A 53,034-nucleotide genomic window follows, 5' to 3' on the forward strand; every position below is an offset into this window, starting at 1 on the left:
CAAGGGCCCCACCGCAGTCGCGGTGGGGCCCTTCTGGCGTCGATGGTCGACATCGGCGGTGACGCCAACATCGACATCAGAAGCGACGCGCAACATGTGGTCGGCGCGGACCTCGGCGCGTCTGCGGGTCAGCAGCGCGTACTGGGCGATGCCGGGCAGCTTGACCCCTGCGGCGTGGGTCTGGGCGGGGCTGACGGGTACCGCGCGCAGGTGACGGTGCTCGCGGCGTCCGTGACCGGATTCTTCCTGCTGCCAGCAGCACCTGCCCGGCCTGGCGCCGTTGATGCCGCCCTCGTGCTCGACGCCCTCGTGCCCCTCGGCCTGGTCGCCGGACTGGTCGCCGGACTGGTCGCCGGACTGGTCCTCGGGGCGGTAGGTGGGGTTGGCGTGGCCGGGGTGGGAGGGGGCGTCGGCGCTGAGCAGGTTCATGGCGTGGGCGGCCAGGGTGGGGTTGTTGCCTTTGATGACCATGAGGTAGTGCCCGCCGGAGCCCAGGATGGTGGCGGCGGTGGCGACGCTGGTGTGGGCGGCGTCAGCGGTGACGGTGTACCCCCGCAGGTCCATCTCGCGCAGCAGGGCGCGGGCGGTGGGGCCCTCACCGGTCTTCTTGCGGCGGGCGGTGGCCGCCTTGGTGCTGACCGCCGAGCCCTTGAGCTGGGTTCGGGATTCGGCGTCAAGGACGTGGCGTTGGGTCAGCACCAGACGCCCTTGGCCCTGGTGGGGGTGGGTGACCATGGCGACCAGGAACGGTGCGGGCCCGCCGGTGGGGGCTGCGCCGTCGGGTAGCCCCGGCCCGTTGCCGAGCCGGGGCCCCACCTCACCCGCCAGGTCACCTGCCCGCAGGGCGCCGCGAGCGCGCGGTGGATGCCGGCGACCCAACGCGGCACGCAGGTCGTCGTGGTGCAGTTCGCCGCCTCGACCTGTGACCCGTGTCCGGTGCGGGCGCTGTGCACCACCTCGAAATCGACCACGATCGGCAGGCAGCTGACCCTGCCACCGCAGGAGGTCTACGAGGTCCAACAAGCTGGGCGCGCGGCGCAGGCGAGCAGGCACTGGCAGCACCGGTACGCCACCCGGGCGGGGGTGGAGGGCACCATCAAGCAGGCGGTCGCGGTGACCGGGATCCGCCGCGCCCGCTACCGCGGGCTGGACAAGACCCGACTGCAGCACCAGTTCGCCGCGACCGCGATCAACCTCGTCCGCCTAGACGCCTACTGGAACGCCCGGCCTGCGGAGCGGGCCAGGACCACGCACCTGGCCCGCCTGGAGCTCACCCTCGCCGCCTGACGAATTGACCAACAGGATCGGTGGCGGCACCAAACCAGCCCAAAGCGACGCTGTTGACGAGGCGGAGCGGGCCAATTGAGACACCTTTGACAGGACAAAGTTTGCTGTAATCAAGCGACAGCGGAGAGTAGTGAAGACAATCTGAGGACAAACCGGTGACCTGCGGAGGTATCTCCGCAGGTCACCGGCCGTTTGACGGGCGAGTCAGCCTGTACGCCGGGTCCTGTCCTGGTGACCGGCGAGCCGGTCGCCAGGGGCGGCCATCCATCTCGGGACGACGTTGCCGCCGTCCTCATCGCTCCCGTCCCACGAGGGGCCGGTCGCAGTCGCGGCCTACCCGGGAGCTCGGGCGGGCAGCCCTCGAACGCTCCCTGTCTGGCCTTGCTCCGGGTGGGGTTTACCGAGCCACCCCCGTCACCGGGGGTGCTGGTGGTCTCTTGCACCACCGTTTCACCCTTACCTCAGTCCCTCCGGCGAGCCGGAAGAGCCGTGGCGGTCTGTTTTCTGTGGCACTGTCCCGCGGGTTGCCCCGGGTGGGTGTTACCCACCACCCTGCCCTGCGGAGCCCGGACGTTCCTCGGCGGTGAGCCCCTCGCGAGGCCCTCCGACGCGGCCGCCCGGCTGGCTCGTCCGCTCGGGCAGCCTAGACGAGCCCCGCGCAGGCTCGCGCACTACTGTTCGCGCCCGTGCTCCTGCTCCTGCCGCCCTCGGAGCGCAAGCTCCCCGCCCGCGCCGGGCGGGCCAGCGCCCCCGTCGACCTCGGCGCCCTGTCGTGGCCGCAGCTAGCCGACGCCCGCGAGCGCGTGCTGGAGGCGGCCGCTGCCGTGGCGGACGATCCGGCAGCGATCGGGGCCAGCGCGTCGCTCGCCGAGGAGGTCGCCCGCAACGGCCGCTGGCGCACCGAACCGGCGCACGCCGCCGCGATGCTGTTCACGGGCGTGCTGTTCGAGGCGCTGGGCCTGGCGTCGCTGCCGAGGGGTGCCGCGGCCCGCGCCGCGGAACGCGTGCTCGTCGTCTCCGCCGCCTATGGACTCCTGCGCTCGAGCGACCGCGTGCCCGCGCACCGGCTGTCGATGGGCACCGACCTGCCCGGCGTCGGACAGCTCGCCGCCCATTGGCGCCCCCACCTCACCCCCGTCCTTGACGAGCTGGTCGCCCAGCCCGGCCAGGTGGTGCTCGATTGCCGCTCCGCGGCCTATGCCGCTGCGTGGAAGCCCTCCCGAGAGCTAGCCGGTCGCGTGGTGGCCGTGCGCGTCTTCCGCGAGACCAACGGCCCGGACGGCCCGATCCGCACGGTGGTCAGCCACGACGCGAAGCGCACCCGCGGCGAGCTCGCCCGGCACCTGCTGCTGCGCCGCCGCAAGGAGCCCGACTCCCCCGAGACCCTCGCGGCCGCGGCAGCGGAGGCCTTCGAGGTGGAGCTCGCTCCCGCCGCACCCGGTCGCGTCCGCCACCTCGACGTCATCCTGCGGGGCACGCTGTGACCCGCCTGTGGCGCTGGCTGCCCGACGGCGCGCTCGTGCCGCTGCTCGCGGTGGTCGCGTCCGTCGTCGTCCTGATCACCGGGGCACTGACGCTCGGCCAAGCCGGCGACCTGCTCGGCCGCACGTGGAGCGTGCTGGTGTTCCTCCTGGCGGCCGCCGTGCTGGCGGAGCTGGCGGGCAAGGCCGGCGTGTTCGAGGTGGCCGCGGTGTGGGCCGCCCGCCACGGCGGTGGGCGGACGTGGCGGCTGTGGCTGCTCGTCGTCGCCATCGCCGTCGCCGCGACGATCACCCTCAGCCTCGACACCACCGCCGTGCTGCTCACCCCGGTGGTGCTCGCGCTGGCCCGACGGACGGGAGCGCCCGCGTCGGTCGGCGCGCTGCTGGCGCTGACGTGCGCGTGGCTGGCCAACACCGCCTCGCTGCTGCTGCCGGTCTCCAACCTCACCAACCTGCTGGCCCTCGGCGTGCTGGAGGGCGGGCCGGCCGGCGGGGACGTCCCGGCGTTCGTGGCGCTGACCTGGCGCCCCGCGGTGGTGGCCATCGTCGCGACCGTCGTCGTCCTCGCGGTGCTGCACCGCAAGGCACTGCGGACGGGGTACTCCCCGCCTCAGCCCGCCGAGGTGTCCGATCCGGTGCTGCTCAAGGTGGCGGCGGCCGTGGTAGTGCTCGTGCTGCCTGCGCTGGCCATCGGCCTGGAGCCGTGGGCGGTGGCGGGGACCGCCGCGCTGGTGCTGGCGGCCGTGTTCGCGGTGCGCAAGCCAGCGGCGATGCACCCGGGCATGGTGCCGCTGCCGATGGCCATCTCCGTGCTGGGGCTGTTCCTCGTGGTGGAGGCCTTCAACCAGCACGGGCTGACGTCCGTGCTGGCTTCGGTTGCTGGCGACGGCGAGGGCTTCGTCGAGCTGCTGCGCCTGGCGGCCACGTCGGCCGCTGCCGCCAACGCCGTCGACAACCTGCCCGCCTACCTGGCGCTGCAGCCCCTTCTCTCCCCCGACGATCCGCTGCGTACCGCCGCGGTGCTCGTCGGCGTCAACGCCGGACCGCTCATCACCCCGTGGGGATCGCTGGCGGTGCTGCTGTGGGCGCGGGCGTGCCGCGCGGAGAACGTGCCCGTGCAGTGGGGCCGGTTCGCCCTGCAGGGGCTCGTGCTCGTGCCGGTGGTACTCGTCGCGGCGGTCGGCGCGCTCGTGCTGTGAGCGGCGCAGCCAGTCGGCCGCCGCTCAGCGGACGAAGGACTCCACCCGGGCCACGAACCTCGCCGGGTCAGCCAGGTGCGGGTAGTGCGTCGGCGGCTGCCAGACCTCCTGCACCGCGTGGGGGATCGCCTGCTGCAGCCACTGCGCGTACTCGGGCCCCGCGTCCAGACCGGTGATGACGAGGTACGGCACATCGGCGGGAACCTTCGTCAGCTCGCCCACCAGCTGGGAGACCTCCTCCGGGGAGCCCTCCAGCAGGATGCGCCAGACCCCGAGGACGACGTCCTGCTTCGGCGCGCGGATCTTGTCGAGCCGGGCCTTCTCGGAGGCGTCGAGGGCACCCGACATCTGCGCGAACATCCCCTCGATGAAGAGCGGGAACTGCTCGCCGCGGAGCATGCCGTCGGCCTGCAAGACCTGCTGCTGCATGGCTGCCAGATGGAGGGGTTGGTCGACGTTGACGACGGCGCGGGCGGGGAACAGCGCTCCGTAGGCCGTTGCCACAATGCCGCCCATCGAATGCCCGACGACCACGGGGCGCCCCTCGGGGAGTCCGTCTTCGGAGAGACTGCGAGCGGCGCACACGTGCAGGACCGTGTCGTGCACGTCCGCCGCCAGCGTCGGGATGTCGTAGGGCTCCGCGGCCTCTGACTCACCGTGGCCCCGCACGTCGACGCGGAGCACGGTGAAGCTGTCGGTGAGGTCGATCGGGTCCCAGCTGCGACGGTCCTCGGTGATGCCGTGCACCAGCACGAGCAGCGGACCGGAACCGGCGACGTCGTGGGCGAGGATCATGGCGTCATCCTGCCCTGTGGGCCGTGAAACAATCACCGCGCCGTCGCCACATGGTTGACCATCTAGGGTTGCCTGCTCCCGCTGCGGCGACCCCACGAGCTGAGGCCCTCCCGGCGGCGGGCGTCGCGGAGCGGGAGCTCTCGTGGGGGGAGCTGTGAGAGTTGGCCCCATCAACGCGCTCGATGTGCCCCATCAGCATGAGCACGCCGTCACGCCCAAGGGGCCAACCCCGCTGAGGCAAGGGGCCAACAGTTGCAGCTGCGTGCACGGACCCGTCCCTGGCGAGGGCATCCAGGTCAGCGCCTCGCCAGGGGCGCCCCGGGGAACCGACCGTCTAGGACTGCCGCCAGGGCAGACCTTCGGCGCGCCAGCCACTGACGCCGCGGTGGCCGTCAGCGTCGAGGTCTCCCTCGAAGCCGTCGAGCACGTTGAACGACCGCATCCATCCGGCGCGGGCGGCGGCGTCGGCCGCGGCCACGGAGCGGTGCCCCGAGCGGCACAGGAACATCACCTGCGCGTCCTTCGGTGCCACGTCCTCCAGCTCGGCGAGGAAGCGCGGGTTGTTCGCGCCGTCGGGGAACGTGGTCCACTCCAGCGCCACCACACGCCGGCCCAGCGGCGTGAGGTCCGGCAACCCGACAAAGACCCACTCCGCGCTGGTCCGGACATCGACGAGGACGGCGCGGGGGTCGGCTGCCAGCACGTTCCACGCTTCGCGGGGCGTGAAGTCTCCGGCGCGGGCGTGGAAGGCGCTGCCAGTCATCGGACCATCATCGGCCCCTTCGCCGGCCCCAACCCAGCCCCCGTCATCGACGCAGTTCGGGGTCAGGTGATCGGACCAGGATCCTGTCGCACTCCTCGCACTGCACCACGTCGTCGGGCGCTGCGCCGGTGACGACCCCCCGGAAGGTGCCGGTCAGCGGCAGACGGCACCCGCCGCACGTCTCACCGACCAGCGATGCAGCGCCCAGGCCGTCGCGGCGTTCACGGATCTTCTCGTAGAGGGCCACCAGGCCCTTGTCGAGCTGACCGATGGCGCCGGAGCGCTGCGCGCCGATCTGCTCGTGCTCCTGCCGGGCAGCGGTCAACGCGGTGTCGCGAGCGGCGAGAAGCTTAGCGCGCTCACCGGCGAGCCCCGCCGCGCGCTGCTCCAGCTCGGCGACGGCCTCGGCCGCACTCTCCTGGCGCTCCATGACCTCCAGCTGCGCGTCTTCCAGGGTGCGCAGGCGCCGTGTGAGGGCCTCGGCCTCGGCGAGCAGCTGCTGGAGCTCCTTGGCGGGCGTGCCGCCGGCAGCTAGGCGCGCGGACGTGCGCTCGGCGCGGGCCCGCACCTGCTCGACCTCGATCTCCGCGCGGGTGGCTTCCCGCTCGACGTCGGAGGCCACCGTGCGGGCGGCCACCAGCTCGTCGCGCAGGGTGCGCTCTGTGGTCTCCAGCGCGGCCAACGCCGCGTGCTCGGGCAGCGTCCGCGCCCGGTGCACGATCTGCGCCAGCTTGGTGTCGAGGGCCTGCACGTCGAGCAGACGCCGCTGGTCGCGGGCGGGAGCGGTGAGCGTCATCGGCGGGTCACCGTGTGGTCTCGGAAGGCGAAGGCACGTGGAAGCTCCAGGGATCGGACGAGCGGGTGGACACGGTGGTCGTGGCACTGAGGCCGAGACTCGCCAGGTGGGCGGTGAGGCGCTCGGCGGCGCCGTGCAGCCACGGCCATTCGCTGGCCCAGTGCGACACCTCGACCAGCGCGATGCCGGGCGCCTGCTCGCGGGCCTCGGAGGCGGGGTGGTGGCGCAGGTCAGCGGTGACGTAGGCGTCGACACCGGCGGCGCGCACGTCGGCGAACAGGGAGTCGCCGGCTCCGCCGCATACGGCCACCCGCTCGACGATCGCGTCCGGGTCTCCCGACACGCGCACGCCGCCGGCGGTGGCGGGCAGCCCCTGCGCCACCTGCTCGGCGAACGCCCGCAGCGGCAACGGCGGCTCCAACCGGCCGACCCGGCCGAGGCCGAGCGTCGCGTCGTGGGAAGCCGGCACCAGCGGCTCCAGGTCAACGAGCCCCACCACACGGGCCAGCGCGTCGGAGACCCCCGGGCGGGCGGAGTCCGCGTTGGTGTGGGCGGTGAAGAGCGCCACGCCCTCGCGGATCAGGCGGTGCACCACACGGCCCTTCGGAAAGTTCGCCGCGACCGTCGAGGTGCCCCGCATCAGCAGCGGGTGGTGCGCCAGCACCAGCTGGGCGCCTGTCTCGATGGCTTCGTCGACGACGACGTCCACCGGGTCAACCGCCAGCAGCACGTGCTCGACGGGGGCGTCGGGGTCTCCGCAGACCAGCCCCGGGCGGTCCCAGTCCTCGGCCCACGCGGGCGGGTACAGCTCGTCGAGGACGGCGACGACCTGCGCCAGCGTCGGGGTACTCACACTGGCGAGGGTATCCACCGACGGCAGGCACCAGAACCGCCGCCGGGGGTGGTGCGACCGGTCTCCCGGCCGCACCACCCCCGGCGTGAGCAGCGCGTCAGCTGGTGAAGCCGACGTCCTGCCAGGTGGTGCTCTCGAACAGCGACGGCCCGTAGTTCGCGAGGTTGCCGACGGCGCCCCACGCGTAGGGCTCCGCGAACAGCGGGATGGTGCTGTAGAGCGCGATGAGCTTCTTGTCGATGTTGTTGGCCATCTCGATCCGCTTGGCCGGGTCGAACTCGGCGTTGGCAGCAGCCCAGTCGGCTCCGAGGGAGTCGTCGGTGATGCCCGGGAAGTTCTGGCCCGAGTCGGCCGGGTAGTAGATCGACTCCGTCGAGGAGATCGGGAACGGCGTGCCCTGCCACGCGAAGTACGTCGCGTCGAAGTTGCGGTTCTCGGTGTCGACGTACTTCACGAAGAAGTCGGCCGAGGGCACGCTGTCGATCGTCACCGTGAAGCCTGCCGCGGCCGTCTGCTGCTGCACCAGTGTGGCGATGTTCGCCGAGTTGGTGTTGTTGGACGGGATGACGAAGCGCACGTTGAGCGGCTTGCCGTTCAGGGAGGCCTTGTCTCCGTCGAAGGTGGCGCCGGCCTGCTCCAGGAGCTTCTTGGCCGCCGCCGGGTCACCGGTGAGGTTGGACGCCTGGTCGACGTAGCCCTGCTGACCGGGCACGAAGATGAGGTTGCCCAGGGTCTGCACGGGGCTGCCGACCTGACCCAGGATCGCGGCGGCCAGGGTCTTGCGGTCGAGCGCCGTGGCGAACGCCTGGCGGACGAGGGCGTTGGAGAAGACCTCGCTCTTGCCGTTGAGGGTGACGTGGCGGAAGGTCGGGCCGAGCGACCGCTGGACTACCGCGCCCTGCTTGCTCTCGACGGTCTTGAGGTTGTCGGCGCTGCCGTTGAGGTTGAACGCGTCGATCTCGCCGTTGGCGAAGGCCTGCCCGACGGCGTCGCGGCTGACGGTCTTGAAGACCAGCTGCTCGAGCTTCGGGGCGTCACCCCACCACTTGGGGTTGCGGGTGAAGGTCGCCGTGCCGCCGTTCGCGTCGAAGGTCTGGAGAATGAACGGGCCGCCGGAGACATAGGTCTTGCCGTCGGGCGCGAAGGGGCCGCTGGCCCACGCCTTGTTGAAGGCGTCAGGTGAGCTGTAGGCCCAGGCGGGGTACAGCCCTCTGAGGATCGAGGGCCAGTCGACGTTGACCTTGGCGAACGTGATCTTCACGTCCTGAGGTGTGGCGCCCTGGTCGACCGCCGAGACGTCCTGCCAGACGTTGGTGGTGGTCGGGGCGAACGCCGGGTCGACGCCGTTGAGCGCCTTCCAGTTCGCGGCCACGTCAGCGGCGGTGATCGGCGTGCCGTCGGACCAGACGGCCTTGGGGTTGATGGTGATCTCGACGATCTGCGGGTCTTGCGAGACCAGCTCGACCTTGGTCGCGTAGTCCGGGTCGGCGCTCCACTGCCCCTTCTCGTCGAACTTCACGAAGCTCGGAAGGAAGGTCGAGTCCACGAGCTGGTCGTCGACGGTGCCCGAGTCAGCCTGGAGGAGATTCCAGTTGGCGGGCAGGCTGTCGACGGGGAGCCGCAGCGTGCCGCCGTCCTTGACCTTGTCCCGGGCGGCCGCCGTCCAGCCGACGGCGGGCAGCTTGGCGAGCGCCGCCGACGCGGACGCCGATGACTCGGGCTCGCTGGTCTGCGACCCGGAGCTGGTGCAGCCCGCGAGCGCGAGCGCCGCAGCGACCAGGACGGCACCGGCACGAAATCTCCGGTGTGGTGTTCGCATGACACGCATGACCCAGGGCCCTCTCGACGATCCGTGGTCGAGCCTGATCACTCGACCAGAAGCATCTATGCCTGCTAGACCCCTCCCTCACAACCCCCCAGGGCACATTTCTGGCCTCCGTCGCGAAAATCGACGGCGTTTCGTGACCTTCGCGGGTCGATCTGCACAATGGGGGCCACCATGGCGGGCGTCCCGGGGCCGACCATGCGGTCCGGCTGGAGAAGGGTGAGCGACACCACGTGATCGGTTTCGTGCTGAGGCGCTTCGTCAACTACGTGCTGCTGTCGGCGTTCGCCACCGCCCTCGGCTACGTGCTGGCGAGCCTCACCCTCAACCCTGCGGCGCGCTTCCTGGGTCGCAACCCTCCGATCCCCCAGGCCAGCATTGACGCCTCGTTGCGCCAGGTGGGTGCCGATCCGGGAGTTCCGGTGCTGACGCGCCTGTGGGACTGGTCGTTGCACCTGCTCACCACGGGCTCGCTCGGCATCAGCGCCCGGGGCACCGAGGTGACCGCGGACATCCTGGCCAAGGCCGGCACGAGCCTGCGGCTGCTGGTGATCGGCACCGTGCTCGGCGCGGTGCTCGGAGTGGCCGTGGGCGTGTGGGGAGCGGTCCGCCAGTACCGCCTGGTCGACAAGGTCACCGGGTACGGCTCGTTCGTCGTGCTGGCCACGCCCACCTTCGTGGTGGCGGTGCTGCTCATGATCGGGGCCACGCAGTTCAACAACGCGGTGGGCAGCCAGGTGATCACCTTCACCGGCGAGTACTCCGCCGGCATCACCGGCTCGACGTGGGACCTACTCAAAGACCGCCTCGTGCACCTCCTGCTGCCGACGATCACCCTGACGATCTTCGCGGTGGCCAGCTACTCCCGCTACCAGCGGTCGGCGATGCTCGACGTGCTCTCGGCCGACTTCATCCGCACCGCCCGCGCCAAGGGCCGCGGGCGGGCGTCCGCGCTCATCCAGCACGGCGTGCGCGTGGCGCTGATCCCCATGTCGACGTTTTTCGCCTACTCCTTCGGGCTGATCCTCACCGGGGCGAGCGTCACCGAGCTGGTCTTCAGCTGGAACGGCATGGGCCAGTACTTGATCGACTCGATCTCAAACAACGACATCAACGCCTCGGCCGGAACGATCCTGTTCACGTCGGTGCTCGTCTTGATCTCCGGCACCCTCGCCGACGTCCTGTATGCAGCTCTCGACCCGAGGGTGAGGATCTGATGTCCGCACTGGACCCGCTGACCACCACTGCGGCGACCACCGAGGAGACGGGGGCAGCCGCACCCAGCGCCCCGCGGGTGCGTCGCCCCGGTGTGCTCCGCCGGACCCTGGCGGCGCGCCAGGCGCAGGTCGGGCTGGGCGTGCTCGTCGTCGTCGTCCTGTGGGCCTACCTCGGGCCACTGTTCTACCCGTGGACTGCTCAGCAGTCCGACGTCACGGCCTTCGGGCAGCCGCCCAGCGCGCAGCACTGGTTCGGCACCAACAGCATCGGGCAGGACATCTACGCGCAGACCCTCGCGGGCCTGCAGAAGTCGCTGCTCATCGGGTTCATCGCCGGCCCCGCCGCCTCGATCCTCGCCGGGATCGTCGGAGCGGTGGCCGGATACCTCGGCGGTGCCTGGGACCGGGTGCTCGTCTGGGTGATCGACCTGCTGCTCGTCATCCCCAGCTTCTTCGTCCTCATCCTCCTCAGCCCGCTGTTCAAGCAGCTCAGCTGGGTGGCGATGGTCGCCGCGATCGCCGCATTCGGGTGGATGGTCATGGCCCGCGTCATCCGCGGCCAGACGATGTCGCTGCGCGAGCGAGACTTCGTCAAGGCGGCCCGCTTCATGGGGGTCCCGACGACGACGATCATCCGCCGCCACATCCTCCCCAACGTCGCGTCGCTGCTCATCATCGACGCGACGCTCGGGGTGGGCGCCGCCATCCTCACTGAGACCACGCTGAGCTACTTCGGCTTCGGTGTGCAGGCGCCGCAGGTCTCCCTGGGCACCCTGCTCGCCGCGGGCAGCTCGGCCGCCGTCACCCGTCCGTGGCTGTTCGTGTTCCCCGCCGGGGTGCTGATCATCACCGTCCTCGCGACCAGCCTCCTCGGCGATGCGCTGCGCGACGCCATCGACCCGACCTCGGGAGCAGACCGTGCCTGATCCGCTGCTGAGCGTCGACGACCTCCACGTCTCCTTCCGCCGTGGTGCGGTACCCGCGGTCCGCGGCGTGAGCTACCACGTCGACCAGGGCGAGTTCCTCGGCATCGTCGGGGAGTCCGGGTCCGGCAAGTCCGTCTCGTCGCTGGCCGTGATGGGCCTGCTGCCCGCGTCCGCACAGATCACCGGGAGCATCCGCCTGGGCGGCAAGGAGCTGCTGGGCCTGAGCGACCGGCGGATGTCAGCACTGCGCGGCAGCGATGTCGCGATGGTCTTCCAGGACCCGCTGTCCGCCCTCACGCCCGTCTTCACCATCGGGCGTCAGATCGCCGAGGCGCTGACCCTGCACGACCGGCGCCTGTCCGCTCACGCCGCCCGCACCCGCGCCGAGGAGCTGCTGCGCCTCGTGGGCCTGCCGACCCCCGCGCGCCAGCTCGACAGGTTTCCGCACGAACTCTCCGGCGGGATGCGGCAGCGCGTGATGATCGCGATGGCGATCGCCAACGACCCCAAGCTCATCATCGCCGACGAGCCGACCACGGCCCTCGACGTGACGATCCAGGCGCAGATCCTCGACCTGCTGCAGAAGGCCCGCGAGGTCACCGGGGCTGCCGTCGTGCTCATCACGCACGACCTCGGCGTGGTGGCCGGCAACGCCGACCGGGTGGCCGTCATGTACGCCGGGCGCATCGTGGAGGAGGCGCCCGTCCACGACCTGTTCGCCTCCCCCGTCATGCCGTACACCGTCGGGCTGCTGCGCTCCATGCCCACGCTCGGTGCCCACCGGGGAGCACGCCTCGTCCCCCTGGTGGGCCGCCCGCCGGCTCCCGGCTCGCTCGACGCCGGGTGCCCGTTCGCGCCTCGCTGCCCCGCGGCCGAAGACCGCTGCCGCACGAGCGAACCCCCGTTGGCGCTGGTCCCCGAGGTGGGCCACGCCGCGGCGTGCGTGCGCGCCTCCGAGATCGCCTCCGGCCAGCTACCCCGGGGCGAGGTGTTCCCCGTGCCCGAGGCCGCCGAGCACGTCGAGCGGGTCTCCGCTGAACCGCCGGTGCTGGAGGTCTCCGACCTGCGCCGCACGTACCCGCTGATCAAGGGGCGGTTCCTGCGGCAGCGGGCGGGCACGGTCAAGGCCGTCGACGGCGTCAGCTTCACCGTCCGGGCCGGAACCACCCTCGGCCTCGTCGGGGAGTCGGGCTGCGGCAAGACGACCACCGTGCAGCAGGTGCTGGAGCTGGCCGGCGCGGAGTCGGGCACCATCCGCGTCACCGGCCTCAACACGGCCGACCTCAGCAAGACCCAGCGGCTCTCGCTGCGCAAGGACGTGCAGGTGGTCTTCCAGGACCCGATGGCCGCCCTCGACCCGCGCATGACCGTGGCCGACATCGTCGCCGAACCCCTCACCGTCCACGGCATCTCCCCGGACGAGATCGAGCGCCGCGTGCTGGCGGCCCTCGCCGACGTCGGCCTGGACCCCTCCCACGCCGACAGGTACCCCCACGAGTTCTCCGGTGGGCAGCGCCAGCGCATCGGCATCGCCAGGGCGCTCGTGGTGCACCCGAAGCTGCTCGTCCTCGACGAGCCCGTCTCCGCGCTCGACGTGTCCGTCCAGGCCGGTGTCATCAACCTGCTCTCGGACCTGCAGGAACAGCGCGGCCTGAGCTACCTCTTCGTGGCGCACGACCTGGCCGTCATGCGCCACGTCGCGGACGACCTCGCCGTGATGTACCTCGGGCGCGTCGTCGAGCACGGACCCGCCGACGCACTCTTCAACGACCCTCGCCATCCGTACACGCGGGCGCTGCTCTCGGCGGTCCCGGTGCCCGACCCCACCGCCGAAGCACGCCGCGAGCGCATCCTGCTGCAGGGAGACCTGCCCTCCCCGCTCGACGAGATCACCGGGTGCCGCTTCGCGGCGCGCTGCCCGCTGAAGCCGCTGCTCTCGGCCGCGCAGCAGACCCGGTGCGCCAGCGAAGACCCGGGCCAGCGGTCGGTGGCCGGCCGCCAGGTGGCGTGCCACCACGCGGAGCAGACGCACCAGCTCGGCGACGCTGCCGTCGTGGCCTGAGGCTGGGCTGACGATGCGACCAGCCGGGCGCACGAGGGGCAGGACGACAACCAGGACGACGGGCAGGACGACGACGAGCGCCGCCGCCGAGCACGACAGACCCGTGGTGCTGCGAAGCACCGTCGGCGTGGTCGCGACCGCCCTTGCCGTCGTCGTCGCCCTGGGTCTCGTGCTGCAGGCGCTCCTCGCCGGGCGCGCCGACACGGTGCTGGCAGCCGGCCCGTGGCTGCTGGCCGGGGTGTGGGTCATGGTGCTGTTCCTGGCGCGCCCGCACGTCGCCCTCGACAGGGACGGCGCTCGCGTGGTCACCGTGCTGCGGCGCCATCACCTGCCGTGGGGCGCGGTCCGCGACGCCACGGTGCGGCCGCACGTGCGGTTCCAGCTGCGCGACGGGCGCCGCATCGCCAGCTGGGACACCTCGCGTCACGACGCCGACGACTCCCTCGGGGCGGCCGTCACCAGCTGGATCGACACGCACGACGGCGAGCCGCAGACGGCTCGTTCCCGATGGGACACGACGGCGCTGGCAGGGACGGCGGTCGTCGTCGTCCTATGCGCCGTCTCCGTCCTGGCGTGACGTGACCGCCGGTCAGCCAGTGGGGCCGCTCGTCCAGGTCAGCCACAGCGGCTCCAGCACGTAGCCGACCGCGCGGTTGGCCCGCAGCGACGCCTCGTTGACCTGCGCTCCCCCGGTGCGGAACTCCACCACGCCCTGTGGGCCGGCATCCACTCCCAGCTCCAGCACCGACAGGGCTTTCACGGCTGTGGCGAGCCCGCGGCGCCGGGCGCTTCGGGCCACCACGGTCTGCTCGACATCGGCGACCGTCCCTGGCGGCTCGTCGGAGAGCTCGACCGACGTCGCGGCGACCAGCTCACCGGAGCTCGTGAAGGCCCCGTGCGCGACGACGCTCCCGCTGCGCAGCCCTGCCGCGATCTCCGGCAGCGCGGGCTCGGGGGCCGGGGTCGCCGGAGTGACGGGGAAGTCCTCCCGGCATGCCCAGACGAGGCCGTGCAGGGCAGGAGCGTCGGCCTCGGTCAAACGCCTCATGGTGAAAGCCGCGCGCTCCGCCGCCTGCACGAACCGGCGCCACACGGGCGCGTCGACGGCTGCCACTCGCAGTGACGCGCCCCAGGAACGGGCGGTCACCTCATAGCCCGCCGCTCCGAGGGCCGTGACGGGCACGGCGTCGTCTTCTCGGACCACCACGTGCCAGCGCCTCACGCCCTCCTCGAGCATCCAGCGCCGCGCGGCGCGCTCTGCCGTCGCCCAGTGCTCGAGCTGCTGGTCGGACCGAGCGACGGCCACCACCAGCCGTCGCTCGCCCGGCAGCTGCGACGCCGAGCTCGCCAGGACCGCCGCGACAGCCGAGTGGGCAGCACCCTGCTCGACCACGAGAAGGCACCGTCCCTCGGCGAGGGCGACGGGCAGGTGCGAGCCCTCCTCCTCGGGGAACGCCTGCGCCCAGAGCTGCTGGACCGCGGCCAGGTCGTCCGAGGTGGCCAGGCGGGCAGGTGCGTCGGCGTTCCAGGCGGTGTCCACCCCGACATGGTCACCGACGGGACGGGATTGGGGGGGCGGTGTCGTGGTGGGCCCGGCCGGGTTCGAACCGACGACAGCCGCGGTGTAAACGCGGTGCTCTACCAGCTGAGCTACAGGCCCTAGCGCTGCGCGCCGCAGTGGCGCTCCAGCGAGGTGGTCACATCATCGTCAGCGACGCCCTCGTCCGCTGACCAGGCGGGTGGCCGTCCAGTCCGGGGAGGGCTTCACAGTCGAGGTGGCGAACAGCCCCGCGGTGGGGGCTGCCTCCTCGACGTCGGAGGGGCGGACGTGGCCGACGCTGCCGGCCTTGGGGGTCAGCAGCCAGACCACCCCGTCGTCCGCGAGGGAGACCAGCGAGTCGACGAGCGCGTCCACCAGGTCGCCGTCGTCCTCTCGCCACCACAGGATCACCGCGTCGACAACGTCGACGTCGTCCTCGTCGAGCAGCTCCGAGCCGATGATCTCTTCGACGGAATCACGCAGGTCATGGTCGACGTCGTCGTCGTAGCCACGCTCCTGCACTGCTTGCCCAGCCTTCAGGGCCAGCCGCGCCGCTCCGCTCGTGGCGGGCGCGCCCGCGGTCTCGCTCACCGTGTGTGTCTCCCCCTCGTGTGCCGTGCCGCCTCCCGCGGTCACGCTCTGACCTGCCCTCCCTGGCCGCCCGAACGCTACCGCCTCGCGCCTCGCCGCACCGGCACTAACCTGGCGGCATGGCGAGGTCGAGCCCACGCAAGCCCGTCCTGAGGGTGGATGCGGAGCTCGGAACGACCTCGCGGCGCCCCGACTCGCTCGCCGCGGAGGAGCCGCTCGAGGTGCGGGTCAGGGCGTTGTCGTCCGGTGATGCCGCCGCTGCGGAGCCCGTCGTCGTCACGATGCGGACGCCCGGCGACGACGTCGAGCTCGCGCTCGGGTTCCTGCTCACCGAGGGCCTGCTCGCCGACCCTGACGACGTCGCCGCCGCCGTCCACTGCGGTGACCCCGACCCCGCGGACGAGCACGGCCTGTCCTCCCTCAACGTCATCGAGCTCACGCTGCGCCCAGGAGTCCCCGCACCCGACCTGGAGGGCCGTCGGACGTTCGGCATGACGTCGGCGTGCGGCGTGTGCGGCTCCGCCAGCATCGACGCCGTCGCCCGCCGCAGCCGATTCGACCTGCGGGAGGACGCCGCCCAGGTCGCCCCGGAGCTGCTCCTGGAGCTGCCCGGGCGGCTGCGCGAGGCGCAGCGCGTCTTCGCGCGAACCGGCGGGCTGCATGCGGCGGGGCTGTTCTCCACCGACGGGGAACTGCTGGCCGTTGCCGAGGACGTCGGCCGCCACAACGCCGTCGACAAGGTGCTCGGACGAGCCGCTCGCGAGCACCTGGCTGGCGGGTGGCCGCTGCGGGGCACCGTGCTGCAGGTGAGCGGCCGCGCGTCCTTCGAGCTGGTGCAGAAGGCGTGGTGTGCGGGGGTGCCGGTGCTCTCGGCGGTCTCGGCGCCGTCCTCCCTCGCCGTCGAGCTGGCAGGGCGCGCTGGCATGGGGCTGGCGGGCTTCGTGCGCCCGCCGCGGTTCAACGTCTACGCCGGTGAAGAGCGTGTGCTGCCCCTGCGGAGCGCCTCCCGCGCTTCCCTCACCGGCATGGTCACCGAGACGAATCGGACGGCTCCGGCGAGCCTCGCGTGACGCACGGCACGGGGTGCGCCACCGGGGGGTGGACATCACCGGCGGGGAGGGCAGGATGGAGGGGCCCCGACGCGGACCTGCGGCGCCCCACCTCGCGCCCGCACCGCGCGCCGGGACCCCGCGGCGCCACCCGCCGCGGGGACGACGAGCGATGTGGAGACCAACGTGGCACCACGCGACGAGGTCGCTGAGCTGGGAGCCCTCGCAGGCCCCCTGCACCAGACCGACGCCGACCCGGAGGAGACCGGGGAGTGGCTCGGGTCCGTCGACGGCCTGGTGGAGGCCCGCGGCGGCGACCGCGCCTCCTTCGTCCTGCGCAGCGCACTGGTGCGCGCGCGTGAGCTGGGCTCACCGGTCCCGGGTCTGATCTCGACGGACTACGTCAACACGATCCCCCCGCAGGACGAGCCCGACTTCCCCGGCGACGAAGCCATCGAGCGCCGCTACCGCGCCTGGAACCGGTGGAACGCCGCGGTGATGGTGCACCGCGCGCAGCGCCCCGGCATCGGCGTCGGCGGGCACATCTCCACGTACGCCTCCTCGGCCACGCTGTACGAGGTCGGCTTCAACCACTTCTGGCGCGGCCCCGACCACCCCGGCGGCGGTGACCACGTCTTCATCCAGGGCCACGCCTCCCCCGGCACCTACGCCCGTGCCTTCCTCGAGGGGCGCCTGTCGGAGGACGACCTCGACGGCTTCCGCCAGGAGCTCACCTCCCCCGGCCGCGGGCTCCCCAGCTACCCGCACCCGCGCCTCATGAAGGGCTTCTGGGAGTTCCCCACGGTCTCCATGGGCCTGGGCCCGGCCAACGCGATCTACCAGGCGCAGTTCGACAGGTACCTCGCCGGCCGCGGCATCAAGGACACCTCCGACCAGCACACCTGGGCGTTCCTCGGCGACGGCGAGATGGACGAGCCGGAGAGCCGCGGCCTGCTGCAGCTGGCCGGCTACGAGGGCCTGGACAACCTCACCTTCGTGGTGAACTGCAACCTGCAGCGCCTCGACGGCCCGGTCCGCGGCAACCACAAGATCATCCAGGAGCTGGAGTCGTTCTTCCTGGGCGCCGGCTGGAACGTCATCAAGGTGGTCTGGGGCCGCGAGTGGGACCCGCTGCTCGCCAAGGACACCGAGGGCGCGCTCGTCGGTCTGATGAACCGCACGCTCGACGGTGACTACCAGACCTATCGCGCGGAGGACGGCTCGTTCATCCGCGAGCACTTCTTCGGTCGTGACCCGCGCACGGCGAAGATCGTCGAGGGCATGACGGACGACCAGATCTGGTCGCTCAAGCGCGGCGGACACGACTATCGCAAGGTCTTCGCGGCCTACCAGGCGGCGACGCAGAAGAACGGCAAGCCCACCGTCATCCTCGCCAAGACCATCAAGGGCTACGGCCTGGGCAAGCACTTCGCGGGCCGCAACGCCACGCACCAGATGAAGAAGCTGACGCTGGACGACCTCAAGGCCTTCCGCGACGGCCTGAAGATCCCCGTCACCGACGCCCAGCTCGAGGCCGACCCGTACCGCCCGCCGTACTACCACCCCGGGCCGGACGCACCGGAGATCCAGTACCTGCAGGAGCGCCGCAAGGCCCTCGGCGGGTATGTGCCGAGCCGCCGCACGTCGTCCAAGGCACTGAAGCTCCCGGGCGATTCCGCCTACACGGTGGTCAAGCGCGGCTCGGGCAAGCAGCAGATCGCCACCACCATGGCGTTCGTCCGGCTGCTCAAGGACCTCATGCGCGACAAGGAGTTCGGGCCGCGCGTCGTCCCGATCATCCCCGACGAGGCCCGCACCTTCGGCATGGACTCGTTCTTCCCGACGGCGAAGATCTACAACCCGGAGGGCCAGCAGTACACCTCCGTCGACCGCGAGCTCATGCTCGCGTACAAGGAGTCGACCTCCGGGCAGATCCTCCACCTGGGCATCAACGAGGCCGGGTCCGCGGCGGCGTTCCAGGCAGCGTCGACGTCGTACGCCACCCACGGCGAGCCGATGCTGCCGGTCTACATCTTCTACTCGATGTTCGGCTTCCAACGGACCGGTGACGCCTTCTGGGCCACCGCGGACCAGATGGGCCGCGGCTTCCTCCTGGGAGCCACCGCCGGCCGCACGACGCTGACCGGTGAAGGCCTGCAGCACGCCGACGGGCACTCGCTGCTCCTGGCCTCCACCAACCCCGCAGTGGTCGCCTACGACCCGGCGTACGCCTACGAGATCGGGCACATCGTCCGCGACGGCCTCGAGCGCATGTACGGCGAGAGCTCCACGAACGTCCAGGACAGCGAGTCCGACCGCAGCAAGCTCGGGCAGGTCGGCACCATCGACAGCCGAGACCCGAACGTCTTCTACTACATCACCATCTACAACGAGCCGATGGTCCAGCCGGCCGAGCCGGAGGACGTCGACGTCGAGGGCATCCTCAAGGGGATCCACAAGATCGCCTCGGCGCCCGCGGGAGACGAGGGTGCACCGCGCGTGCAGCTGCTCGCCTCCGGCGTGGGCGTGCCGTGGGCCCTGGAGGCTCAGGGGCTGCTCGCGAAGGACTTCGGCGTCCTCGCCGACGTCTGGTCGGTGACCAGCTGGAACGAGCTGCGGCGCGACGGCCTGGCCTGCGACGAGGCGGCGTTCACCAATCCCACCGAGGAGCCGCCGGTGCCGTTCGTGGCGAAGCAGCTCGCCGACGCCCCCGGTCCGGTCATCGCCGTGTCCGACTGGATGCGCGCCGTGCCCGACCTCATCCGCCAGTGGGTGCCGAACGAGTACGTCTCCCTCGGCACGGACGGGTTCGGCCTGTCCGACACCCGCGCCGCGGTGCGCCGCCACTACCACGTGGACGGGCCGAGCATCGCCTACCGGGCGCTGCAGGTGCTCGCCAAGCGCGGCGAGGTTGACCGTGGCCTGCCGGTGAAGGCGTACGAGCAGTACCGCCTCGACGACGTCACCGCCGGCACGTCCGGCAACGCGGGCGGAGACGCCTGACGATCCTGCGCTGACGTCACCCTGAATGGGACGGGGCGGCCCCGTGACGGTAGGTCTGTCACGGGGCCACCCCGTGCCATGTCGGGGATGGCGCAGGTCCACCCGGGCGGGCGGCGAAGAGCGCCGCTCACCCGGGCGGGCCTGTTGGAGGAGGTCCACAACGACGGGCTCCCTACCCTGACCGGGTGAGCACCGCCGAGGGCCAGGACGAGGGCCACGACGAGGGTGAGAGTCGGGGCGACGACGGCGCCGTGCTCGCGGCCGCCCGGCGCGAAGAGGTCGCGCGGGCGCTGCAGGGCGCCGCCGGAGCACTGGCCGCGACCGCGATGGCGCGGTTGGAAGAGCACCAACCCTGGTACGCCGCGCTCGGGCCGCAGGAGCGGTCCTGGGTGGGCCTGGTGGCTCAGGGCGGCATCGCCTCGTTCGTGGCGTGGTTCCGCGCCCCGGAGGCGCGCCGCGTGGTCTCCGCCGACGTCTTCGCCGTGGCCCCCCGGGAGCTGGTGCGGGCGGTCTCGCTGCACCAGGCCCTGCAGCTGCTGCGGGTCGTCGTCGACGTCGTCGAGGAGCAGGTGCCGCGGTTCGCCGAGCCCGACCATCGGGCTGACTATCGGGCTGAGCTGCGTGAAGCGGTGCTGCGGTACTCCCGCGAGGTGGCCTTCTCCGCGGCGGAGGTCTACGCGCGCGCCGCCGAGGCGCGCGGCGCGTGGGACGCGCGCCTGGAGGCCCTCGTCGTGGACGCCCTGGTGCGCGGTGAGGCCGACGACGACCTTGCCACCCGCGTCGCCGCGCTCGGCTGGGCGCAGGACGTCCCGGTCGCGGTGCTGATCGGCACCCGGCCGGCAGGCGCCGCCGACGTCGTCGTCGCCGATCTCCGCCGGGCCGCACGGGCCGCCGCGGACGACGCGCTGGTGGGGCTGCGCGGCGACAGGGCGCTCGTGGTGCTCGGCGCCGCCGGTCAGGACGGCCCCCTGCGGGCCGCGAACGCGCTGGCGCCGCGCCTCGGCGCCGGACCCGTGGTGGTGGGCCCCGTGGTGGCGGGGCTGGCGGCGGCGGGGCGATCGGCCCGTACGGCACTCGTGGCGCTGACCGCTGCGCGGGCGTGGCCGGAGGCGCCGCGCCCGGTGGCCGCCGACGAGTTGCTCCCCGAACGCGTGCTGGCCGGCGACGCCGGCGCCCGGCGAGCCCTGGCCGACCGCGTGCACGCCCCCCTCGTCGCCGCGGCCCCCGTGCTCGCGGACACGCTGCGCGCCTACCTGGCCTCGGGCCGTTCACTGGAGGGCACGGCGCGCGCGCTGTTCGTTCATCCCAACACCGTGAGGTACCGGCTGCGGCGGGTCGCGGAGGTGACCGGCTGGGACCCGACGGTGCCCCGCGAGGCGTTCGTGCTGCAGGTCGGACTGGCCGTGGGCGCCCTCGCCGAGCGACCGGGGCGGCGGACGACGGCGCCCTCGGAGCCCCCCACCACCTGACCCGCGGTTGACCGTCACTTGACGCAGTTTGGAGGAATCCTCCAAACCCCGGCGCGGTACTTCGTCACCCCCCGCACCGGTGGGGCGGCCCACCACCGTGCAGGCTGGGGCGGTGCTCGCTCTCGTGTGCCCCGGTCAGGGGTCGCAGGCCCCCGGCATGCTCGCCCCCTGGCTCGAGCTGCCCGGCGTGGCAGACCGCCTGCGCTGGGCCAGCGCCGTGGTGGGTCGCGTCGGCGGTGATCAGGAGGACGACGGCCACCTGGCACCTGGCGCCGACCTGCTCACGCACGGCACCACTTCCGACGCGGACACGATCCGCGACACCGCCGTCGCCCAGCCGCTCATCGTGGCCGCCGGGCTGGCAGCCGCCGCGGCCCTGTGGCCCGACGGCGTGACCGGTGACGTGGTGCTCGCTGGCCACTCGGTCGGGGAGCTCACCGCGGCAGCCCTCGCCGGGGCCCTGACCCCGGAGGCCGCGCTCGTGCTGGTGCGCGAGCGCGGACGGGCGATGGCCTCGGCCGCCGCGACGACGAGCACCGGCATGAGCGCCGTCGTGGGCGGCAAGCCCGACGAGGTGGCCGCCGCCATCGCGGCCGCGGGCCTCACCGCCGCCAACCACAACGCCGCCGGCCAGGTAGTGGCCGCCGGCACCGCCGAGCAGCTGGCCGCCCTGGCTGCCGCGCCCCCGCCGCGTGCCCGCGTGATCCCGCTACAGGTGGCCGGCGCCTTCCACACCGAGCACATGGCGCCGGCGCGCGAGCAGCTGGCTCTGCTCGCCCCGGGCGTGCCCACCGCCGACCCCGCGCTGCCGCTGCTGAGCAACGCCGACGGCGCCGTCGTCAGCAATGGCCGTGAGGTGCTCGCCCGGATCGTCACGCAGGTGGCCAACCCCGTCCGGTGGGACCTGTGCAGCGATGCCCTTTCCGCCGCAGGGGTGACGGCGCTGCTCGAGCTGAGCCCGGCGGGTACCCTCGCCGGGCTGGCCAAGAGGGCCCTGCCGGGCGTGGAGCTGCTCGCGCTCAAGGGCCCTGACGACCTCCCCGCGGCCCGCGACCTGATCGCCCGCCACGCAGTGCCACAGCAGACCACCCAGCAGTTCGAGCAGCCCCGGAGCGCCCTCGCATGAGCAGCACGTCCTCGCTGGTGTCTTCGACCGGCCCCGGCCACGCCCGGATCCTGTCCGTCGGCGCCTTCCGCCCGCAGCGCGTGGTGACCAACGAGGAGATCTGCACGTTCATCGAGTCCACCGACGAGTGGATCCGGCAGCGCACCGGCATCGAGGAACGGCGCTGGGCCGACGCGGAGACCACCGTCGTCGACATGGCCCAGGCAGCGGCCACCGAGGCGATCGAGAAGGCGGGCCTGACGCCCACAGAGATCGACGCCGTCATCGTCGCCACGGTCAGCCACCCGTACCAGACGCCCGCCGCCGCGGCGATCCTCACGCACCGCCTGGGCGCCACGCCCGCCGCCGCGTGGGACGTCTCCGCCGGGTGCGCCGGTTTCTGCCACGCCCTCGCCCAGGCCAGCGACCTCGTGCGCGGCGGCACCGCCCGCCATGTGCTCGTGGTCGGGGCCGAGAAGCTCACCGACTTCACCGACCTCACGGACAGGTCCACGGCGTTCCTCTTCGCGGACGGCGCCGGCGCCGTCGTCGTCGGCCCCTCCGACACCCCCGGTATCGGCCCCACGGTGTGGGGCAGCGACGGCGGCCAGTGGGAGACCATCAAGAACAAGCGCAGCTGGATCGAGGTCCGCGCCGCGGAGGCCGCCGGCGAGGAGATGGTCTGGCCGGCGCTGGAGCAGGAGGGCCGGCAGGTCTTCCGCTGGGCGGTCTGGCAGATGGCCCCGGTAGCGCAGAAGGCCATCGACGCCGCGGGGATCTCCGTGGACGACCTGTCCGCGTTCATCCCCCACCAGGCCAACATGCGCATCATCGACGCGATGGTGAAGCAGCTCGGACTGCCCGCGACGGTGCCCGTGGCGCGCGACATCGCGCAGATGGGCAACACCTCGGCGGCCTCCGTGCCGCTGGCGCTGCACCGCATGCTTGCCGACGGACAGGCCCCCTCGGGCGGGCTGGCGCTGCTCATCGGCTACGGCGCGGGCCTGTCCTACGCCTCGCAGGTCGTCGTCCTGCCCTGAATCTCACGGCTGGGCAGCCAGCCGACGCCTCACGCTGAGGGCCAGCCGACCGGCTGGTCCACCGCAGACCACCACCCCACCCAGACCCGGCGCTGCCGGGCGCACGAAGGAGAAAGCACCCATGGCGCAGAGCGAGCAGGAAATTCTGGCCGGCGTTGCCGAGCTGGTGAACGAGGAGACCGGCCTGCCGGTCGAGAGCGTGGAGATGGACAAGTCCTTCACCGACGACCTCGACATCGACTCCCTGTCGATGACCTCGATCGTCGTCCAGGCTGAGGACAAGTTCTCCGTCACCATCCCCGACGAGGACACCAAGAACCTCAAGACGGTGCGCGACGTCGTCACCTACATCCAGCAGGCGCAGGGCTGACACCCGTCCCCGCCCGGGCGGCTCGCAGGTGCGGGCCGCCCGGGGAGCACCACCCGGTGGATGACTCCACCGCTACCCGGCACCACCCCGTCCCACTCCGGAGGTCCCCGTGAGCTCGAACCCGTCACGCACCCGCGTGGTCGTCACCGGTCTGGGCGCCGTCACCCCCCTGGGCGACACGGTGCAGGCCACCTGGGACGCCCTGCTCAGCGGCACCCCGGGCGCCCACACCATCGACGAGCCGTGGGTCGAGGAGTTCCACCTGCCGGTGACGTTCGCCGCCCGCACAAACGTCCCCGCCCCCGACGTGCTGCCCAAGCACGAGGCGAAGCGCCTGGACCCCTCCGGCCAGTACGCCGTGGCCGCCGCCCGGCAGGCCTGGGCCCACGCCGGCACCCCCGAGGTCGACCCGCTGCGTCTGGCCGCCGTGGTCGCCACCGGTATCGGTGGGGTGCACACCCTCCTGGACGCCTACGACACCCTGCGCACCCGCGGCCCGCGCCGCGTGCTGCCGATGACCGTGCCGATGCTCATGCCCAACGGCGCCGCCGGCGCCGTGAGCCTGGCCCTCGGCGCCGCCGCCGGCGCCCATGCGCCGGTCTCGGCGTGCGCCTCGGGCGGTGAAGCCGTCGCCTACGGCCTCAACATGATCCGCACGGGCCGCGCCGACGTCGCCGTCGTCGGGGGCACCGAGGCCGCCATCCACCCGATGCCGATGGCGAGCTTCGCCGCGATGCAGGCGCTCTCCACCCGCAACGACTCCCCCGAGACGGCCTCGCGGCCGTACGACACCACGCGTGACGGCTTCGTCATGGGCGACGGCGCCGGGATCATGGTGCTGGAGTCCGAGGAGTTCGCGCGGGCTCGTGGAGCGCGCATCTACGCCGAGGTGCTGGGCGCGGGGACGTCGTCCGACGCCTACCACATCGCCGCCCCGGAGCCGGAGGGCGCGGGGGCTTCCCGCGCCGTCATCGAGGCGCTGCGGGTCTCCGGTGTGAGTGCGAGCGACGTCGTCCACATCAACGCCCACGCGACCTCCACGCCCGCCGGCGACCTTGCCGAGATCAAGGCGCTGCGGGTGGCCCTGGGCGCCGACCTCGACCACGTGGCCATCAGCGCCACCAAGTCGATGACGGGCCACATGCTCGGCGCGGCGGGTGCCGTGGAGTCGATCTTCGCGATCCTCGCGCTGCACCACCGGCTCGCGCCGCCGACGATCAACGTCGAGGACATGGACCCGGGCGCCGACATCGATCTCGTCCTCAAGACCCCGCGGGAGCTGCCCGCGGGTGTGGCGATCAACAACGCGTTCGGCTTCGGCGGTCACAACGTCGCGGTGGTCTTCGGCCCCGCCAGCTGACAGCGGCTCACAGGGCCGACAGGGCCGGCCGGCACGGAGACCGACGCACGAAGGGCCCCCACCGTGAGGCGGGGGCCCTTCGTCGTACGTGCTGCGTGAACCGACCCTCAGCCGAGAGAGTCAGCCGACCGTCAGCCGACTCGGTGCAGCCAGCGAACGGGATTGCCGTCTCCGGCGTACCGGAACGGCTCCAGCTCGTCGTCCCAGGCGCGGCCGACGGCGAGGTCGATGCCCTCGCGCAGGAGCGCCAGATCGTCTCCGGCGCGCTCCACGGCGGCGCGCAGCCGGTCTTCGGGGACGACGACGTTGCCGTGGGCGTCCGTCACGGCGTGGAAGATCCCTAGCTCAGGGGTGTGGCTCCAGCGGCCACCGTCGACGCCCTCGCTGGGCTCTTCGGTGACCTCGAAGCGCAGGTGCGCCCACCCCCGCAGAGCGGACGTCAGGCGCGCCCCGGTGCCGGGAGCCCCATGCCAGGGCACCTCACCGCGCAGCAGACCAGGCGCCACCGGCTGCTCGGTCCAGTCGATGGTGACCGATACGCCGACGACGTTGGCCGCCGCCCATTCCACGTGCGGGCACACCGCACGTGGCACTGAGTGCACGAACAGCACGCCACGGGTGATCCCACCGGACATCTCGACCTCCTCCGACCTCGGCGCGTGGTGCGTCTTCCCCAACGACCTGCGACGGGACGAGCGGCGGTGCGGACAGCGCGGGGAGACCGTGCAACGACCTGCTCGTCGGTCATGATGCACCACGCGGCGTGACCACACCAGGAGATCCCCTTCGGGCGACGCGGCGTGTCGTCAGCGCAGCGTGATCGGCGGGGGCCCGGATGACGCTCTCCGGACGGTCTTCGGGCGTTTCACAGACCCTTCGCGGGCTCTCCACGCGGGCGTCGAGAGTGCTCCGCCGAACCGCAGCGCGTGATCGACTGCAGTTCGGGGGCCGTGTGGCGTTCTAATGGTCGCGTGGTCGACCACCCCCGCAGGCCAGCCTTCCTCGGCCCCGCCGCGCTCGACACCATGCGCGGCGGTGGCGATCCTGCCCTGCGCGAGGAGGCCGCCCAGACCACGGCGCGGCTGATCGTCGACGGCGCCCGTGACTCCGAGGACGCGCAGGTCGCCGCGCGCCTCGTGGGTCTCGCCGACGAGCACGGCCTGGAGGTGCTGTCGTCGCTGTGGGCCGACGCGCCGGCCGACAGCCTCGCGGGGGCGCTGTGGCGGCTGTTCGCCCTGAGGCAGTGGGTCCACGCCGATCCGGTCGGCGCCGCCCGGGAGTTCGAGGAAGGCCGTCGCAGCCTGCCGGTCATGGAGGTGGTCGCGGGCGTCGGCGATCCGCCCGGCCCCGATGAGGTCCGCGCGTCGGTCGACGCGGTGCTGCGCGGCCTCGCCCGCGGTGACGTCCCGACGACCTTCGAGCGCGCAGCGGCCTTCGCCAGGGTGGTGGCCGCAGGACGGGCCGCACGAGCCGCTTACGACGTGCAGGAGGCCCCTGGCGGCGCCCAGGGGGGCACCCTGAGAAGCCCCGCGCTGTCGCGGGGCACCGGCGGGCCCACCGAGTCCGCCGTGCGGCTGGTGCGAACCGCCGAGCAGCTGGAGGCCGCCGCCCGACAGGTCCGCTTGGAGCGGTGGGAGGCCACCACGGGCAGCTCCCGACCTGCCGAGTCCGTCCACAACGCGACCGACGACGCTCCGGGGGGTTAGCCTGGAGGTGCGTCGGGCCGCGGTAGCCCCGGGCTCCACTTGAAGCCGCTTCGAGCGGCCCCGCGCCGAGAGGCGCTCCCGGCCCGACGCACCTACCCCGGCCGATCGGCCTGCAGCTCGTCGAGCAGGGTCCGCAACCATCCCGGGCCCATGCAGGTCGTGCCCGGGGGCAGACGGGCCCGCAGGCCGCGGTCTGCGGTGACGACGACGACGCGGCGCCCGTCCTGCACGAGCTGCTCGACGAGGGCGACGATCGCCGAGTCGCCGTCGGAGGGGGCGAGGTGCACCTCGACGCCCTGCACGTCGGCCCGTCGGGCTGCGGCGCGTGCGGCACCCTCCAACACGGCGTGCACGGTGCCCAGCGGCATCGACCCGCCCGCCAAGTCCGTGGCGCGACCGAGCGCGGCGAGCACGCTCAGATGCGCCAGGAGGCGTGCTGCCGCACCAGCTCGGTCGCGCCACCACCCGTCGGGTCGGGAGCCGACCACGTTGGCCGCGTCGACGACGAGCTCGACGCGCTCCTCACCGTCGTGTGCCCGGTGGGGGCCGGCGCGGTCCCCGTGGTCATCGGGCGCAGCGCCGCCGCGGCGGCCGTCGTCGTCAGGCATGTCGACCCTCCGAGTGGCGTGCGGACTACGGACTGCGGTGTGCGCCCGGGCGCGGGAGAGGGTAGGACTCCCCCATGAGCCAGCCGCCGGAGCTGCCGGACGAGGACGCGCCCTGGGCCGACGGCCCCGGGCACCTCACGGGCGAGGGGCTGCCCCTGCCCGAGGAGATCGCCGCCCTCGAAGACCTGCCCCCGGACGAGGAGGTGCCGCCGTCGCCGAGCTGACCGACCCCGCGGCTGGCTGGGAGCCCGCCGGGGTAGACCGTCCGGAAGGGCCCCTCGTCATCACGGTTCCCGGGAGGTCGGGCCGCGCGGCGGGTCGCCTCGTGCTGCCCGCTGAGGAGCTGCGGTGGCGCTTCTCGCGCTCGTCCGGCCCCGGAGGACAGGGCGTGAACACGGCGGACTCGCGGGTGGAGCTGTCGTGGGACGTCACGGGCTCGCACGCGCTCGGCGAGGAGCTGCGCGGGCGGCTGCTCGAGGTCCTGGAGGGGCGCCTGGTGGACGGGGTGCTCGTCGTCGTCGCCTCGCAGCACCGGCAGCAGCGGCGCAACCGCTCAGCCGCCCGTGACCGGCTCGCGGCGCTCGTCGCTGCCGCAGCGGCTCCTGCTCCCCCAGCGCGACGGACGACGAGGATCTCCGCCGGGGCGCGACGGCGGCGAGCCGAGGCGAAGCAAGCGCGCAGCAGCACCAAGGCCCTGCGGCGACGCCCCGACTGGTGAACCCGTGTCCTGCCGCAGGGCACGGGTGGCGCCTGGTAATGTCGTCATCCGACGCCGCCGCTGGCGCGTCCTTTCCCGCATAGCTCAATTGGCAGAGCAGCCGGCTGTTAACCGGCAGGTTCTTGGTTCGAGTCCAAGTGCGGGAGCCCTTCTCCTCGACTCCCCCTCCGACGGCGGCGGGGACTTCTCAGAGCCCAACGGTCGCGCCGAGATCCTCTGTCTCGACCCAGGGGCCGCTCCCCCAACACCATCAGAGCGCTTATCGCTCGTGACTCTGTGTGACATGCACGGCTCCAGCCGGGCGGACCGCCAGGCCACCACGCCGTGATCATGCAAGTGCGCCGCGTGATCACACCTACAGTTCGATTCGATCAAGGGGTGGTGCGCCGCACGGCGTCCCCCGCCGTGCGAGAGATGGAGCCGGACGACGTGACGCGAGCGACCGAAGTCGACCCCGTTCTCGTGGTGAAGCGCGCAGATGGCCGCGCCGAGGTGACCATTGACGGGGTGATGAAGGTCCTCGAGGCGTCCGAGAGCGCCGAGACCCAGCAGACCATTACCGCGATGGTCACGGAGCGGGCCGCCGCACTCGGCTGCCCCGTGAAGATGATCACTCGCTCCGACGACGGCGACACCGCCGTCGTCGTGTTCCCCTCCGGCGCGGTCTGGCCAGGTAGCGTCGACGAGGCGGCCTCCCCGGAGACCACGACCGTCATCCCGCCCACGCCACTGAAGACGATCATCCGCGCGCAGCCGCGCCGCCCGGCTCGATCCCGGGGCAGCGAGGCCGCGGCGCCGATCGCGGTCATGGCCGACGAGCGGCCGCTCGCCGTCACCAGCACGGTCAGCAGCACGGCCACCGGTCCCGCGGACGAGCCCTCGGTCCCGGCGCGTGCCGCCACCAGCCCGGCCGTCCCGGCGCAGCCAGAGGTGACGGTCCGGGTACCCGGTCGGTCTGCCCCGGCGACGGGCGCGGACTTCACCACGCCCGCAGGGACCGAGGTTTCGATCGGGGACGACGTCTCCCCGACGCCGCCCCTGTACACGGCGCCGATCGTTCACGAGGACGCGACGCCCGCCGCGCGGCCCTCCTTCGTGCGGCACCACCACACCGAGACGATCGCCGCCGAGGGTTGGCGTGGCGCGCTGAACGGGCTCGGGATGCGCCTGGCACCCAGTGAGGACGAGCTCAGCAGCCGAGCCGACATGCAGACGGTCTCCCAGCACTGGATGGGGCCGCGCACCATCGCCGTCGTCAACGCCAAGGGTGGCTCCGGCAAGACCCCGACGACGGCGATGCTCGCGGCCACGTTCGCGCGCTACGGCGGCGCCGGCGTGCTGGCCTGGGAGAACAACCAGACCCGCGGCACCCTCGGGTGGCGCACCGAGCAGGCTGACCACCAGGCAACATCGATGGACCTGCTCCCCCGGGTCGAGCAGATGCTGAGCTCCGAGGCTCGGGTGGCCGACTTGGCCCAGTACGTGCACCACCAGCGCACCGACCGGTACGACGTGCTGTGCTCCCAGCCGTTGGTCCTGGCCAGCGAGCAGCGGGTGACGTCTCGCGACGTCGACGCCGTGCACGACCTGGCCAGCAGGTTCTACCGGATGATCTTCATCGACTCCGGCAACGACGAGTCCGACCCGGCCTGGCTGCGGATGATCGACCACGCGAACCAGATCGTCGTCCCGACGACGACCCGCGACGACCACGCCGAGGCCGGCGCCCTCCTCCTCGAGGCGCTCGCCGCCCGCGACGAGCGGTCCGCGCTGCTCGCCGCCAACGCCGTCGTGGTGGTCTCCCGCGCAGACCCCAAGGCCAGTGCCGCCGACGTCCAGCGCGTGGTCGACGGGTTCAGCGCCCTGGCCCGCGAGGTCGTCGTCGTCCCGTTCGATGCGACCCTCGTCGACGGGCAGCTGCAGTACGACGCTCAGCAGCCCGCCACCCGGCGCGCATGGCTGTCCGCGTCGGCGGCCGTCGCTCGCGGCCTCTGACCCTGATGAGCTGACCCAGACGCGCGGGCCCTGCCCGCGCGTCTGGCAGCATCAGGGGCGCATGACGCCGCGGTAGCTCAGCCGGTCAGAGCAGGGGACTCATAATCCCTCGGTCGTGGGTTCGAGCCCCACCCGCGGCACCGACATCAGTGCACGTCACAGGCCACAGAGGAAATCCCTATGCCCGCACCCTGATCGCTCCAGTCCGCATCTGGTCCGCACTTCCTGCGAGGACGAAGTTCCCAGGCACACCCGGAGTGACGACCGCGGGGTGAGGACTCCGGTGATCGGGAAGGCGTAGAACGGGCGCGGGCTGCCAGGGTGGTTGTCCATGCCACTCGGCACGCACCTGTGTGCAAGCCCCGATCCGGCGTACCGTGCCAGGCGTGTTGGTCCCGTCGCCTCCGTTGAGGGCGGGGAGCTTTCTGCGATGGCCCATGCCGTACGCGGAGTTCCTGGCCCTCGGAGAGACGAAGCACCACGAGTACTACGACGACGTGGTGACGGCGACTTCCCCGTCGCGGCGTCACGTCACCGTGCAGAGCCGCCTCACCCGCTGTCTCCAGGACGCCTGCCCTGACGGTGACGACGTGTTGAGCGAGTGGGGCTGGCAGGCCGCGCCGCAGATGGTGTTCGAGCCGGACGTCATGGTCTTCCATGCTGACGCTCCGGGCCCTGACCTGCTGCGCGAAGCTCCGCTGCTGGTGGTCGAGGTGCTCTCGCCGTCGACGCGCTCCGAGGACGTCGGCCGGAAGCGGGAGCTGTACGGCCTGGCCGGAGCCGCCTGGTACTGGCTCGTGGATCCTCAGAGCGACACCCTCACGGTGCTTCGCAACGACGGCGGCCACTTCGTGGATGCTGCACGCCACCCGGCCGCCATCACCGTGACCGTCGATGAGCCGTTCGCCGTCGAGATCGACTGCGGCGCGCTCTTCGCTCGCTGAGACGAGCGTCAGCGGGGTCGCTCGTTCTCCGGTGCGGCACGAGCGTCGCTCCTAGCCTCGACAGGTGACCTTGCCGCCGGGCGTGCCGACCTCGCCAGCGCTGCGCCCGAGGCGCCAGCAGGACACCGCGACCAGAACGACGACGACGCCCGCCTCAGCGCCAGCTGCACCCCCGATGCGCAGGGGGTCGACGCGCAGTTCGACGCGCAAGGGGTCGACGCGGACCGCGGCCGTCGACGTCGTCCGCGGACTACTGCTCGCCATCAGCGTGGTCACGAGCAGCCTCATCGCTCCGCCGGACTGGTTCGAGCACGCGCCGTGGGCGAGTGTGCACCCCCTCGACGTCGTCTTCCCCGCCTTCGTGGTGCTCACCGGCGCTGGTCTGGGCTTCGCGCACCGTCGCGGCGTCCGCGTGAGCCGGTTGGTGCGTCGCGTCGTCGTCCTCATCGCAGCGGGGATGGCCTACAACGCGGCGATGGCGTGGGCGCGCGACGGCACCGTCGACCTCGACACGCTGCGGTGGACGGGCGTGCTCCAGCTCTACGCGGCGCTGGTGCTGGTCATCGCCGTCCTGCACCTCGTGGTGCGAGGCTGGATCGCGTGGACCGGCGTCGCGCTGGCGCTCGCGGGCGCTCACACGGCGCTGCTCGCGCGCTGGGCGGTCGGCTGCCCCGGCGGCGAGGTCACCCCGCAGTGCAACCCGTCGCTGAGCATCGACAGCGCCGTGCTCCCGACGGCGCACCTCTACGAGCAGTTCAGCCTCGGGCACGACCCGGAGGGACTGGTCGCGCTGCTGGGCGCCTGCGCGACCGCCGCCGCGGGGACGGCGGCCGCCCACGCGATCACCGCCTCGCGCGCCAGCCACGCGGCGGCGCTGGGGCGACTGCTGACGGTCGCCGTCGTCGTCGCTGCCGGAGCTGCCGCCGCCGCTCCCCTGGTCCCGGCCATGAAGCGGCTCTGGACGGCGCCGTTCGGCCTGGGTGTCGCTGCAGCGGTGGTGCTCGTCGTCGCCGTGGTGCACGCCGTGGTCGACGCGCCCTGGGTTGACGCGCCGGGGATCGAACGGGGCGCGGGGGCCGGCGCGCTCGTCCGCTCGGCACGGCGGCCCTTCGTCGCGCTGGGGCGCAACAGCCTGCTCGTGTACTTCGGTAGCCACGTGGTCGCCGAGCTGCTGCTCCTGCGGCCGCTGCGGCCCGACCCCACCGCGGCGCCCAGCTACGCGGAGTCGCTCGGGCAGGGCCTCGGATGGTTGGTGAGCGACCAGGTGGGCTTCAGCGCGGCCGTGCTCGCGTGCTGGTGGGTGCTGGCGACGGCGCTGCACCGGCGCGGCTGGTACCTGCGCGCCTGACCGACGGGTTGACCGGCAGGTTGACCGGCGGGGCGGCGCCGGGCGGACCACGGCTAGGTTGGGCCGCCGTGAGCCAGAGCCTGTGGGCCCTCAGCGTGGCCGACCTGCTGGAGCGGACCGCGTCATCCGCTCCGACACCCGGCGGCGGTTCCGTCGCCGCGGTCACCGGGGCGCTGGGAGTGGGGTTGGTGCAGATGGCCGTCGCCGTGACCGGCGACGGTGCCCTGGACCACCACACGGAGCAGCTGACAGCCGTGCGCGAGCGCGTTGCCGCCGCGGCGGACGGTGACGTCGCCGACTTCGAGCACCTGATGGCCGCTTACCGTCTGCCCCGACAGGACGACGACGACGCGCGCCGTCGTCGTGAGGCCATCGAGGCGGCCAGCGTCCGCGCCACCGAAGGGCCGCTCGGCCTTGTCGAGGCGCTGCTCGACGCCGTCGACCAGTCGCACGTCGTGGAACCGTTGGTAAAGCGCGGCGTGGTGAGCGACGTTCTGGCCGGACGAGACCTGGCGCTGGGTGCCGCTCGCGCGGGCTTGCGCACGGCCGACATCAACATCGATGCGCTCGAACGCCTCTCCTCGGAGCAGGTGCCCGGGCTCCGCGAGCGCCGTGACGCCCTGGTGGAGCGGCTGGAGGAGGCAGCATGAGCGCGACCGTGCTCGACCCGTCGCCCGTGGCGGCGGCGTTCCGTGAGGAGGTGCGCGGTCACGTGCGGCACCTGGTGGAGCAGGGCCGCTCGCTGCGCGTGGTGGGGTTGATCAGCCAGGAGAAGGGGCCGGCGGCTACGTACGCGCGGTACGCCCAGCGGGGGTTCGAGGACGTCGGCATCACCTTCGAGCTGCGCCACACCGAGGCGGCGCAGGCGGAGGCCGCCGTCGCGGCGGCCAACACCGATCCCGACGTCGACGGGGTGTTCCTCTACTACCCGCTGACGGACCGCGCCGGTGACCGGTGGCTGCGTGAGCTGGTCGACCCGCGCAAGGACATCGAGGGCATGCACTCGTTCTGGGGTCGCCTGCTCTACGAGAACGAGCGCTTCGTGGACCCGGAGCACCGGCACCGGGCGATCCTGCCGTGCACACCGTTGGCGATCCTCAAGCTGCTGGAGGCGGCGGGGCTGCACAGCGACCGCGAGGCCGCCCCGCTGGAGGGGGTCACCGCGTGCGTCATCAACCGCAGTGACGTGGTGGGCCGCCCCCTCGCGGCGATGCTCGCCAACGACGGCGCCCGCGTGCACTCCCTCGACCTGACCGGTCCGCTGACGTTCGAGCCGGCGATCGGCCGTCACGCCCACGACGTCCGCGACTCCGACATCGACAGGCACGCGGCGTTGGCTGCCGCCGACGTCGTCATCTCCGCGGTGCCCTCGCGCGACTTCGAGCTCGTCCGGGGCGAGGAGATCCGCGAGGGGGCGATCTGCGTGGACGTCGCGGAGTTCACCAACTTCGACAGCTCCGTCCACGAGCGGGCGAGCGTCTTCGTGCCGCGTGTCGGGCCGTTGACCATCGCGATGGCGGCGCGCAACCTCGTGCGCCTGGCGTCGGCCCGCCGACCCGGCTGACCGGCTGCCGCATCGCGCGTCGTCGGCTCACAGGGCCCTTCGGCGTGCGACCCTGGTGGAACGCGCTCCGGCGCGCCGACCGCCGAGAAGGGCGGGCACGATGGCTCTCTCCGAGCACAGCCCCTACGACGACCGCTCCACCCTGGAGCACGTGCGTCACCAGCACGACGAACGCGTCGAGCGCACCGCGCTCGAGGCGACGCAGCGACGCCGCGCGGCGGTCGAGGTGTGGCGGCGCGAGCGTGACGCGGAAGACGGTCGCCGCCAAGCTGACCAGCAGGAGCAGCTGGCGGCCCGGCGGATGCGCGACGAGCAGGTGCGGCAGCGCCACCTCGCCGAGGACGAGGAGCGCCGCGCCAAGAAGCTCCTTGACGACGCCCTGCGCCGCGAGCGGGTCACGGCTCACCTGGCCCGCCAGGACCCGGCCCGGCACGAGCACCTGGCCCGCGCCCAAGCGGACGTCGAACGGGCCACGCAGCGCTGGCAGGCCGCCGACGCCCTGCGCCGGCAGTGGCCCTCGCGCTGGCCCTGGTAGCTCCCGTCTGACTCCTGCCTGACTCCTGCCTGACTCCCGCGCGACTCCCGACGTACGCGCCGGGCAGTAGTCCGCGCCTGTGGCCGCTGTCCCTGCTCGTCGGAGCGCCTCGCCCGTCGAGTCGCTGAGCCAGCCTTGCGATGTAAGGCTGGCTGTCCCGGCGGCGCTCACGCCACCGGGAACCGTGTCGGCGCGCGGCGTCGACAGCCCTGGGGAGGCGCTGTGCCCGCTCTGCTCGCCACCAGCCTGCGTCGCTGGATCGTGCTGTCCGTCGTCGTCCCGATCGGCGCGGCCGTCCTGCGGAAGGTCGCCCGCAGCATCGAGGCGCGACGCGGTCCCAGCGCGGTGACGCGCGGCCTCACGAAGGCCGCCGACACCGCTCAGCGCAGCAAGCGCCGCGGGCGCTCCCGGAGCCGAGGTGGGCACTGAACGGGCTAGTCGCGGATCCTGACCAGGTGCGCTCTCGCGACGATCCCCTACGGTGGATGCGTGCTGGACGGACCACCGGCGGCGGTGCCCGACCCTGACGACGAGGACGCGCTGGCTCTCGAAGAGCAGCGCGTCCTGGAGCTGGCCGAGAAGTTGCGGGCCAATCTTGCGTGCGCTGTGGACCCTGCGGAGCGCGCGGAGCTGGAACGGCGAGCCCGCGAGGTGGCCCGGCAGCTCGATGCGCTCGCCGACGCGTTCGACGCTGCGGCGGAGCGCCGGGATCAGGAGGCCGAAGCGCGTGACACTCATGCGCTGGCGCGAGACAGGGCGGCCTACCGCCGCGCCACGGACGCGGGCGAGCCCGACACGGGCGCCGTGGACCGTCACCACGCCGCCGTGGCCCGGGACTGGGCCGCGAGCGACCGGGTGGATGCCAGGGCTGACCGGCGTCGAGCGGCCAACGCGCGCTCCGCCGCGGCCGAAGAGCGTGAGGCACTGCTCACCGCGAGTGACCAAACGGAAACTGACGATCACGACACGACGAGCTGATCCGGCCCAGCGGGTGCGGACGACGCTCGCCCCCTAATCTCGGAGAGTGCAGTCCGCGTCGGCAGTCCTCGACGCGCTTCCGGGGTCGATCGCTGCCGCTAGGGCCCTCGTGCGCGACAGGTGTCAGGCAGCTGGGGTCTCCGACCTCTCGCGTGACCTCGCCGTGCTCTTGACCAGCGAAGTGGTCACCAACGCCGTGCTCCACGCCGCGAGCAGGGCGCGTCTCAGCGTCTCCGCCACGGCCGAGTCCGTGCTGGTCGAAGTGGGCGACGACAGCACCGAGCTGCCGCAGGTGCTGCGCCTGCGCCGCGGCGCCCCGCACGGGCGCGGCATGGCGCTCCTGGAGGACCTCGCCGACGCCTGGGGCGTGCGCGAGGAACCCGGCGGCAAGGTGGTCTGGTTCACGGTGGCAGGTCACCGCACCCTCTGACGGCGCGTGCTGGCGACGCGTGCGAGGCGCGTGAGATCGCCAGGGCCGGAAGGGGTACCTGCGGCACTCATGCCTCCCTCGGGGATGACACGCGACTCAAGGTCTGGCGCGAGATCGCCGACGACGTGGGAAGCCCCGAGGAGCCGGGGTGTGCACCGCGCCGGAAGGACCCACCCCGTTATGACCACCATCAAGGCCTCCTGCCCCACCTGTGGGGACGTGGAGCTGACCCCGTCCCAGGTGCGACTGGTGGTCTGCACGGTCCCGGCGTGGAGCTTCTACGCGTTCGACTGCCCCACCTGCACCGACGAGATCCGCAAGCACGCCACCGAGGACGTGGTGCGCCTGCTCACCACCGGCGGCGTGCCCGCCGAGCGGTGGGACGTGCCCGCCGAGGCGCTCGAGGAGCACACCGGCGCGGTCATCGGCTGGGACGACGTGCTCGACTTCAGCCTCGACCTGGAGACCACCGACGTCGTCGCCGCTGCTGCGGCCGCGGTCCTGCGCCCCCGTCACGTCTGACGGGAGACCGCACGCCTGACGCTCGACGATCAGGCGCGCGGCTGGCCCGCCGCGCGCTGGCGCGCCCGCTCGAGAGCGGCGCCCAGCGCGAGGTCCAGCGACGTGTCGCTGGGGGCACTGGCCACGAGCACCCCGATGTCGCGCACCTTGACGTTGCGGTCCTGGCTCATGACCACCATGGCGGAGAACGCCTCGTCGACGGTGCACTCCAACCGGCTGGCCAGCGCACCCTTCGCCTGCTCGATCGCGGCCCTCGACTGCATGGCCAGCTTGAGGTTCTCGACCTCGGCGCGCACCGCAGCCGTCCGCTCGGCGACCTCGAGCACCGCTGAGGCCGACTCGGCGAAGGCGCTGGCGCGCTCGCGGTCGATCTCACCGACCTGACCGCCGTAGGCGTTCACGACACCGATCACCCGGCCCCCCACGCGCAGGGGCACCGACACGACGGCGCTCACCGGTCCCTCTGCCACACGTCGCGCCAGCCGGGGCCACCGCTCGTCAGCACCGAGGTCGGCGCTGACCACGACCTCCCCCGTGCGGTGCGCCAGCGAGGCCGGACCCTCGTCGGCGGACCACTGGGCGCCGTCCACCCACTGGGCCTCGGCGGAGTCCGCGGCGCTGTCGGTGGGCTGAGCGGGATCACCCGTGCTGGCGCTGCTGCAGGTCGCGCCGGGGACAGCTGCCACCGCCGCGGCAGCCACCGCGCCGAGCAGCTGGTGCTGCGGAACCTCACCGACGGCGAGCAGCACGAGCTGGGCCATGGACCTGATCGCCGCCACCGCGTGGTCGTCGTCGTCGCTGTCCTGTTGGCCCTGGGTTTGGCCCTGGCTGTGGCCCTGGAGCTGCGCCGGCAGCTCCGGCAGCTCCGTCCCGTCGTCGTGGCGCACGTCCGAGCCGGCGGGGAGCACGAGCACCAGACGACGCTCGCCGGCTTCCGACGAGCACGCCGAGACGACGGCCTGCACCTCGCGCCGGGCGCCCTCGCGCGGCTGGACCCTCAGCCGGGCCACGGCTGTGCCGTCACGGCCGGCGCGCGACAGCAGCGACTGGGCGAGCGGCCGGTCCTCCGCCGCGATGAACGCCTGAACCGAGGTGCTCGCCAGCGAGCCCGAGGGCACAGCCAGCAGGGCCGAGGCGGCGGCGTTCGACAGCTCGATCTCACCCTCGGCGTCGGTGGTCATCACCGGGGTCGGCAGGGCGTGCAGCAGCCGACGCGCCGACTCACGGGCCTGCTCCTGGCGGGCGACCAGCTGGTCGACCGTCTCCTGTTGGGCGGCTAGCTCGCGATCGGCAGCGACCAGTTCCTCGGTGAGCCGCTGGACCTGCAGCTCGAGCGGATGGTGCGACGACGCCGACGGTGCCGACGACACTGACGACGAAGAGGAAGAGGACTGCGCGGACACCAGGAATCGCCCCCCGAGCGAACGGAGCCACCTGGTTTCGATGCGCCACCATGATGCCAGGTGCCGTCACCCGGATGGGACTGGTGTCCGCCCGGCACGCCTCGGGCGGGTGCCCGGCGAGGGAGATCTCCCTCCAGCGGTGCCGCTCCACCGCCACTCACAGGACGATCCGGACCTGAGCTTCCCGGATCATGGCATCACCATCAGTGACCGAAGGTCACCGCTGGGGTCGCTGGTCGCGCTCCTGGAGAACCCTCGCGGCGTGGTCGCCGCTGGCACCGGAGTCGCGCAGTTCGCGCAGCAGCGCCAGGTCCTGGTCCACGTCGCTGAGCAGGGCTTTCAAGTGCGCCCTGGCATCAGGCTGCGCCTGGCGCTCGCTCTCCGGGGGGAGGTCCGGATCGAGGTCCGGAGTGCCGCTGAAGGGGAGCTCGTCGGAGGTCTTCACCGCGACAGGATGCGGCCAGCGCCACCGCTGTGGAGACCCGGCCGGTGAACATCCGGCGAGCAACCCGTGACGAGCGCGAGCACCCTGGCAACGTGAGACCCGTGCGCCTGCACCTGCGCCCGACCCGCGCCCGGCGCCTGCCCACCGACGCGGAGCGGGACCTGACGGGGCTGGGCGCTCTGCTGGCGCACCTGCGCCGCGGCGGCGGCACGCCCGCACGCGCCGTTGCGGCCGGCGACATCCCGGGCGACCTCACGGGAGATGGCCTCACCTGGGACGACGACGACGCGCGCGACCGCACCTGGTGGCCCCAGGGCGTCGCGGCCCTCGACGGCGGACGCGTGCTGCTCGTCGGCTGGTACGAGAAGAGCACGGGGCCGTGGTGGCGCCGACGCGTGCCGCGTTCGCGCGTCAGCGTCGTCGACAGGTCCGATCCCGACCACCCTCGCTACGCGCACGTCGAGCTCGCCGTCAGGCACCGGCGCCCGGTCGCCTGGCTGCGACCGCTGGGCGCGGTGCCGGTGCACGCCGGGGGCCTGGCCGTGGTCACCTCACCGGTCGAGGGCCGGCTGCTCCTCGTGGCGGACACGCTGTTCGGGCTGCGCGTGTTTGCCCTCGATGACGTCCACCGCGCCCCCTCGGGATGGGTCCTCCCCCAGCGGCGCGCCCTGCGGGTGCCACTGCTGCGGGCCGGGCTGGGGGCCGCGCGGTTCCGCTTTTCCTTCACCGGCACCGGCGACCTCGACGGCCTGGGCCCGGTACTCGTCAGCGGCGAGTACCGGCGGGCCGGAGACCGCCGCCCCGGAGGTGCTCCGCGCCTCGTCGTGCACCGGCTCGACCCTGTCACCGGCCTGCCGCTCGGGGATCCGCTCGCGGTGCACCCCGACCAGCCGCCGCGCATGCAGGGCGTCGCGCTGCTCTCGGACGTCCGCGGGCCAGGGCACGAGCGCCAGGGCAAGGACAAGGACGACGACGTGCGCTCGACCGTCTGGGTGGTCTCCGCGAGCGCGGGCCACGACCGCTGCGGCGACCTCCACATGGGCTCCCCCGGCGCCTGGACCACTCACCGCGGTGCGCTGCCGCCGGGCTGCGAGGACCTCGACCCTGCCGTTCCAACTGCCGGTCCAACTGCCGGTCCAACTGCCGGTCCGACGGGCCCGGGCGAGAACGCCCCTCAGCTGTGGGGCGCGAGCGAGCACCCAGGGCATCGGTGGGTGTTCCCGGTGATCGTCCCGCGTGGACAGCAGGTGACCCCAAGGTCCTAGGGTTTCGCCCGTGACCACGCCCGCCCCATCGCCGAGCCACCCCCTGGTGCCCCTGAGCGCCGCCGAGCTGACCCGCAGCCGCGAGCTGCTCGCGGCCAGTGGCCACCTGGCCGAGACGATGCGGTTCGCGTCGGTCGCGCTCGCCGAGCCGCCGAAGGCGGAGCTGCTGGCGTGGCGCGAGGGAGACCCGGTGCCTCGCCGCACCCGCTCGGTGCTGTGGGACCGCGCGGACAACCGCACGTACACCGCCGTCGTCGACCTCGCCCTGGAGGGTGCCGAGGCGGTGGCCGAGTGGCGCGACCTGCCGGGCGAGACGCCCAACTTCACCGTGGACGAGTGGCACGAGGCCGAGGAGGCGCTCAAGGCGCACCCCCGCGTCCAGGAGGCGCTCGCGGCCCGCGGCCTCACTGACCTCGACCTGGTACTCATCGACACCTGGACGTACGGGCGCGAGGTGATGCCGGAGCAGTGGCGGGACCGCCGCCTGGGGTGGGCCGACGTGTGGCGCCGCGAGACGCCGACCGGCTCCCCGTACGCGCACCCGGTGAGCGGGCTGAAGTTCGTGCTCGACATGAACACGTTCGAGCTGCTGGAGGTCCACGAGGACGACGACGCCGCGCGCCGCGCAGTCGGTGCGGTGGACGCGTCCCCCGTCGTCGTCGGCGAGTACGAAGCCGACCTGCTGCCGGCGGTGCTGCCGGGCTTCACCGTCCGCGAGCCCCTCGCCGCGCTGGAGATCACGCAGCCCGGGGGGCCGGGCTTCTCCGTGGTCGACGGGCTCCTGACGTGGGACCGCTGGCAGGTGCGCCTCGGCTTCACCCCGCGCGAGGGGCTGGTGCTGCACGAGCTGACGTGGGTGGACGACTCCCGAGACCAGCAGCAGCGCCGCACGGTCGGTCACCGGCTGTCGTTCGCCGAGATGGTGGTGCCCTACCGCGACCCGTCGTTCGACCACTACCGCCGCACCGCCTACGACATCGGCGAGTGGGGCCTGGGCTACATGACCACCTCGCTAGAACTCGGCTGCGACTGCCTGGGCGAGATCCGCTACCTCGACGCCGTCCTCACCGACTCCCGCGGCGAGCCGTACACGATCACCAACGCCATCTGCCTGCACGAGGAGGACGACGGCGTGCTGTGGAAGCACGTCGACGCGAACGGCCGGGCCGCCGTGCGCCGGTCGCGGGTCATGGTGATCTCGTTCCACGCGACGGTGGCGAACTACGAGTACCTCGTCTACTGGCGCCTCCACCAGGACGGCGCCGTCACCTGCGAGGTCCGCGCCACCGGGATCATGGTCACCACACCGCTGCCGCCGGGTGAGGCGACACCGCCCACGGGCGTGCTCGTGGACGACCGCACCTACGCGCCCATCCACCAGCACTTCATCGTGGCGCGGCTCGACCTCGACGTCGACCGCGACCTCTCCACGCCGGGCGCGCTGCCGACGAACACCGTGGTCGAGGTCGAGTCGGTGGCCGAGCCGATCGGCCCGGGCAACCCGTACGGGCTGGCCGTGACGACCCGGACGACGCCGGTGCGCTCCGAGCGGGAGGCCGCTCGGACTACGAACTCCGCGACGGCCCGCGCGTGGAAGGTGATCAACCCGCAGCGCCGCAACGCCCACGGCGCACCGGTGGCGTACAAGCTGCACACCCCGTCGGCCATCCCGGCGCTGTTCGACACCGAGGCGCCGCAGTTCCAGCGCGCCCCGGTCATCGGCAACCCGGTCTGGGTGACCCGTCACCACGACAACGAACTGTGGCCCGCCGGCGACAACCCGACGCAGTCCGCGCAGGACACGGGCATGACGCGCTGGATCGCGGACGACGAGCCGCTGGAGTCCACCGACGTGGTGCTCTGGCACGTCTTCGGCATCCACCACGTGCCGCGCCCGGAGGACTGGCCGATCATGCCGTGCGACCCGGTGGGCTTCTCCCTCACGCCGTCGGGGTTCTTCGACAGGAACCCCACCCTCGACGTGGCACCCCCGCGAACGGGTGACTCCGGCGGTCACTGCCACGCCTGACCTCAAGACGCGGCGGGCGGACGTCGATGCAGGGGCGTGACCCAGCAGATCGTCGTCAAGAACCGCCAGCACATCCAGGCCGAAGCTGAAGACGCCCTCGGCTACGCGGCGCTGCACGGCGACCCCGACCCCCAGGGCACCGGGGTCTCCCACTTCTGCAAGAGGACCGGGTACTCGCTGCACTCCGTCGGGTTCGACTCCGCCGGGCACCCCCAGACGTGGGTGTTCGCGCGCACTCTCTGACCCGTAGTCCGACCAGCCAGCCGACCAGCAGGGGTCTCCGGTCCGAGGTGGCCGACTGCCCATGATCACGCCCGATCGGGCGTGATCATGGGCAGTCGGCCACCTCGTTCGTCGTTCGGGTCAGACCGGTTCGATCTGCTCGGCGTCGAGCCAGGTGCAGACGAGGTCTCCCCCACCCGTGGTCCAGACGACCCGGGCCATCCAGCCGGCGCCCTCGCGGCGCCACTCGAGCACCAGCCCGGCATGGTCGGCGCCGGTCGCGTGCACCCAGCAGTGGATGCGTCGCTGCGGCCGGCGCTGGGCCTGGGCCTCCTCGGCCGCCCGCCGCGTGCTCTCGTTGGCGGCGACGAGCCAGGCGGGCAGGCCCGTCGTCGCTCGGTCAGTGCCTCCAGCCACCCCGGCAGGATGGCACCTCACCCCACCCGATGGCGAACGGGTGTTCGACCTTGCGGAGCAGTGCCCCATCTCCCGGCGACGATCAAGGAAGTTCTGCACGCCGCGGTGTGCAGAACTTCCTTGATCGTCACTGGAGGGGGCGGGGTCAGCTCGCGTCGGCGACGCCCTGCGCCGCCGCGGAAGCGGTCTCAGCCTCTGCCACAGCCTGACGCTGTGCCTCCTCGAGGGCGGCGCGACGACGACGCCAACGGTCGAGCGCTTCCGCCGAGACCTCGCGCGGCGCGGACACGGGGACCGTGCGCGTCACCGGGAGGGTCACGTCGGGGTGCGCCGGGACGTCGTGGACGACGCCGGGCGACAGGCGGGTCCAGCCCGTCCCGGTCCAGATGTGCGATGCCTGGGCCGACCAGCCGTTGCGGCTGATGGTGACCCGCTCGCACGCCGGCACCTCGGGGTCGAGGTACAGGTCACCAGGGAGGGGACCAGACGAGGGTCGCGGCGTTGCAATCACCTCATCGACGCTACGGCGCGGAGGCATACGGACCGCGGAGCGACACGCTCAGCGACGTGATCGAGACACAGCGTTACTTATGGTGATCCCTGCGGCGGGCGGCAGGGCCGCGAGCGCGTGCCTCAGATGCCGCCCTCGGCGGCCTCGGCGCGCATCCGCTGGCGCTCCGACGCGAGCGCGAAGAGCGCGGCGTACGCCTGGGACGCCGCCTCGTGCTCCCCCGCCGACTCCAGCCGCTGCGCACGCCCCTTGAGGTCGGCTTCGCGCCGCCCGAGCTCGCGCAGCCGGACGTCGAACAGCAGCCCTGCGGCGAGACGCGCCAGGCCTTCCTCGGAGTCAGCAGGCAGCGGCACCACCGCGAGCGCACCGAGCAGGGGGCGCACCTGGTCGGCGGTGCCGTCGGCGCAGGCCTGCATCACGTGGTCGACCCAGGAGACCCCCGCACTCCGCCCGGCGACCACGCCGCCGGCCTTGCGCACCGCCTCGTGGACGGCCCGGGAGGGCGGCAGCACGAAGGCGTCCTCTGGGAGGGCATCGAAGGCATCGGGCACCGCCGCGGGGGCCTGCACCACGAGCGCCAGGAGCTGGCGCTCGGCATCGGCGACGGCGTCGCGCTCGCCCGGTCGCCCGGAACCGCCCCGTGCACGGACGGGCCCGCGCGCGGGCTGCGGAGCGCCGCCCTCCGGGCGGGCGCCGGCTCCGCGGGCGACGCGCGGCACCTCGGCGCCGACGGCACGCAGCACCACCGCGAGGTCCATGCCGAGCATGAGCGCCAACTGGCGGGTGTGCTCCTCGCGCAGCTGCCGGTCCTTGATGCCGGCCACTACGGGCGCCGCGGCGGCGAGTGCCTTGACTCGCCCCTCGGCGGTCTCGAGGTCCCACCCGGACAGCACCGAACGAACCGCGAACTCGAACATCGGCCGCTTCGCCTCGATGAGCGCGGCCACAGCAGCGTCACCGTCGGCGAGGCGCAGGTCACAGGGATCCATGCCGCGCGGCTCCACGGCCACGTAGGTGGCCGCGACGAACTCCTGGTCGTGCTCGAAGGCTTTCAGCGCCGCCTTCTGGCCGGCAGCGTCGCCGTCGAAGGTAAAGACCACCTGGCCGGCGCCGTCGTCGTCGCCCATCATGCGGCGGACGATCCGCACGTGGTCGGCGCCGAAGGCCGTACCGCACGTGGCGACCGCCGTCGGCACCCCGGCGAGGTGGCACGCCATGACGTCGGTGTAGCCCTCCACGACGACGACCTGCTGGCGCCGGCCGATCTCCTTGCGGGCCAGGTCGATGCCGTAGAGCACCTGCGACTTGCGGTACAGCGGCGTCTCGGGGGTGTTGAGGTACTTCGGGCCGGAGTCGTCTTCCGTGAGGCGGCGGGCGCCGAAGCCGATGACGGCGCCGACGACGTCGCGGATGGGCCACACGAGGCGCCCGCGGAACCTGTCGTACGGGCCGCGCTGTCCCTCCAGCGCCAGGCCGCCCGTGATGAGCTCTTCGGTGGTGAAGCCGCGTCCGCGCAGGTGGTCGGTCAGAGCACCCCAGCCGGTAGGCGCATAGCCGACGCCGAACTGCTCAGCCGCGGCCCTGTCGAAGCCGCGGTCCTTGAGGAACTGCCGGCCCACCTGCGCCTCGGGCGAGAACAGCCGCTCGGCGAAGAACTCCGCGGCCACCCGGTGCGCGTCGAGGAGGCGCTGGCGCTTGCCGACGTCCTGCGCGGGACGGGCGCCGCCGCCGTCCTCGTAGCGCAGGGTGATGCCCGCGCGGCCTGCCATCGACTCGACGGCCTCGACGAAGGTGACGCCGGTGGTCTTGACGAGGAAGTCGAAGACGTCGCCGTTCTCCCCGCACCCGAAGCACCGGTATCTGCCGGTCGTGAGGCGGACCGTGAAGGAGGGGGTGCGCTCGTCATGGAAGGGGCACAGGCCCTTGAGGGAGCCGACGCCGGCAGACTTGAGGACGACCTGCTCGCCGACCACCTCGTCGATCCGCACCCGCTCGCGGACGGCGTCGACGTCCTCGCGCCGAATCCTCCCCGCCACCCGGCGAGTCTAGGTGCCTGGGCGCTCGGGACCCGGACCGGCGACGACCAGCTGTGGACGCCCATGGATGGGGGCCGAGGGGGTGGCGTGCCGCGCCTGGAGCGGTCGTGACGGTGCGAGGCGACCTACGCTCGCGAGGTGACGGACCTCCTCGCGCGGCTGGGCGACCTGCCCACGCTGGTCCCCACACCCCCGCTGTGGCTCAGCATCGCGCTGCTCGCGCTCGACGCCGTCATCCGCCTCGTCGCCGTCGCCGTCGTCCCCAGCAACCGACGGCCCTCCTCGGCCATGGCCTGGCTGCTGGCGATCTTCTTTCTGCCCTACGTCGGCATCGCGGCCTTCCTGCTCATCGGCTCACCCAAGCTCCCCCGGGCCCGTCGCCAGAAGCAGCGCACCATCAACAAGATGATCATGGCGCGGACGGAGGGCATGGACGTGCTCCGCGAGGACGACCCGTGGCCGCCATGGCTGGCCTCACTGGTGCGCCTCAACCGCCGCGCCGGCGCGATGCCGCTGGTCACCCGCAACGCCGCGGCGGTCTTCACGGACTACGACAAGGTGCTCCTGCAGCTGGCCGAGGAAGTCGACCGGGCGCAGCGGTTCGTGCACGTGGAGTTCTACATCCTCAACCTCGACGACACGACGCGTCCGCTCTTCGACGCCATGGCTCGGGCCGTGCAGCGCGGTGTCACCGTGCGGGTGCTGCTCGACCACGTCGCCTCGCTGCGTACCCCCGGCTACCGGCGCACGCTGCGCGCTCTGGACGACCTCGGCGCGCAGTGGCACGAGATGCTGCCCGTCCAGCCGCTGCGGGGGAAGTTCCAGCGCCCTGACCTGCGCAACCACCGCAAGATCGTTGTCGTCGACGGGCTGGTCGCGCACACGGGCAGCCAGAACGCCGTCGACCGCAGCTACCACAAGAAGCGCTACGGCCGGCGGAACCTCACCTGGCAGGACCTCATGGTCCGCTTCGAGGGACCCGTCGTCGCTGAGATCAACGCGCTGTTCATCACCGACTGGTACTCCGAGACCGACGAGCTGCTCGAGGCCGAGGCGGAGGCCGCCATCCCCGCGCCACTGGAGGGCGGCACCGCCGACGCCGCGCCCGTGGTCGCCGCGGGCCACCAGGGCCTGCTCGACTGCCAGGTGGTGCCCAGCGGCCCGGGCTTCGACGGCGAGAACAACCTCAAGCTGTTCAACGCGCTCATGTACTACGCGCAGGAGCGCGTCATCATCACCAGCCCGTACTTCGTCCCCGACGATTCCTTGCTCTACGCCGTCACCACCGCCGCCGAGCGCGGGCTGCGGGTGGACCTGTTCGTCTCCGAGATCGGCGACCAGTGGCTGGTGTTCCACGCCCAGCGGTCCTACTACGAGGCGCTGCTGCGCGCCGGTGTGCGGATCTTCCTCTACCCGGCGCCGTACATCCTCCACGCCAAGCACGTGACGATCGACGACGACGTCGCCGTCGTCGGCTCGTCCAACATGGACATCCGCTCCTTCAGCCTCAACCTCGAGGTCTCCGTCATGGTGCGTGGCCGCTCCTTCGTGGAGGACCTGCGCGCCGTCGAGGACTCCTACCGCGCGGTGAGCCGCGAGCTGCTGCTCGCCGACTGGATGCAGCGGCCGTGGCGCAGCAAGCTCTTCGACAACGTCTGCCGGCTGACCTCCGCCCTGCAGTAGCCGGGCACCCGTCCGGGAAGGGTCGCCTCAGACGGGGACGACGGTCACCAGGCAGCGGACGCCGGGCGCACGACTGATCCGCGAGTCGCCGGTGAGGAGGGAGCACCCGAGGGTCTCAGCGAGAGCGACGTAGGTGGCGTCGTACGCACTGAGGTTGCTGCGCAGCTCCCAGGTGCGTTCCAGTAGCCCGGTCGCGGCGTAACGGTGCACCCCCAGCCGGGTCCAGGCGCTGAGCGCGTGCAGTCCCTGTTCGGGCTCGATCACCTTTCCCGCAACGAGACCCCTGAGGGCGCTGGTCAGCTCGGTGTCCAACAGGTGGGGTGCGTGAAGCACCTGTCCGGTGAGCGCCTGGCGAGCGGGGCCATCGTTCAGGAGAGCGCTGACGAGGGCGGAGGAGTCGACGACGAGGGGCACGGGACGTGCTCAGCGATCGTCGCGAGCGTCATCGACGGTGCTGAGGATGTCGCTCATCGGTACGTCGAGGTGCGGGAGTCCGGCCAGGACCGCGGCGTTGTCAACTCGGCGCGTCGACTCGGCCAGCTCACGGACGGCCACCGCAGCAACCGACATCGACTCCTGCTCGGCCATCCGCCGTAGTCGGGCGACGACATCATCCGGCACGTTGCGCAAGTAGAGAGTCGACATGTCGCACCATGCTAGCAACGCGCTTGCACATGGCCTCGCAGATCAACGAAGGCGGCAACCAGCCGCGAACCCGCGTGGGGAGCCTGGCGTCCGGTGGGCAGGCTCGGTACCGCTTCAGTGCTCGGATGCGGACATGGGGCTGCCCACCGGACCTGAGCCTGCCCACCCGCGAAGTCAGGGGTAGGTCATCACCAAGCGGGAGTGCCAGGCCAGGGCGCTCGTGTCCGTGAGCGAAGCGACCTGGTCGACGACGGCACGCAGGCGGCCGGCGTCGTCCTCGGCTTGGGAGTGCCACGCCACGAACGGCGCCTCCATGACGTGTGGCGTCTCCAGGAGGGCACGGACCAGGTCGGTGATCACCTGACGTTCCTCCGCGTAGGAGGAGGCCTTGTCGCGGTGGGAGAGCACGTACGTCGCGGCGACGCCCTTGAGGGTGGCGATCTCCACCTCGGTGGCCCGGGGGACGACGAGGTCGGCCGCGTAACGGGTCAGCGGGCCCGGCCCGGCCACGGCGCGGGTCGCATGCTCGGAGGCGGCGCAGAACCTGCCGATGAGCTGGCTGGTCATGTCCTTGAGCGCCGCGAGCGCCGCCCACGACCCGTCGAAGCCGTCGGCCCAGTACGGGGTGGCGAGGAGCCTGTCGAGGGCGGCCTCGACCTCGACGTCGGAGGCGTCGGGCAAGTGCCAGGCGCGCACCGCGTCGGCGATGGGCCCGCGCTCGTCGCGGGAGGCGAGGGCCCGCAGGTCGAGCCTCCCGGCGACGACGGCGTCCTCCATGTCGTGCACGCAGTAGGCGATGTCGTCGGACAGGTCCATGACCTGCGCCTCGATGCAGCGGCGACGGTCGGGGGCGCCCTCGCGCAGCCAGGCGAAGACGTCGTCGTCGCCGTCGTCGCTTCCCGGGGTGCTGCTGGAGTACACCCCGAACTTGCGGGTCACCCCACGCGGGTCGTCACCGGAGTACCAGGGGTACTTGGTGGTGGCGTCGAGGCTGGCGCGGGTGAGGTTGAGCCCCGCCGGGCCACCGCCCGCGCTGTCGGGGAAGCGGGTCTTGGGCTCCAGGCGGGTCAGCAGCCGCAGCGTCTGCGCGTTGCCTTCGAAGCCGCCGATGGCCGCGGTGAGCTGCGCCAGCGCTGACTCGCCGTTGTGCCCGAACGGCGGGTGGCCGAGGTCGTGGGAGAGGCAGGCGGTGTCGACGACGTCGGGGTCGCAGCCCAGCGCCCCGCCCAGCTCGCGCCCCACCTGCGCCACCTCCAGGGAGTGCGTGAGGCGGGTGCGGGCGAAGTCGTCCGAACCGGGTCCGACCACCTGGGTCTTGGCACCCAGGCGGCGCAGCGCCGAGGAGTGCAGCACGCGGGCGCGGTCACGAGCGAAGGCGCTGCGCTTGTAGCTCTTCGGCTCCTCCGGGGCCCAGCGGGCGCGGGCGTGCTCTCCGTAGCCGCTGCCCTCGCCGTCGATCTCGCAGTGCGCGCCTCGCTGCACCTGCTGGAGCTGCTGGGCTTCGGCGCCCTCCCGGTTCCGGCGCCAGAAGCTGCTCACGCCTAGCCGCCCGCCGTCGCGGCGGGGTCCAGCTCGCCGGCGCGGACCACGTCGAGGGCAGCGCTGTCGAGCTCGCGGGAGTCGAGCCAGCCCTCGGGCAGCACCACGCGCGGTGCCGGGGAGGTACGTCCACGGGAGCCCTCGGCGGCCTCGCCGGGGTGCGGCTGGTCGAGGTCGAGGGTGGCGATGAGCGCGTCGAGCGCGGCCAGGGAGTCGACAAGGCCGAGCTGGGCGCGCAGGTGGCCGCCGACGACGTAGCCCTTGAGGTACCAGGCGACGTGCTTGCGGATCTCGCGGCAGCCGCGCAGCTCGTCACCGAAGTGCTCCACGAGCAGCTCCGCGTGACGGCGCAGCGTCTCGGCCACGAAACGCAGCCCGGGGCGCACCCGGTCGGGCTCACCGCGCATCGCGGCGGCGAGATCGGCGAACAGCCACGGCCGCCCGAGACAGCCTCGCCCGACGACGACGCCGTCGCAGCCGCTGGCCTCGACCATGCTCACGGCGTCTTCCGCGGACCAGATGTCGCCGTTGCCGAGCACGGGGATGCTGGTCACGTCCTCCTTGAGGCGGGCGATGGCCTCCCAGTCGGCGGTGCCGGCGTAGCCGTCGGCGGCGGTGCGGCCGTGCAGCGCCACCCACGCCGCGCCCTCGGCCTCGGCCGTCCGGCCGGCGTCGAGGTAGGTGAGGTGGTCGGGGTCGATGCCCTTGCGCATCTTCACGGTGACCGGGACGTCGGGGCCGCTGGACCGCTTCGCGGACCGCACCGCGGCGCGCACGACGTCACGGAACAGGTCGGACTTCCACGGCAGCGCCGAGCCGCCACCGCGGCGCGTCACCTTGGGGACCGGGCAGCCGAAGTTGAGGTCGACGTGGTCGGCGAGGTCTTCGGTGACGAGCATCCTCACGGCGGCGCCCACCGTGGTCGGGTCGACGCCGTACAGCTGCACGCTGCGCGGGCTCGCGCCCGGCTCGTGCTGCACCAGCCGCAGGCTCTCGGGGGTGCGCTCGACCAGCGCGCGGCTGGTGACCATCTCCGAGACGTACACGCCGGCGCCGTGCTCGCGGCACAGGCTGCGGAAAGGGGCATTAGTCACCCCGGCCATCGGGGCGAGCACCACGGGGACGTCGACGACGTGCGGGCCGAAGCGCAGCGGCGGCAGCAGCGCGGCCAGCTCACCGGGCACTCCCGTGGGCTCTCCACTGGGCTGCCGGCCGCCAGACGGACGGGCGTCGAGTGCGGTGCTCACCGGCCCATCCTCCCGCACCACGGTTCGTGAGGGGCTCATCCGGCGCGCGCGGGGGCCGTCCTGCCGAGCGCCGTGGGCACGTCGGGGTGCAGCGGCATCACATGCTGCATGGCCGTGACGCGGAACAGCGCAGCCACCCGGGGGCTAGTGGAGACCAGCGCGAAGGTGCGCCGGTGCGCGCGGGCCGTCTTGTACGCCTGGACCAGCACACCGAGCGCGGTGGAGTCCATGAACGTCACCTCGCGCAGGTCCACCACCACGCGGGGCGCGCCGGCGTCGCCGTCGTGACGCAACAAGCCGCGGAGCACGCCGCGCAGCTCCGGGGCGGCGCGGATGTCGAGTTCACCGCTGACGCGCACCACCGTGACGTCGCCGTCACCAGCGCCGTCGTCGTCGACGACGCCGGTCTCGCCCGTCTTCCACGTGGTGATGGTCATGTCGCTCCCCGGCGGCGGGCCGCCCTCGTGCTCGGGTAGGTCTGGCCGTCGACCGCTGATCCATGGTTCCAGCGGCCCCTGTCGCGAGCACGCCGAGCACGGCGTGTCTCGCCCGAACGCCGCAGCCAGCTGATGGGCGACGGCGATCAGGCCCGGACCAGCAGCTGCGCTGCCTCCGGAGGAGGCAGCAGCCGCAACGACCACGACGACGACGGCGCCGCGCCGCGACCCCGAGTCTCGACGAAGACCGGGCCGAGGTCTGCAGCGCCCGCCCACCCGAGCTCGTCTTCGTGGACCCACCAGGCGTACCGCTGCCCGTCGACGTCGAGCTCGCGTCGCTGCCACGGGCTCGTGGCCGACGGCAGCGGGGAGAAGACCTCGCGCAGCGCCTGCGACCGCTCCCAGCACGCCTGCATTCGGCGCTGGGTCTCCTCACCGCCGATACCGGTCGGGATGCGGCTGCTGAGCATCAGATGGACGGCGTCGGCGGCAAGGGTCGCGACGTCAGGGTCGAGGAGCAACCCTGCCCCGGAGGGAGCAGCCGGGCGTATGCCGCGTCTCGGGCGTGTCTCCAGCCGCCACATGGGCTCGCGGTAGTCGGAAGTCACGCCGGCGACCTCGACATTCTCCCACCGACAGGAGGTGTCCCTCGCGTCGTCGCCTCCCCAACCCTTGCCGACCACCACGAGCTCGTCGAGCGTGAGATGGGCCGGGACCGCGACGGGGAAGTCAAGCACCTGCGGCGCTGGCATCGGAAGTTCGGGAGGCCCCTCGGGGTCGTCGTCCACGGCGGGGAGTCTGCCCGGCCGGTCCTGGGCGCGGGTGCTCAGCGACCGGGATCGGGCACAGCGGCGAACACGTCGCTGTGTCGCGAGAGCCACCCGAGCCTGGTGAGCGGCCACGCGACCACCACCGCCCGCCCCACCACGGCGCTCTCGGCGACGAACCCGCCGGCCGTCGCCTGATGGAAGCGCGAGTCCTTGGAGTTGCCGCGGTTGTCGCCCATGACCCACAGCTCGCCGTCGGGCACGGTGACGTCGAACGGCACCTGGTCGGTGGAGCTGCCCGGCCGCAGGTAGGGCGCCTCGTCGAGGGCGACGCCGTTGACGGACGTGCGGCCCTGCTCGTCGCAGCAGACCACGTGGTCTCCGGGCAGGCCGACCACCCTCTTCACGAGGTGCCCCTCTGAGCCGTCCGGCAGCACCCGCAGGAAGGTCAGGACCTCGACGACGGCGCCCGTCGCCGCGCCCCTCTCGCTGCTGCCGTCGCTGTCATCACTGCTGTCGTCGAGCCACCCGCGCTCGTCGGTGAAGACGACGACGTCACCGCGCTGCAGCGGCAGCGGCCCCGGCACGAGCGGCGTGACGAGCAAACGGTCACCTTCGAGGAGGGTGACCTCCATCGAGGCGCTGGGAATCCGGAACGGGCGCGCCACGAACGTGGTCACCAGCAGCGACAGGACGAGCGCGCACACCAGCACCACCGTCGCTTCGCGCAAGGCCGCGAAGAGCTTGGCACCGGGACGTCGACGACGCCGACGACGACGCCTAGGGCGTAGCAGCGGAGGCGCCTGCGTGGCGGTGCGCGCGTCGTTGTCGTCGTCGGGAACCTCGCTGCTCACCTGGCCCCCGCCCGGGCGTCAGCGCTCGGGGCGGTGAGCAGGTCGACCAGGTCCACTCCTTGCGACGGCGCCGGTGAGGCCCCGCCAACCAGTCCGATGCGTGCGAGCTGGCGCAGCCCGAGTGCGGAGGCCAGTGCCAGCAGCGCACGCTGGTGGGCCGCTCGCGGCTCGACGCCGAGTTCTTCGAGGAGCGCGGCGACGTGCTCCACCCGGCGCTGGCTCACCCGGGCGACCGCCTCGGCCACGCCCTCGTCGGCGGCTTCGAGGTAGAGCGGGTCTTCTCCGAGCACGGGGTCGGCGGCGACGGCGGCGAACAGCCGCTCCAACCGGGCCCGCGGGTCTGCCGGTCCGTCGGTCGCGTCGGCTGCAGCGACCAGGCGGTCGGTGCGCTCGCGCTCCCACCGCTCCACGACGGCGGCCACGAGCGCCGCGCGGTCGGCGAAGTGCCAGTAGAAGGAGCCCTTGGTGGCTCCCAGGTCGCGCGCCACCGCCTCGACCCTGACGGCAGCAAGGCCGTCGGTGCGGAACCGGTCGTATGCGGCAGCCACCCAGTCTTCTGCGGTGCGGCGACTGGACGTACCCATGATTCCGTACGCTAGCGTACGGAGATCCGTACGCCCCCGTACGGCGCGCCCGCTCGCGAGGAGCTCCGATGACCGCCTTCGCTTCGATGGCCCTGCGCGACATCCCCCGACCAGACTTCGCCGACTGCCTGCTGGTCCCCCTCGCCAACGACGAGCCGCTCGACGCCCGCACCTGGGCCGGCGAGCTCTTCAGCTTCACGGCGATGCCCGGGTGGGTGCGCGGCGCGATGCAGATCCGTCAGCTGCTGGCGCCGTTCATCGGCGTCCGGCGCGCCAACCGCGGAGTCTTTGCCGTGCGTGAAGGCGACGCCGACGAGGCACTGATCGCCGCCGACGAAACCCACCTGCTGTTCCGATACGCCGTGGCCATCCACCGCGAGCAGCGGCTGCTGTCGGTGACCACCACGGTGCGCCTGCTCGGCTGGCGCGGACGGCTGTACTTCCTGCCCGTGCGGGTGGTGCACCCACTGGCGATGCAGGCGCTCGTCAAGTGGGGCCCGGCGCAGCCTGCGACGTCGCCACGAGGGGGCCGCCTGAGCTTGAGCTTCGACCCGTTGCGTCGGCGAGTGCGAGCACATCGGCCTGCATACCAACGGGCAGAACGGAGGCTTGGCGACTGCTTGACCCCGGCGGGCGCCCAGGATCCGGGCGCGAGTCTTGCCGCATTCGCAAGGGCACCCACATGCGCGAGCCAGTGAGAGCGACAGGTACCGAAGCTCCCACCCGGGGACGGCACCCTCGGGGCGGAAGTCACGTCCCGTGAAGTGGTGTAAATCCCCGGAGCCGCTCCCGATGATCAACGGGCCGTCCACATCGACGGCTCGCAAAGATCAAGTTGAGCGGTCACCGCGCGATGTCAGTGAGAACCGAC

At 72.6% G+C, this 53,034-nt stretch carries 54 protein-coding genes, 3 tRNA genes, 1 other RNA gene and 2 pseudogenes; 34 read left to right on the top strand and 26 right to left on the bottom strand.

From position 1 onward, the window contains the following. A pseudogene (locus tag BXY45_RS19065) lies at positions 1 to 816 on the bottom strand (hypothetical protein); the annotation flags it as partial. Between the two features lie 27 nt (positions 817 to 843). Here BXY45_RS19065 and BXY45_RS19070 point away from each other — a divergent pair. Further along, positions 844 to 1,287 (top strand): annotated as a pseudogene (locus BXY45_RS19070) (transposase); the annotation flags it as partial. Between the two features lie 196 nt (positions 1,288 to 1,483). Here BXY45_RS19070 and rnpB read toward each other — a convergent pair. Further along, positions 1,484 to 1,916: RNase P RNA component class A (gene rnpB, locus BXY45_RS19075), an RNA gene on the bottom strand. Between the two features lie 57 nt (positions 1,917 to 1,973). Here rnpB and BXY45_RS19080 point away from each other — a divergent pair. Beyond that, the gene (locus BXY45_RS19080; RefSeq protein WP_109776122.1) at positions 1,974 to 2,771 is read left to right on the top strand and encodes a YaaA family protein; all 798 of its coding nucleotides are present in this window, start codon (positions 1,974 to 1,976) and stop codon (positions 2,769 to 2,771) included. Further along, positions 2,768 to 3,967 (top strand): SLC13 family permease, encoded by a 1,200-nt coding sequence (locus BXY45_RS19085; protein WP_211319751.1) that lies wholly within the window; start codon positions 2,768 to 2,770, stop codon positions 3,965 to 3,967. Before BXY45_RS19080 ends, BXY45_RS19085 begins: the two co-directional genes overlap by 4 nt. Before the next feature lie 24 nt (positions 3,968 to 3,991). Here BXY45_RS19085 and BXY45_RS19090 read toward each other — a convergent pair whose 3' ends face one another. The 5 genes from BXY45_RS19090 to BXY45_RS19110 form a co-directional block, all read right to left on the bottom strand. After that, positions 3,992 to 4,762: an alpha/beta fold hydrolase gene (locus BXY45_RS19090; protein ID WP_170131619.1), complete on the bottom strand. Its 771-nt coding sequence runs from the start codon at positions 4,760 to 4,762 to the stop codon at positions 3,992 to 3,994. Between the two features lie 334 nt (positions 4,763 to 5,096). Beyond that, positions 5,097 to 5,525, bottom strand: a complete 429-nt coding sequence (locus BXY45_RS19095) for a rhodanese-like domain-containing protein (protein ID WP_109776124.1) — start codon at positions 5,523 to 5,525, stop codon at positions 5,097 to 5,099. Positions 5,526 to 5,568: 43 nt separating this feature from the next. After that, complete coding sequence (locus tag BXY45_RS19100; protein ID WP_109776125.1) at positions 5,569 to 6,321, bottom strand: zinc ribbon domain-containing protein; 753 nt, start codon at positions 6,319 to 6,321, stop codon at positions 5,569 to 5,571. A gap of 7 nt (positions 6,322 to 6,328) precedes the next feature. Continuing rightward, positions 6,329 to 7,174, bottom strand: a complete 846-nt coding sequence (locus tag BXY45_RS19105; protein WP_211319752.1) for a Nif3-like dinuclear metal center hexameric protein — start codon at positions 7,172 to 7,174, stop codon at positions 6,329 to 6,331. A gap of 97 nt (positions 7,175 to 7,271) precedes the next feature. Then, entirely contained in the window at positions 7,272 to 8,993 is a 1,722-nt protein-coding gene (locus tag BXY45_RS19110) for an ABC transporter family substrate-binding protein (protein WP_170131620.1), read from the bottom strand. A gap of 239 nt (positions 8,994 to 9,232) precedes the next feature. On the opposite strand from BXY45_RS19110, the gene BXY45_RS19115 reads away from it, so the two are divergent. The 4 genes from BXY45_RS19115 to BXY45_RS19130 are packed head-to-tail and all read left to right on the top strand — an operon-like array spanning position 9,233 to position 13,781. Further along, positions 9,233 to 10,216 carry an ABC transporter permease gene (locus BXY45_RS19115; RefSeq protein ID WP_109776127.1) on the top strand — a complete coding sequence of 328 codons (984 nt, stop codon included), beginning with the start codon at positions 9,233 to 9,235 and terminating at the stop codon, positions 10,214 to 10,216. Continuing rightward, on the top strand, positions 10,216 to 11,142 hold the full coding sequence (locus tag BXY45_RS19120) for an ABC transporter permease (RefSeq protein ID WP_109776128.1): 927 nt from the start codon (positions 10,216 to 10,218) through the stop codon (positions 11,140 to 11,142). The genes BXY45_RS19115 and BXY45_RS19120 overlap by 1 nt, the downstream gene beginning before the upstream one ends. Further along, positions 11,093 to 13,204, top strand: coding sequence for a dipeptide ABC transporter ATP-binding protein (locus BXY45_RS19125; RefSeq protein ID WP_109776129.1), 2,112 nt, complete (start codon positions 11,093 to 11,095; stop codon positions 13,202 to 13,204). Before BXY45_RS19120 ends, BXY45_RS19125 begins: the two co-directional genes overlap by 50 nt. Before the next feature lie 13 nt (positions 13,205 to 13,217). Continuing rightward, a complete protein-coding gene (locus BXY45_RS19130; protein WP_109776130.1) occupies positions 13,218 to 13,781 on the top strand; it encodes a PH domain-containing protein in 564 nt (187 codons plus the stop codon). Positions 13,782 to 13,793: 12 nt separating this feature from the next. On the opposite strand, the gene BXY45_RS19135 is transcribed toward BXY45_RS19130, so the two are convergent. The 3 genes from BXY45_RS19135 to BXY45_RS19145 all read right to left on the bottom strand — a co-directional run bounded on the left by BXY45_RS19135 (position 13,794) and on the right by BXY45_RS19145 (position 15,335). Further along, the gene (locus BXY45_RS19135) at positions 13,794 to 14,744 is read right to left on the bottom strand and encodes a hypothetical protein (protein WP_109776131.1); all 951 of its coding nucleotides are present in this window, start codon (positions 14,742 to 14,744) and stop codon (positions 13,794 to 13,796) included. 44 nt (positions 14,745 to 14,788) lie between these two features. Further along, positions 14,789 to 14,864 (bottom strand) — tRNA-Val (locus BXY45_RS19140). Between the two features lie 48 nt (positions 14,865 to 14,912). Next, a complete protein-coding gene (locus BXY45_RS19145) occupies positions 14,913 to 15,335 on the bottom strand; it encodes a DUF3052 domain-containing protein (protein WP_109776163.1) in 423 nt (140 codons plus the stop codon). Positions 15,336 to 15,454: 119 nt separating this feature from the next. Between BXY45_RS19145 and fdhD the strand changes: the two genes are divergently transcribed. The 7 genes from fdhD to fabF all read left to right on the top strand — a co-directional run bounded on the left by fdhD (position 15,455) and on the right by fabF (position 24,731). Then, on the top strand, positions 15,455 to 16,405 hold the full coding sequence (gene fdhD, locus BXY45_RS19150) for a formate dehydrogenase accessory sulfurtransferase FdhD (RefSeq protein ID WP_109776132.1): 951 nt from the start codon (positions 15,455 to 15,457) through the stop codon (positions 16,403 to 16,405). 165 nt (positions 16,406 to 16,570) lie between these two features. Beyond that, positions 16,571 to 19,387 (top strand): pyruvate dehydrogenase (acetyl-transferring), homodimeric type, encoded by a 2,817-nt coding sequence (aceE, locus tag BXY45_RS19155; protein WP_172601976.1) that lies wholly within the window; start codon positions 16,571 to 16,573, stop codon positions 19,385 to 19,387. Positions 19,388 to 19,572: 185 nt separating this feature from the next. Next, positions 19,573 to 20,856, top strand: coding sequence for a PucR family transcriptional regulator (locus BXY45_RS19160; RefSeq protein WP_211319754.1), 1,284 nt, complete (start codon positions 19,573 to 19,575; stop codon positions 20,854 to 20,856). Positions 20,857 to 20,968: 112 nt separating this feature from the next. Further along, positions 20,969 to 21,982: an ACP S-malonyltransferase gene (locus BXY45_RS19165; RefSeq protein WP_109776133.1), complete on the top strand. Its 1,014-nt coding sequence runs from the start codon at positions 20,969 to 20,971 to the stop codon at positions 21,980 to 21,982. Further along, on the top strand, positions 21,979 to 23,001 hold the full coding sequence (locus BXY45_RS19170) for a beta-ketoacyl-ACP synthase III (protein WP_109776134.1): 1,023 nt from the start codon (positions 21,979 to 21,981) through the stop codon (positions 22,999 to 23,001). Before BXY45_RS19165 ends, BXY45_RS19170 begins: the two co-directional genes overlap by 4 nt. Positions 23,002 to 23,122: 121 nt before the next feature. Continuing rightward, the gene (locus BXY45_RS19175) at positions 23,123 to 23,371 is read left to right on the top strand and encodes an acyl carrier protein (protein WP_109776135.1); all 249 of its coding nucleotides are present in this window, start codon (positions 23,123 to 23,125) and stop codon (positions 23,369 to 23,371) included. Positions 23,372 to 23,480: 109 nt separating this feature from the next. After that, positions 23,481 to 24,731, top strand: coding sequence for a beta-ketoacyl-ACP synthase II (gene fabF, locus BXY45_RS19180; RefSeq protein ID WP_109776136.1), 1,251 nt, complete (start codon positions 23,481 to 23,483; stop codon positions 24,729 to 24,731). 131 nt (positions 24,732 to 24,862) lie between these two features. Here fabF and BXY45_RS19185 read toward each other — a convergent pair whose 3' ends face one another. Next, complete coding sequence (locus BXY45_RS19185) at positions 24,863 to 25,366, bottom strand: DUF3145 domain-containing protein (RefSeq protein WP_109776137.1); 504 nt, start codon at positions 25,364 to 25,366, stop codon at positions 24,863 to 24,865. Positions 25,367 to 25,702: 336 nt separating this feature from the next. Here BXY45_RS19185 and BXY45_RS19190 point away from each other — a divergent pair, with 336 nt between their 5' ends. Continuing rightward, positions 25,703 to 26,437 carry a hypothetical protein gene (locus tag BXY45_RS19190; RefSeq protein WP_174976640.1) on the top strand — a complete coding sequence of 245 codons (735 nt, stop codon included), beginning with the start codon at positions 25,703 to 25,705 and terminating at the stop codon, positions 26,435 to 26,437. Between the two features lie 92 nt (positions 26,438 to 26,529). Here BXY45_RS19190 and BXY45_RS19195 read toward each other — a convergent pair whose 3' ends face one another. Beyond that, on the bottom strand, positions 26,530 to 27,045 hold the full coding sequence (locus BXY45_RS19195) for a hypothetical protein (RefSeq protein ID WP_211319755.1): 516 nt from the start codon (positions 27,043 to 27,045) through the stop codon (positions 26,530 to 26,532). 74 nt (positions 27,046 to 27,119) lie between these two features. On the opposite strand from BXY45_RS19195, the gene BXY45_RS24360 reads away from it, so the two are divergent. The 6 genes from BXY45_RS24360 to BXY45_RS19220 all read left to right on the top strand — a co-directional run bounded on the left by BXY45_RS24360 (position 27,120) and on the right by BXY45_RS19220 (position 30,702). Then, positions 27,120 to 27,269, top strand: a complete 150-nt coding sequence (locus BXY45_RS24360) for a hypothetical protein (protein WP_170131618.1) — start codon at positions 27,120 to 27,122, stop codon at positions 27,267 to 27,269. A 101-nt stretch (positions 27,270 to 27,370) separates the two neighbouring features. After that, positions 27,371 to 27,763 carry an alternative ribosome rescue aminoacyl-tRNA hydrolase ArfB gene (gene arfB, locus BXY45_RS24365; protein WP_245961924.1) on the top strand — a complete coding sequence of 131 codons (393 nt, stop codon included), beginning with the start codon at positions 27,371 to 27,373 and terminating at the stop codon, positions 27,761 to 27,763. A 73-nt stretch (positions 27,764 to 27,836) separates the two neighbouring features. Then, positions 27,837 to 27,909, top strand: a tRNA-Asn gene (locus tag BXY45_RS19205). 283 nt (positions 27,910 to 28,192) lie between these two features. Next, positions 28,193 to 29,758 carry an AAA family ATPase gene (locus BXY45_RS19210; protein WP_211319756.1) on the top strand — a complete coding sequence of 522 codons (1,566 nt, stop codon included), beginning with the start codon at positions 28,193 to 28,195 and terminating at the stop codon, positions 29,756 to 29,758. 66 nt (positions 29,759 to 29,824) lie between these two features. Beyond that, a tRNA-Ile gene (locus BXY45_RS19215) sits at positions 29,825 to 29,898 on the top strand. A gap of 297 nt (positions 29,899 to 30,195) precedes the next feature. Further along, positions 30,196 to 30,702 carry a Uma2 family endonuclease gene (locus BXY45_RS19220; RefSeq protein WP_109776139.1) on the top strand — a complete coding sequence of 169 codons (507 nt, stop codon included), beginning with the start codon at positions 30,196 to 30,198 and terminating at the stop codon, positions 30,700 to 30,702. A 51-nt stretch (positions 30,703 to 30,753) separates the two neighbouring features. Here the strand turns inward: BXY45_RS19220 and BXY45_RS24370 are convergent, their stop codons facing one another. After that, positions 30,754 to 30,978, bottom strand: coding sequence for a hypothetical protein (locus BXY45_RS24370; protein WP_245961925.1), 225 nt, complete (start codon positions 30,976 to 30,978; stop codon positions 30,754 to 30,756). Between BXY45_RS24370 and BXY45_RS19225 the strand changes: the two genes are divergently transcribed. The 8 genes from BXY45_RS19225 to BXY45_RS19260 all read left to right on the top strand — a co-directional run bounded on the left by BXY45_RS19225 (position 30,971) and on the right by BXY45_RS19260 (position 36,079). Beyond that, on the top strand, positions 30,971 to 32,050 hold the full coding sequence (locus BXY45_RS19225) for a heparan-alpha-glucosaminide N-acetyltransferase domain-containing protein (RefSeq protein ID WP_245961926.1): 1,080 nt from the start codon (positions 30,971 to 30,973) through the stop codon (positions 32,048 to 32,050). The two genes, BXY45_RS24370 and BXY45_RS19225, sit on opposite strands and share 8 nt — an antisense overlap. A gap of 68 nt (positions 32,051 to 32,118) precedes the next feature. Then, positions 32,119 to 32,700: a cyclodeaminase/cyclohydrolase family protein gene (locus BXY45_RS19230; protein ID WP_170131621.1), complete on the top strand. Its 582-nt coding sequence runs from the start codon at positions 32,119 to 32,121 to the stop codon at positions 32,698 to 32,700. Further along, complete coding sequence (locus BXY45_RS19235; protein ID WP_109776141.1) at positions 32,697 to 33,614, top strand: bifunctional methylenetetrahydrofolate dehydrogenase/methenyltetrahydrofolate cyclohydrolase; 918 nt, start codon at positions 32,697 to 32,699, stop codon at positions 33,612 to 33,614. Before BXY45_RS19230 ends, BXY45_RS19235 begins: the two co-directional genes overlap by 4 nt. A gap of 100 nt (positions 33,615 to 33,714) precedes the next feature. Further along, a complete protein-coding gene (locus BXY45_RS19240) occupies positions 33,715 to 34,149 on the top strand; it encodes a hypothetical protein (RefSeq protein WP_109776142.1) in 435 nt (144 codons plus the stop codon). 222 nt (positions 34,150 to 34,371) lie between these two features. After that, positions 34,372 to 34,578 (top strand): hypothetical protein, encoded by a 207-nt coding sequence (locus BXY45_RS19245; RefSeq protein ID WP_109776143.1) that lies wholly within the window; start codon positions 34,372 to 34,374, stop codon positions 34,576 to 34,578. Between the two features lie 60 nt (positions 34,579 to 34,638). After that, positions 34,639 to 35,127 carry a hypothetical protein gene (locus tag BXY45_RS19250; protein ID WP_109776144.1) on the top strand — a complete coding sequence of 163 codons (489 nt, stop codon included), beginning with the start codon at positions 34,639 to 34,641 and terminating at the stop codon, positions 35,125 to 35,127. A 46-nt stretch (positions 35,128 to 35,173) separates the two neighbouring features. Beyond that, positions 35,174 to 35,557 carry an ATP-binding protein gene (locus BXY45_RS19255; RefSeq protein WP_109776145.1) on the top strand — a complete coding sequence of 128 codons (384 nt, stop codon included), beginning with the start codon at positions 35,174 to 35,176 and terminating at the stop codon, positions 35,555 to 35,557. A 180-nt stretch (positions 35,558 to 35,737) separates the two neighbouring features. Beyond that, the gene (locus tag BXY45_RS19260; protein ID WP_109776146.1) at positions 35,738 to 36,079 is read left to right on the top strand and encodes a hypothetical protein; all 342 of its coding nucleotides are present in this window, start codon (positions 35,738 to 35,740) and stop codon (positions 36,077 to 36,079) included. A 29-nt stretch (positions 36,080 to 36,108) separates the two neighbouring features. Here BXY45_RS19260 and BXY45_RS19265 read toward each other — a convergent pair whose 3' ends face one another. After that, positions 36,109 to 37,482, bottom strand: a complete 1,374-nt coding sequence (locus tag BXY45_RS19265; RefSeq protein ID WP_170131622.1) for a GAF and ANTAR domain-containing protein — start codon at positions 37,480 to 37,482, stop codon at positions 36,109 to 36,111. Positions 37,483 to 37,699: 217 nt separating this feature from the next. Continuing rightward, positions 37,700 to 37,927, bottom strand: a complete 228-nt coding sequence (locus tag BXY45_RS19270) for a hypothetical protein (RefSeq protein ID WP_109776148.1) — start codon at positions 37,925 to 37,927, stop codon at positions 37,700 to 37,702. Positions 37,928 to 38,019: 92 nt separating this feature from the next. Here BXY45_RS19270 and BXY45_RS23520 point away from each other — a divergent pair, with 92 nt between their 5' ends. From BXY45_RS23520 to BXY45_RS19285, 3 genes are read left to right on the top strand one after another with little or no spacing between them, the layout of a single operon-like run. Continuing rightward, entirely contained in the window at positions 38,020 to 39,192 is a 1,173-nt protein-coding gene (locus tag BXY45_RS23520; protein ID WP_170131623.1) for a hypothetical protein, read from the top strand. Between the two features lie 10 nt (positions 39,193 to 39,202). Further along, positions 39,203 to 41,221, top strand: coding sequence for a primary-amine oxidase (locus BXY45_RS19280; RefSeq protein WP_109776149.1), 2,019 nt, complete (start codon positions 39,203 to 39,205; stop codon positions 41,219 to 41,221). 36 nt (positions 41,222 to 41,257) lie between these two features. Further along, on the top strand, positions 41,258 to 41,464 hold the full coding sequence (locus tag BXY45_RS19285) for a hypothetical protein (protein ID WP_109776150.1): 207 nt from the start codon (positions 41,258 to 41,260) through the stop codon (positions 41,462 to 41,464). A gap of 120 nt (positions 41,465 to 41,584) precedes the next feature. Here BXY45_RS19285 and BXY45_RS19290 read toward each other — a convergent pair whose 3' ends face one another. The 3 genes from BXY45_RS19290 to dnaG form a co-directional block, all read right to left on the bottom strand. Continuing rightward, entirely contained in the window at positions 41,585 to 41,860 is a 276-nt protein-coding gene (locus BXY45_RS19290; protein WP_109776151.1) for a hypothetical protein, read from the bottom strand. A gap of 145 nt (positions 41,861 to 42,005) precedes the next feature. Continuing rightward, the gene (locus BXY45_RS19295) at positions 42,006 to 42,371 is read right to left on the bottom strand and encodes a hypothetical protein (RefSeq protein ID WP_146211283.1); all 366 of its coding nucleotides are present in this window, start codon (positions 42,369 to 42,371) and stop codon (positions 42,006 to 42,008) included. Between the two features lie 122 nt (positions 42,372 to 42,493). Next, positions 42,494 to 44,407 (bottom strand): DNA primase, encoded by a 1,914-nt coding sequence (gene dnaG / locus BXY45_RS19300; protein WP_109776153.1) that lies wholly within the window; start codon positions 44,405 to 44,407, stop codon positions 42,494 to 42,496. Positions 44,408 to 44,584: 177 nt separating this feature from the next. Between dnaG and cls the strand changes: the two genes are divergently transcribed. Then, complete coding sequence (gene cls / locus BXY45_RS19305; protein WP_109776169.1) at positions 44,585 to 46,090, top strand: cardiolipin synthase; 1,506 nt, start codon at positions 44,585 to 44,587, stop codon at positions 46,088 to 46,090. Between the two features lie 27 nt (positions 46,091 to 46,117). Here the strand turns inward: cls and BXY45_RS19310 are convergent, their stop codons facing one another. The 8 genes from BXY45_RS19310 to BXY45_RS23935 all read right to left on the bottom strand — a co-directional run bounded on the left by BXY45_RS19310 (position 46,118) and on the right by BXY45_RS23935 (position 52,163). After that, on the bottom strand, positions 46,118 to 46,504 hold the full coding sequence (locus BXY45_RS19310) for a type II toxin-antitoxin system VapC family toxin (RefSeq protein WP_109776154.1): 387 nt from the start codon (positions 46,502 to 46,504) through the stop codon (positions 46,118 to 46,120). A 9-nt stretch (positions 46,505 to 46,513) separates the two neighbouring features. After that, positions 46,514 to 46,735, bottom strand: a complete 222-nt coding sequence (locus BXY45_RS19315) for an antitoxin (RefSeq protein WP_109776155.1) — start codon at positions 46,733 to 46,735, stop codon at positions 46,514 to 46,516. A 174-nt stretch (positions 46,736 to 46,909) separates the two neighbouring features. After that, positions 46,910 to 48,193: a deoxyguanosinetriphosphate triphosphohydrolase gene (locus tag BXY45_RS19320; protein ID WP_109776170.1), complete on the bottom strand. Its 1,284-nt coding sequence runs from the start codon at positions 48,191 to 48,193 to the stop codon at positions 46,910 to 46,912. Between the two features lie 83 nt (positions 48,194 to 48,276). After that, on the bottom strand, positions 48,277 to 49,521 hold the full coding sequence (gene dusB / locus BXY45_RS19325; protein ID WP_245961929.1) for a tRNA dihydrouridine synthase DusB: 1,245 nt from the start codon (positions 49,519 to 49,521) through the stop codon (positions 48,277 to 48,279). 35 nt (positions 49,522 to 49,556) lie between these two features. After that, positions 49,557 to 49,958: an STAS domain-containing protein gene (locus tag BXY45_RS19330; protein WP_109776157.1), complete on the bottom strand. Its 402-nt coding sequence runs from the start codon at positions 49,956 to 49,958 to the stop codon at positions 49,557 to 49,559. Between the two features lie 146 nt (positions 49,959 to 50,104). Next, on the bottom strand, positions 50,105 to 50,746 hold the full coding sequence (locus BXY45_RS19335) for a hypothetical protein (RefSeq protein ID WP_109776158.1): 642 nt from the start codon (positions 50,744 to 50,746) through the stop codon (positions 50,105 to 50,107). A gap of 38 nt (positions 50,747 to 50,784) precedes the next feature. Further along, positions 50,785 to 51,579: a signal peptidase I gene (lepB, locus tag BXY45_RS19340; protein ID WP_245961930.1), complete on the bottom strand. Its 795-nt coding sequence runs from the start codon at positions 51,577 to 51,579 to the stop codon at positions 50,785 to 50,787. Further along, positions 51,576 to 52,163: a TetR/AcrR family transcriptional regulator gene (locus tag BXY45_RS23935; protein WP_109776159.1), complete on the bottom strand. Its 588-nt coding sequence runs from the start codon at positions 52,161 to 52,163 to the stop codon at positions 51,576 to 51,578. The genes lepB and BXY45_RS23935 overlap by 4 nt, the downstream gene beginning before the upstream one ends. 68 nt (positions 52,164 to 52,231) lie before the next feature. Here BXY45_RS23935 and BXY45_RS19350 point away from each other — a divergent pair, with 68 nt between their 5' ends. Further along, a complete protein-coding gene (locus BXY45_RS19350) occupies positions 52,232 to 52,861 on the top strand; it encodes a DUF2867 domain-containing protein (RefSeq protein ID WP_109776160.1) in 630 nt (209 codons plus the stop codon). Positions 52,862 to 53,034 lie beyond the last annotated feature (173 nt).

It is taken from the genome of Quadrisphaera granulorum (genome assembly GCF_003149145.1).
Taxonomy (GTDB): domain Bacteria; phylum Actinomycetota; class Actinomycetes; order Actinomycetales; family Quadrisphaeraceae; genus Quadrisphaera; species Quadrisphaera granulorum.

Excerpts from the sequence above, each read along its gene's own strand:
- BXY45_RS19090 (WP_170131619.1), bottom strand. The coding sequence starts at position 4,762 with ATGATCCTCGCCCACGACGTCGCCGGTTCCGGTCCGCTGCTCGTGCTG.
- BXY45_RS19095 (WP_109776124.1), bottom strand. The coding sequence starts at position 5,525 with ATGACTGGCAGCGCCTTCCACGCCCGCGCCGGAGACTTCACGCCCCGC.
- BXY45_RS19100 (WP_109776125.1), bottom strand. The coding sequence starts at position 6,321 with ATGACGCTCACCGCTCCCGCCCGCGACCAGCGGCGTCTGCTCGACGTG.
- BXY45_RS19110 (WP_170131620.1), bottom strand. The coding sequence starts at position 8,993 with ATGCGAACACCACACCGGAGATTTCGTGCCGGTGCCGTCCTGGTCGCT.
- BXY45_RS19120 (WP_109776128.1), top strand. The coding sequence starts at position 10,216 with ATGTCCGCACTGGACCCGCTGACCACCACTGCGGCGACCACCGAGGAG.
- BXY45_RS19125 (WP_109776129.1), top strand. The coding sequence starts at position 11,093 with ATGCGCTGCGCGACGCCATCGACCCGACCTCGGGAGCAGACCGTGCCT.
- BXY45_RS19130 (WP_109776130.1), top strand. The coding sequence starts at position 13,218 with ATGCGACCAGCCGGGCGCACGAGGGGCAGGACGACAACCAGGACGACG.
- fdhD (WP_109776132.1), top strand. The coding sequence starts at position 15,455 with ATGGCGAGGTCGAGCCCACGCAAGCCCGTCCTGAGGGTGGATGCGGAG.
- BXY45_RS19170 (WP_109776134.1), top strand. The coding sequence starts at position 21,979 with ATGAGCAGCACGTCCTCGCTGGTGTCTTCGACCGGCCCCGGCCACGCC.
- BXY45_RS19175 (WP_109776135.1), top strand. The coding sequence starts at position 23,123 with ATGGCGCAGAGCGAGCAGGAAATTCTGGCCGGCGTTGCCGAGCTGGTG.
- BXY45_RS19185 (WP_109776137.1), bottom strand. The coding sequence starts at position 25,366 with ATGTCCGGTGGGATCACCCGTGGCGTGCTGTTCGTGCACTCAGTGCCA.
- BXY45_RS19195 (WP_211319755.1), bottom strand. The coding sequence starts at position 27,045 with ATGCCTGACGACGACGGCCGCCGCGGCGGCGCTGCGCCCGATGACCAC.
- BXY45_RS24360 (WP_170131618.1), top strand. The coding sequence starts at position 27,120 with ATGAGCCAGCCGCCGGAGCTGCCGGACGAGGACGCGCCCTGGGCCGAC.
- BXY45_RS19220 (WP_109776139.1), top strand. The coding sequence starts at position 30,196 with ATGCCGTACGCGGAGTTCCTGGCCCTCGGAGAGACGAAGCACCACGAG.
- BXY45_RS19235 (WP_109776141.1), top strand. The coding sequence starts at position 32,697 with ATGAGCGCGACCGTGCTCGACCCGTCGCCCGTGGCGGCGGCGTTCCGT.
- BXY45_RS19240 (WP_109776142.1), top strand. The coding sequence starts at position 33,715 with ATGGCTCTCTCCGAGCACAGCCCCTACGACGACCGCTCCACCCTGGAG.
- BXY45_RS19260 (WP_109776146.1), top strand. The coding sequence starts at position 35,738 with ATGACCACCATCAAGGCCTCCTGCCCCACCTGTGGGGACGTGGAGCTG.
- BXY45_RS19315 (WP_109776155.1), bottom strand. The coding sequence starts at position 46,735 with ATGTCGACTCTCTACTTGCGCAACGTGCCGGATGATGTCGTCGCCCGA.
- BXY45_RS19330 (WP_109776157.1), bottom strand. The coding sequence starts at position 49,958 with ATGACCATCACCACGTGGAAGACGGGCGAGACCGGCGTCGTCGACGAC.
- BXY45_RS23935 (WP_109776159.1), bottom strand. The coding sequence starts at position 52,163 with ATGGGTACGTCCAGTCGCCGCACCGCAGAAGACTGGGTGGCTGCCGCA.
- BXY45_RS19350 (WP_109776160.1), top strand. The coding sequence starts at position 52,232 with ATGACCGCCTTCGCTTCGATGGCCCTGCGCGACATCCCCCGACCAGAC.